This is a genomic window from Pseudomonas sp. B7(2017) (genome assembly GCF_002112745.1).
Lineage (GTDB): Bacteria > Pseudomonadota > Gammaproteobacteria > Pseudomonadales > Pseudomonadaceae > Aquipseudomonas > Aquipseudomonas ekonensis.
The window spans coordinates 1-56,459 of the sequence record NZ_NEIP01000008.1 but is presented as its reverse complement, the minus strand read 5'-3'; the positions used below and the strand labels follow the sequence as shown (position 1 = coordinate 56,459).

Genomic DNA, 56,459 nt, shown 5'->3' with positions numbered 1-56,459 from the left:
ACGCACCGACCAAGGGTGCCCCGCCGGCACCAGCGCACAGATCCGAGACTCGCTCAACGCCTGCAAATGCAGGCCCTTGCGCGGTTCGACCTCGGTCAGCACCGCCACGTCGGCATGCTCGGACAGCAACGCGGCCAGGGTTTCCTGAGCATTGCCCAGGCGCAGGTTCACCGTGATTCCCGGGTAACGCTCCCGCAGCCTGGCCAGCATCGGCATGACCAGGTGCGGGCCGTCCGCCGCCACTTCCAGCCGGCCGGTGAGCAACTGGCGGTTGGCTTCGAGCATCACCTGGGCCTCCTCGGCGAGGCTGAACATGGCCCGGGTGATCGCCGCCAGCCGGGTGCCCTCTTCGGTCAGTTCGACCCGCCGCGCAGTGCGCCGCACCAGGGTGATCTGGTAGTGCTCCTCCAGCGCCTTGATGTGCCCGGTGACCGCCGGCTGACTGATGAACAGCCGTGCGGCGGCCCGGGTGAAACTGCCTTCCCGGGCCACAGCGTCGAAGGCCCGGAGCTGGAACAGGTTCATGGATAACCCTCGCTGATGACTGGCATAACAACAAACAATTTGATTGATGGGCCGCCGAATTGCAACGTATGCCCCGTAGCTTCAGCCCACAGCACCCGCGCGAGGACACCCCATGAGTACCGCCGCCCCGATCCTGCTCACCCCAGGCCCGTTGACCACTTCGGCCCGCACCCGCCAGGCCCTGCTGGTGGACTGGGGTTCGTGGGACGAAGGCTTCAACCGGCTGACCGCCAGCCTCTGCGAACAGCTGCTGGCAATCGTCAACGGTGCCGACACGCATCACTGCGTGCCCCTGCAAGGCAGCGGCACGTTCGCCGTCGAAGCCGCCATCGGCACGCTGGTGCCCCGCGACGGCAAGGTGCTGGTGCTGATCAACGGCGCTTACGGCAAGCGTCTGGCGAAGATCTGCGAAGTCCTCGGCCGCCCGTTCAGCACCTTCGAAACCGCCGAAGACGAACCGACCACCGCCGCCGACGTCGACCGCCTGCTGCGCGCCGACGTCGCCATCACCCACGTGGCGCTGATCCACTGCGAAACCAGCACCGGCATCCTCAACCCGCTCGCGGACATCGCCGACGTCGTGCACCGCCACGGCAAACGCCTGATCGTCGATGCCATGAGTTCGTTCGGCGCCCTGCCGGTGGACGCGCAGCAGGTGCCGTTCGACGCACTGATCGCCGCCTCCGGCAAATGCCTGGAGGGCGTGCCGGGCATGGGTTTTGTGTTCGTCCGCAAGGAATCCCTGAGCGCTGCCGCCGGCAATTCCCACTCTCTGGCGATGGATCTGGCCGACCAGCACGTTTACAGGATGAAAACCGGCCAGTGGCGCTTCACCCCGCCGACCCATGTGGTCGCGGCGCTGCACGAAGCGCTGCTGCAATACAACGAAGAAGGCGGTCTGCCGGCGCGCCATGCGCGTTACGCCGCCAACTGCCGGGCGCTGCTGGACGGGATGGCCGGGCTGGGCCTGCGCAGTTTCCTGCCCGCCGCGATCCAGGCCCCGGTCATCGCCACCTTCCACGCGCCGAAGGATCCGCGCTACCGGTTCCAGGCGTTCTATGAACGAGTCAAGGCCAAGGGTTTCATCCTCTATCCCGGCAAGCTGACCCAGGTCGAGACGTTCCGCGTCGGCTGCATCGGCCATGTCACCCCGGCGCAGATGCGCGAGGCCGTTGCCGCCGTGGACGAAGCGCTGCGCGAAATGGAAGTCTTCGACATCTGACCCTCACCCCACCGCCCTTGCAGGCACGAGCCTGCTCGCGATGGCGGCCCGACATCCGCCGTCGGTGCCGACTGACCCGGCCCCATCGCGAGCGGTTCCGCGCCTACCTTTGAATCGCAACGCCAGCACAGGATTCCCATCATGAACTACACCGCCCCAACCCGCCTGCAAGCCGCCATCCTCGACTGGGCCGGCACCGTGGTCGACTTCGGCTCCTTCGCCCCCACCCAGATCTTCGTCGAGGCCTTCGCCGAGTTCGACGTCCAGGTCTCCATCGAAGAGGCCCGCGGGCCGATGGGCATGGGCAAGTGGGATCACATCCGCACCCTGTGCGACCTGCCGCAGGTCGCCGAGCGCTATCGCAAAGCGTTCGGCCGCGTCCCGACCGACGACGACGTGACCGCCATCTACAACCGCTTCATGCCGTTGCAGATCGAGAAGATCGCCGAACACTCGGCGCTGATCCCCGGCGCGCTGGACACCATCGCCCACTTGCGCGGGCAAGGGATCCGAATCGGCTCCTGCTCCGGCTATCCGAAGCAGGTGATGGACAAGGTCGCGGCCCTGGCCGCCGCCAACGGCTACGTCGCCGACCACGTGGTGGCCACCGACGAAGTGCCCAACGGCCGTCCTTGGCCGGCACAGGCCCTGGCCAACGTGATCGCGCTGGGCATCGAGGACGTCGCCGCCTGCGTGAAGATCGACGACACCGTGCCGGGCATCCTCGAGGGCCGCCGCGCCGGGATGTGGACCGTGGCGCTGACCTGCTCCGGCAACGCGCTGGGGCTGGACTACGCAGGCTTCCGCGCCCTGGACAGCCAGACGCTCGCCAGCGAACGCAAGCGCATCCACGCCCTGTTCGAGGGTTCGCGCCCGCACTACCTGATCGACACCATCAACGACCTGCCCCCGGTGATCGCCGACATCAACCGGCGCCTGGCCAAAGGCGAGATGCCGCAGGGCCAATAAGCCTCAAAAAGCAAGAAGCACCACCCGAAACTTACATCGGGCGGTGCTCGTTAGTTGGTTTAAAGCCAAGTATCTTGTGATTTCGAGTCACTCTACAGAGAGGCTCAATCAAACCAGCAAGTTGCCTCAGCCGTCATAACCAAGACCCTCCGGATATTTGATGGAGCCATCGGCAAGTTGCTCTGTTCCATCAGCCCAGACAATGCGTCCATCGGGATATTCAACCGTATCGTCCGGCCAGACGATTCGTCCGTCAGGATACTCGACCCGTCCGTCCGCGTGCTGAACGATCCCGTCCGGACGAGTCACTGCACTCTGTTGCGCGTTGACCACACTGCCGTCGGTCAGCGTCACCGAGCCATCTTGGTTTTTCCGGCTGCCAAGGGCGTTGATCAAATTGATCACGGCCACCGGATCCACATTGACATTCAGTGTCGGCCACGGCATCGGTGGCCTGGCATTGACCGGCGCCACTGGCGGCTTGCCGCCCGGTGCCCCAGGCTTGACCGGCACCGTAGGTTTGGCGGGAGGCTTGACCGGCGGCGCCGGCTTGACGGGGGCGGGTTTCACGGGGGTGGGTTTGACCGGCGGTTTCGTCGGGGGCACAGGCGGCTTGACCGGCGGCTTCGTCGGGGACACAGGTGGCTTGACCACCGGCTTGCTGGGCGACGTCACTGGGGGCTTGGGTGCAGAGCCCGTCGGCTTGGGCCGCGACAGCGGTGGCTTGGCCATCGCTCTTTTATGCAGAAGTTCCTTTTGTTTCTTATCGAGAAAGATACTGACAGTCATTTTAAAATCCCTTTATTTGATTAATGGCGCCTACGCTGGCGTCAATTCAATCAGTGCCAAACAACTTGCACCGACGACTGAGCACAACTTAATCGCTTGGCCGGCATCGTTCAAATCTCCCCATATACAAAACATGACCAACAACCTGTTACATCCAACATCATCCTAATATAACTGCCCCCTACAACTGACACTTCCTCCTGCCGGGCTTATGACAAAAACCTTAAACAATCTCAGGCGAAACCACGCCGACGCGATTACAGTTAAGGCATGCCGTCACAGAAAACGGCGCGCGTTGGCCCTGACCGTGAGGAAACAAGGTATGCCCTGGACAAGTTCCGAATCACGCTACAGCACTGTGTCAGTCCTGTTGCACTGGTTGATGCTCGCGCTGTTGGTGCTGGTGTACGCCAGCATGGAATTGCGCGGTTTCTTTCCCAAGGGCAGCGGCGGCCGCACGCTGATCCGCGAAGTGCACTACATGCTCGGCCTCACCGTGTTCGTGCTGGTGTGGTTCCGCCTGCTGGCCCGCAGCCTGGGCCCGGCACCGAAGATCTTTCCCGCGTCGCCGCAATGGCAGACCGCCCTCGCCCGGCTGATGCACTGGTTGCTGTACCTGTTCATGATCGCCATGCCGATCCTCGGCTGGCTGATCACCAGCGCCGAGGGCCATCAAGTGATGTTCTACGGTTTCGACCTGCCGCTGCTGGTGCATGAAGACAAGACGTTCGCCAAACAGGTGGAGCACTGGCATGTGCTGATCGGCAACATCGGCTACGGGCTGATCGGGGTGCATGCGCTGGCGGGGCTTTATCACCACTACGTGGTGGGCGACAACACGCTGCTGTGGATGATGCCCAAGCGCGGGTGATCGCCGCCGGGCGATTGCTTCGTTCGAAAGCGCTCAGCGCACCGCGAATCCCCTGCGCCCCTGCAATCCGCCAGTATGCACGAACACCAGCCGCGCGCCGGCGGGAAACCGGCCGGCCTTAACGGACTGTTCAAGCGCGAACAACGCCTTGCCGGTGTACAGCGGTTCCAGCGGAACGCCGCAGGCCTGCTCCGTGCGTTCGATGAACGCCAGCAAGGCCGCATCGACCTTGGCGAACCCGCCGCGGCTGGCGTCGATCAACGCGTAGAGCGGACTGTCCAGCCCGGCCTCGCGGACGATCGCCTCGACCTGCGGCGCCACGCCGTGATCGTCCGGTACCGCCAGCGCGCCGTGCACCGGTCGGGCACCCGCCTCGGCCAGCACCAGCCCGGCCAGGGTAGTGCCGGTGCCGCAGGCCAGCCACCACCCGTCGAAGCCGTCCCAACCGAGCGCGCCGAGCTGCGCGTCCACCTGTTCCTTCAACGCTGCGCAGCCCCGCGCGCCCGCCAGCCCTCCGCCGCCCTCCGGCACCGCCTGCAGCGTCGGATACTGCGCCCGCCATGGCGCCCAGAACCCCGGCTCATGCCGCGCCCGGTAACCGCCATAGCCGAGCCAGTGCAGTTGCATGCCGAAGGCCTTCAGATCGGTCACGGTGGGCGTGTCCTGCGGATGCCCGCGCAACAGGCCGACCGTGGCGAACCCCAGGCGCTTGCCCGCAGCGGCCAAGGCATGCAGATGATTGGAGTGGGCACCGCCGAGGCTGATGATGCCTTCGGCACCGGCCCGGTCGGCGGCCTTGAGGTGTTCGATGAGCTTGAACCACTTGTTGCCGCTGATCAGCGGGTCGATGCGGTCCAGGCGCAGGATCGCCGCCTCTATGCCGGCGCGGGCGAGCCAGTCGAGCTGCAGCCTTTGGAGCGGGGCCTGGGCGAGCCAGTCGGAGGGGGGAAGAAACATCGGTGCCGGTTCCGGAGAAAGAGCCGGCATCTTAAAGCAACTGTCTGGATCCTGCCGCGCGGCGCCCTCGCGGGCGAACCCACTTCCACAAGAGATCAGTGTTGCCCACGCATCTCATGGACGTCACGCAACCCTGTGGGAGCAACTGTCTTGCTTCTGTCCTGCGGCGCCTTGAATGACGCCTTCGCTGGCAAGTCGAGTCGTCGCACCGCAGCTCCCACAGGGAGCTTGGTGGATACAAAAATTGTGACCACTGCAAAACCCTGTGGGAGCGGGCTTGCCCCGAGCGGCGATCCGACGATGGCGTCAGCCCAACCAACCGCTGAGCTGAATGTCCGAACGCTCTGTCAGATCTCGGCCGCCAGGCGCGAGCCCTGGTTGATCGCCCGCTTGGCGTCCAGCTCCGCCGCCACATCGGCGCCGCCGATCAGGTGCACGCTCTGCCCCGCCTCGACCAGACCGTCGTGCAGCTCGCGCAGCGGATCCTGGCCCGCGCAGATCACCACGTTGTCCACCGCCAGCACCTGCGGCTCGCCGGTCTCGCCGATGCGGATGTGCAGGCCTTCGTCGTCGATCTTCAGGTACTCGACGCTATTGAGCATCTGCACCTGCTTGTTCTTCAGACCGGTGCGGTGAATCCAGCCGGTGGTCTTGCCCAGGCCGTCGCCGACCTTGGATTTCTTGCGTTGCAGCAGGAACACCTCACGGGCCGGCGCATGGGGCGCAGCCTTGATCCCGGCCACGCCGCCGCGGGCCTCCAGGTGCGCATCGATGCCCCACTCCTTCCAGAACGCGGCACGGTCCTGGCTGGTGGCCACGCCTTCGTGCACCAGGAATTCCGACACGTCGAAACCGATGCCGCCGGCGCCGATCACCGCGACGCGCTTGCCGACCGGCTTGCGCTCCAGCAGCACATCCAGGTAGCTCAGCACCTTGCCGTTCTCGACGCCCGGGATCGCCGGCACCCGCGGCGCAATGCCGGTGGCCAGGATGATCTCGTCGTAGCCGCCGTCCACCAGTTGCGCCACATCGACGCGGGTGTTCAGGCACAGCTCGACATGCGTGGTCTGCAGCTTGCGCTTGAAGTAGCGCAGGGTCTCGTAGAATTCTTCTTTGCCCGGCACGCGCTTGGCGACGTTGAACTGGCCGCCGATCTCGCTGGCCGAATCGAACAGCGTCACCTGATGCCCGCGCTCGGCGGCCACCGTGGCGGCCGACAGCCCGGCAGGCCCTGCGCCGACCACGGCGATCTTCTTGACCTGCCGCACCGGCACATAGTTGAGCTCGGTTTCGTGGCAGGCGCGCGGGTTGACCAGGCAACTGGTGAGCTTGCCGCCGAAGGTGTGGTCCAGGCACGCCTGGTTGCAGCCGATGCAGGTGTTGATCTCGTCGGCACGGCCTTCGGCGGCCTTGTTGACGAAGTCGGGGTCGGCCAGGAACGGACGGGCCATCGACACCATGTCGGCATCGCCCTCGGCGAGGATCTGCTCGGCGACTTCCGGGGTGTTGATGCGGTTGGTGGTGATCAGCGGAATGCTCACCGACCCGCGCAGCTTGGCCGTGACCTTGCTGAACGCGGCGCGCGGCACCTTGGTGGCGATGGTCGGGATCCGCGCTTCGTGCCAGCCGATACCGGTGTTGATGATGGTCGCACCGGCCTGCTCGATGGCCTTGGCCAGTTGGACGATCTCTTCCCAGGTGCTGCCGCCCTCGACCAGGTCGAGCATCGACAGGCGGAAAATGATGATGAAGTTCGGGCCGACCGCCTCACGCACCCGGCGCACGATCTCCACCGGCAGGCGCATGCGGTTCTCGTAGCTGCCGCCCCAGCGGTCGGTGCGGTGATTGGTGTGGGCCGCCAGGAACTGGTTGATGAAGTAGCCTTCGGAACCCATGATTTCCACGCCGTCGTATTCGGCGGTCTGGGCCAGCACCGAGCAGGTGACAAAGTCGCGGATCTGCTTCTCGATGCCTTCCTCGTCCAGCTCTTTGGGCTTGAACGGGTTGATCGGCGCCTGGATCGCGCTCGGCGCGACCTGCTTGGGGCTGTAGGCGTAACGGCCGGCATGGAGGATCTGCATGCAGATCTTGCCCCCCGCCTCGTGCACGGCGCGGGTGACGATGCGGTGCTTGAGCGCCTCTTCTTCGGTGGTCAGCTTGGCCGCGCCGGAGTACACGCCGCCCTCGTCGTTCGGACCGATGCCGCCGGTGACCATCAGGCCCACGCCGCCACGGGCACGCTCGGCGAAATAGGCCGCCATGCGCTCGAAACCGCCCGGCTTCTCTTCAAGGCCGGTGTGCATCGAGCCCATGAGGGTGCGGTTGCGCAACGTGGTGAATCCCAGGTCCAGCGGGGCCAGCAGGTGCGGGTAGTGAGCGGCGGTCATCGGTAACTCCACAGCGAGCGTTCACGGAAAAGTGCGGGAGCTCTGCGTCCCCCGTCAGTCATGTTCGACAGACTAAGAGTCGCATCCCTGTCACTCAATGACCGTAACTGACAAGTTATTGATCCAAATGCGCAGCGGCCCTTGGCAAGCACCGGCGCGGGCCCTACCCTAGTCGCACACCCTGCACCCGGCTGTCGTTGGTCTTCATGCGCAAACTTCTGTACCTAACTTTTTCCATGGTCATCATCGCCGCCCTTGCCTGGTACGCGATGTGGACCGCCGACCGCCCGATGGGCCATTACCTGTCGGACCTGCGCATCCGGCTGGCGGTCGACCAGGGCACCCCCGCCGACCGGGGCAACCTGCTGGGGATCCAGCCGGAGCTGTTCCCCACCGACTACCAAAGCACCGAGCGCCTGCACCGCAAGCTCGCCGCCTATCTGCAACAGGCCCAGGACCAAGGCCTGCTCAACGAGAAGACTGTGGTGGTGCTGCCCGAGCACGTCGGCACCTGGCTGATGATCAGCGGCGAGAAAGACGAGCTGTACCAGGCCGCCACCCTCCCCGAAGCCATGAACTGGCTGGCGGCGAGCAACCCCTTGCAGTTCGCCCGCGCCTGGCTCAGCGCCCGGGGCGACAGCCGGCTGGACGACGCCCACCTGCGCATGAAGTCCCGGGCCATGGCCCGGGACTATCAGGCCCTGTTCGGCGGCCTGGCCAAGGAGTTCCGCGTCACCCTGGTGGCCGGCTCGATCGTGCTGCCGGAACCCAGCGTCATCGACGGCCAGCTCAAGGCCGGCGGCGGCGCGCTGTTCAACAGCAGCGTGGTGTTCGGCCGCGACGGCGCGCCGATCGGCCAGCCGCAGCGGCAGATGCGCCCGATCTTCGAGCAGAGCGAAACCGGACCCTCGCAGGCCCCGTCACCGGTCACGGTGGTCGACACGCCCGCCGGGCGCCTCGGCGTGCTGATCGGCAACGACAGCTGGTATCCGGACAACTACCGCAGGCTCGACGAACAAGGCGCACAACTGGTGGCGGTGCCCGCCTTCGTCGTCGGCCATGGCGCCTGGGAACTGCCCTGGCGCGGCTATCAGGGGGCGGACGCACCGCACTCGGTGCCTCTCAAGCCCGGCGAGGTCAGCGAAGGCCAGGCCTGGCACCGCCTGACGCTCACCGCGCAGTCGCCCGGCAGCCGTGCGGCGGCCGGCATCAGCGTGTTCCTGCGCGGCCAGTTCTGGGACAAACCGGCCACCGGCCAAAGTTTCCTGAGCAGCAACGGCCAGCAATTCACCGACGGCGACGCCCGCGGCGCGCGCCTGCTCAACCTCTGGCTGTAGCCATGAAGCCGCTGCCGATGCGCCTCGGGGATCTGTCGGTGGGTTTCGTCCACAGCCTGGCCGACGCCATGCGCAGCCACGGCACCGACCCTCAGCCCCTGCTTGAACAGTACGGCCTGGATCCCGCCCGCCTCGCCGAGGCCGGCGCGCGCCTGTCGATCCCCCGCTACATGCGCCTGGGCCACGGGGCGATCCAGTTGACCGGCGATGCGGCGCTCGGCTTGCGCATGGGCCGGCTCAGCCGCCTCAGCCAGGCCGGGCTGGCCGGGGTCACGGCGGCCCAGGCGCCCACCGTGCGCGAAGCCGCCCGCTGCCTGATCCGCTTCGAAGCGCTGTACGGCTCCAACTACCGCGGCCAATCGAGCTTCCACGAAGACACCGACGGCGCCTGGCTGCGCTTCTACTCGATCAGCCCGTACAACGCCTACAACCGCTTCGTGGTGGACTCGATCATCGCCGGCTGGCTGCAGCAGCTCTCCAGCGTCAGCCCCGAACCGCTGCATGCGGAGCGGATCGAGATCGAGTTCGACGCGCCGGATTACCGTGAGGCCTACTCACAGCTCGGCGACTGTCCGATCCAGTTCGGCGCCCAGCAGAATCAGCTGCGCCTGAGCCTGGACAGCCTCGCCCGACGCAATCCGGAACACTGCCCGAGCACCTGGCGGCACCTGCTGCAATTGTGCGAAAGGGAGTTGGAGCAGCTGACCCGCACCCGCAGCCTGCGTGAACGCATCACGCAACTGCTGGGGCCGTTGCTCAATGGCGGCCGGGAACCCGACCTCGAAGAAGTGGCGGCACGCCTGAAGCTGCCGACCTGGACCCTGCGCCGCAAGCTGGCCGAGGAAGGCACGCAGTTTCGCGCCATTCTCAACGACACCCGCCGCGACTTGGCCATGACCTACATCCGCGACACCGAACTGGCGTTCGGCGAAATCGCCTACCTGCTGGGCTTCGCCTCAGCCGAAGCCTTCCAGCGCGCGTTCAAGCGCTGGACCGGCCAGACGCCGGGCGAGTTCCGCCGCAGTCACCGCAAGACGGCCTGAAGCGCCAGGCCGGTGCCTCAGAGCTCGGTGGCGTCTTCGGCCGGCTCCGGCGAGTCCAGTTCAAAGGCCTGCGACTCGAGCAGCTCTTCTTGATAGTCATCCATCGTGTGATCCCCCGCTTGCCGAAAATGGTCTGAAGAACAGACCCGTGCGCCGAGCTTAAAGTGCCCGCATGAAGGAAAAATGAAACACCGCCTTCATGAAACTAACGTAGCAGCCGGAGGGGAATTTATCGCGGTTTTTTGCGGCGCCGTTGCAGGAGCGGACCGACCCGCTCCTGCCCGTGTCACTGGCCGGCGGGCAGCGCCGAAATCGGCTCGGACGGCGGCGCCAGGTTTGCAGGGTTGGCCGGCGGCGTGACGGCCTCCGTGGCGGGCGCAGGTTCCGCGCTCGGCGACGGTGTGACCGGTGCCGTTTCGGCGGTCGGGGTCACCGGTTGCGCACTGACGGGCGTCGCCTCGGCCGGTGCTGGCGCCGCCTCAGGCGCAGCCGGCGTGGCCTGCACCGCCGGAGTGGGGGCCGGTGCCGCCACAGGCTCTGCGGCCGGTGCAGGCGTTTCGGCCGCCGGCGTCGTTTTGGCCTCAGGCACGCCCAGGTCGGTCTTCGGCTTCTCGGTGATGTGCGCTGCCTTCTTGGCGTCCGCCGGCAGGAACAGCTCGACCAACGTGAAGAAACGCTCATAGAACTTCTGCGACGACACCGTCTCGCTGGCCACCTTCACCATCGAATCGTCCGACGAGCCGATCGGCATCGACACCGAACCCAGCACGCCCACCCCCAGGCTGGCGGAGTTGTTGGTCTTCTTCAGCGCGTAGCGATCCTGCAGGGCGTTGGCGAACACCGTCGCGTGATGGCCGACGCTGCTGTCTTCGGCGCACACGACGTTGAAGCTGATTTCCAGGTGGCTCTCGCCGGTCTGCTGGAAACTCTTGTGGCCGCTGACCAGTTTCGGGTCGCTGCTGGTGATGATGTAGCCCTGGCTGAGCAACGCACGGCGCGCCGCTTCGCAACTGGCGGTGTCGCTCACCGGATAGTTGCGCGAGAACGTGCCTGAGTCATCGAAGTTCTCATGCTCGTAAACGGGCTTGTCCTTGGAGCAGCCGGCAGCGGCGGTCAGCAACAGCGCCAACCCGAAGAAACGCACGGGTATTGAATTCAACATTGAACATCCTGAGGGAAAAACGGTCCGGGGCGTATTGTGCATCAGATCGCCACCCCGCGGCGCATGGATTAGTGTCTTGAATCGGTTACAACTGTACCGGTCATGGGTGGCCGGAAAAAGTCGCACCGACAAACGTACGATGAAAAAACTGTCATCCGCCGCCCGGCGGAAACGAAAAGGCCCCGGATTCTCATCCGGGGCCTGACGTTTTGCGCTCAACCGAACATCAGTAACGCTTGATGTCCGCCTGGCCTTCCAGCTGCTTGCGGTAAGCCGCGAAGTCTTGCTGGCCCTCGCGCGAGGCGAGGAAGCGGCGGTACTGCGCCTTCTCTTCTTCGGTCGGCGCGGCGCCTTCGTTCACGCCGTTCAGGCGCACGATGGTCACGCCGCCGTCCGGCAGGGTGATGCTGCTGAAGGTCGGCTTGTCCTTGGCGGCCGGCTTCGGCATGCGGAACAGCGCTTGCAGCACCGCCGGATCGACGCCTTCCTGGGCACGGGTGGCCGCTTCGGTCACTTTCCAGTTCTGACCGTCCACCGCCTTGTCGGCCGGTGCCTTGCCGTCACGCAGGCTGGCGATCAACTGATCGGCACGGGTCTTGGCGGCAGCGCTGGCATGCTCCTTGACCAACTGGGTGCGGATAGCCGCAGACACGCTTTCCAGCGGCAGTTGAGCAGGCTTGAGGTGCTCCTTGGCGCGCAGCACGATCACGGTTTCCGGATCCAGCTCGATGGCGGTGCTGTTGGCGCCGTCATCCAGCACTTCGGTGCTGAACGCAGCCGTCACCACGGCACGGTTGGCGGCAACGCCTTCACCGCCCTCACGGCCGAATGGCTTGGAGGTGTGCACGGTCAGCTTCAGATCCTGCGCCGGCTGGGCCAGGTCGGAGGATTCGAACGAAGAGTCTTCCAGTTGCTTGGTCGCCTCGACGAAACGCTGCTCGACCTGCTGGGCCTTCAGCTCGCGGGTCAGCTTGTCCTTCAGGCTCGCCAGCGTCGGCACTTCCGGCGCCTCGACGCCCAGCAGCTTGATCAGGTGGAAACCGAAATCGGTGCGCACCGGTGCGGACACCTGATCCTTGGCCAGCGAGTACAAGGCTTTCTCGAACGCCGGGTCGTAGACGCCGGGACCTGCATAGCCCAGGTCGCCGCCGTTGTTGGCCGAACCCGGATCCTGCGAGAACTCCTTGGCCAGCGCTTCGAACTTCTCGCCCTTGGCCAGACGTGCCTGAATGTCTTCGATCTTCGCCTTGGCCTGGGCCTCGGTGGTCTTGCCGTTGACTTCGATCAGGATATGCGCCGCACGACGCTGTTCCGACAGGTTGGCGATCTCTTTCTGATAGGCCGCCTGCAGGTCTTCGTCCTTGACGGACACCTGGTCGAAGAACGAGGCCTTTTTCAGTTCCAGGTAATCGATGACCACTTGATCCGGGGTCATGAATTCCTTGGCGTGCTCGTCGTAGTAAGCCTTGACCTCGTCATCGGTCAGCTTGACGGCAGCCGGGTCGGCCTTGACGCTCAGCGCCGCGAAGTCGCGGGTCTGCTTCTCCAGGCGGGCGAACGCCAGCACCTGGGCGTCGGTGACGAAGCCGCTGCCGGCGACGCCGGCGCGCAGTTGGCCGATCAGCATTTCCTGGGCCAGCATCTGGCGGAACTGCATGCGACTGTAACCCAACTGGCGGATCACCTGGTCGAAGCGCTCGGAGCTGAACTTGCCGTCCACCTGGAACTCAGGCGTCTGCAGGATCACCTGATCCAGCGCAGCTTCCGAAAACGCGAACTTCGACTGTTCAGCGCCTTGCAGCAGCAGCTTACGGTCGATCAGGCCCTTGAGGGCCGAATCGCGCAACAGTTTTTCGTCGAGCAGAGAAGCGTCGAAATCCTTGCCCAGCTGTTGCATCAGCTGACGGCGCTGCATGTCGACGGCTTGGCTCAGCTCGTTCTGGCTGATTTCTTCGCCATTGACCTTGGCTGCCTCATTCTTGTGAGTGGCAGCCTTGAAAATGGCGTCGAAACCGGTCAGAGCCATCAGTACGACGATGACTCCGATGATGGTCTTGGCAATCCAGCCTTGTGAATTGTCCCTGATGTTCTGCAGCATGCGTCCCCCAGAAACGGTTGTACTTCAGAGTGGGCAACCGTGGAGCGTGGGTAGAATCCGGATAGAAGAAAGGCGCACCCGAGGATGCGCCTTCTCGAAACTGGCGGAGCGGACAGGGCTCGAACCCTCGATCCCGGCGTGGCAGGCAACGCTTCGGCTCGCCTGCCCTACCGCCCCGCTGCCAAGTCAGGCTTGACCCCGACCCGGATGGGTAAAAACCTGAATCGAACTCAGTTGACAGCTTCTTTCAGGGCTTTACCGGCTTTGAAACCTGGCTTTTTAGCAGCAGCGATTTGCAGCGTCTTGCCGGTCTGTGGGTTGCGACCAACGCGAGCTGGACGATCGGTCACGGAGAAAGTGCCGAAGCCAACCAGAACAACGGAGTCGCCAGCCTTCAGAGCGCCAGTGACGGATTCGATTACAGCGTCCAGCGCACGGCCAGCAGCAGCTTTCGGGATATCAGCGGATGCAGCGATAGCATCAATCAGTTCCGACTTGTTCACTCTAAGTCCCCTTATATCTATTTGAGTATGATTCTAAGTTTTTTGGTGAAAGCAAAAACGAGTGCTGAATGGCCTACAGACACTTAAGAGCCGCTTTATAACAAGGGCTCTAAAAAGCTGTCAAGGAAGCCCCCCAGGCAAATGCGTACTAATGCGTGCTAATTCTTTCCTTAGAGTCAGACTCACGTTTTTCGTCCTTGGCAACTATCTCCGGAGCCACATCCGGCAAGGGCTCCGGCGCGTATTGCAGCGCAATTTGCAGGACTTCGTCAATCCATTTAACCGGTTTGATCTGCAGATCCTGCTTGATATTGTCCGGAATTTCCTTCAGATCGCGCACGTTCTCTTCCGGGATAATGACGATCTTGATTCCGCCGCGGTGGGCCGCCAGCAGCTTCTCCTTCAGCCCGCCGATGGCCAGCACCTGGCCGCGCAGGGTGATCTCGCCGGTCATGGCGACATCGGCACGCACAGGAATGCCCGTCAAAGCCGACACCAGGGCGGTGCACATGCCTACACCGGCGCTCGGGCCGTCTTTCGGGGTCGCCCCTTCCGGCATGTGGATGTGGGTGTCGCGCTTCTCGTGGAAGTCCAGCGGAATGCCCAGGCTCTTGGCGCGGCTGCGCACCACGGTCTGGGCAGCGGTGATCGATTCGACCATGACGTCGCCCAGCGAACCGGTCTTGATCAGCTGCCCTTTGCCCGGCACGACAGCGGCTTCGATGGTAAGCAATTCGCCGCCGACCTGAGTCCAGGCCAGGCCAGTCACCTGTCCGATCTGATCCTGCTGTTCGGCCAGGCCGTAGCGGAACTTGCGCACGCCCAGGAAATGCTCCAGCAGGTCAGCTGTCACTTTCACCGAGAAACGTTTTTCCAGCGCGTGCTCCTTGACCGCCTTGCGGCAGACCTTGGCGATCTGGCGTTCCAGACCGCGCACACCGGCTTCACGGGTGTAGTAACGGATGATGTCGCGGATCGCTTCCTCGTCGAACTCCAGCTCGCCCTTCTTCAGGCCGTTGGCCTGGATCTGCTTCGGCGACAGGTATTTGACCGCGATGTTGATCTTCTCGTCCTCGGTGTAGCCCGGCAGACGGATCACTTCCATCCGGTCCAGCAGCGCCGGCGGGATGTTCATCGAGTTGGAGGTGCACAGGAACATTACGTCGGAGAGGTCGTAGTCGACTTCCAGATAGTGGTCGTTGAAGTTGTGGTTCTGCTCCGGATCGAGCACTTCCAGCAACGCCGACGCCGGGTCGCCCCGCATGTCGCTGCCCATCTTGTCGATTTCATCGAGCAGGAACAGCGGGTTGCGGACACCCACCTTTGTCATCTTTTGAATCAATCTTCCTGGCATCGAACCGATGTAGGTTCGACGGTGACCACGGATTTCCGCTTCGTCACGCACACCGCCCAAGGCCATGCGCACGAACTTGCGGTTGGTGGCATGGGCGATCGACTCCGCCAGCGAGGTCTTGCCCACGCCCGGAGGACCGACCAGGCACAGCACCGGGCCACGGATCTTCTTCACGCGCTTCTGCACGGCGAGGTATTCGAGGATGCGTTCCTTGACCTCTTCGAGGCCGTAGTGGTCGGCATCAAGAATGTCTTCGGCGCGGGCCAGATCCAGGCGTACCTTGCTCTGGGCCTTCCACGGCACCTGCACCAGCCAGTCGATGTACGAGCGCACCACCGTGGCTTCGGCGGACATCGGCGACATCTGCTTGAGCTTGTTCAGCTCGGCGGTCGCCTTGGCCAGGGCGTCTTTCGGCAAGCCAGCGGCGTCGATGCGCTTCTTCAGGTCCTCGACTTCGTTGTGGCCTTCGTCGCTGTCGCCGAGCTCTTTCTGAATGGCCTTCATTTGCTCATTCAAGTAGTACTCGCGCTGACTGCGCTCCATCTGTTTCTTGACCCGGCCGCGGATGCGCTTCTCGACCTGCAGCAGGTCGATTTCGGCGTCCAGCAGCGCCAGGACGTGCTCGACCCGGGCCGACAGGTCGACGATCTCCAGGATCTCCTGCTTCTGCTCGATCTTGAGCGCCATGTGCGCGGCCATGGTGTCCACCAGGCGGCCCGGCTCGTCGATGCTGTTGAGCGACGACAGGACTTCGGCTGGGACTTTCTTGCCCAACTGCACATATTGTTCGAACTGCGACAGCAGGCTGCGCACGAACACTTCGGATTCACGCTCGGCGGCGTCGGTCTCTTCGATGAGCGACACTTCAGCGCGGCAGTGACCGTCGACTTCGCTGAAACGCTCGACGGTGCCGCGCTGCTCGCCTTCGACCAGCACCTTGACCGTGCCGTCAGGCAGCTTGAGCAATTGCAGAACGGTGGCGATGGTGCCTACGCGGTAGAGAGCCTCTTCGCCGGGATCGTCGTCGGCCGGGTTTCTCTGGGCCAGCAGCAGGATCTGCTTGTCGCCCGCCATCGCTGCCTCGAGGGCTTCGATGGACTTCTCGCGCCCCACGAACAGTGGGATAACCATGTGCGGATAGACCACGACATCACGCAATGGCAGGAGAGGCAATTCGATGGTTGTCTTCATGATTTCGCCTCTGCGTCGGCCAGATGGCCGTAAAAGGATGGAAGTAAGCTTGAAACCAAGATGGGGGCTGCATCCGAAAAATACAAGCGGATAAAGGATCGGCTTGAAAAATCACGACTTACGCATGCGCACGCAGGGATTGAGTGCCGTGGGGAACAGCCCGGCCCGCTTGCGCCGGATCGCCTGCACCCGAAAAAGCAAAGGGGCCCGAAGGCCCCTTCCTGATCCGGCACGGTGGACGCTTACGCGTCCGGCGCTGCCTTGGCGGTCGGCTCACTGTTCTCGTAGATGTACAGTGGCTTGGACTTGCCTTCAATGACGCTTTCGTCGATCACGACTTTACTCACGTCGGACTGCGACGGGATTTCGTACATCGTGTCGAGCAGCACGCCTTCGAGGATCGAACGCAGGCCGCGGGCACCGGTCTTGCGCTCCAGCGCACGCTTGGCGACGGACTTCAGCGCATCGGAGCGGAACTCCAGATCCACGCCTTCCATCTCGAACAGCTTGGCGTACTGTTTGGTCAACGCGTTCTTCGGCTCGGTGAGGATCTGCATCAGAGCAGCCTCGTCCAGCTCGTCCAGGGTCGCCAGCACCGGCAGACGACCGACGAATTCCGGGATCAGACCGAACTTGACCAGATCGTCAGGCTCGACCTCACGCAGGGATTCACCGACCTTCTTGCCCTCTTCCTTGCTGCGCACTTCGGCGTTGAAGCCGATGCCGCCCTTGGTGGAGCGGTTCTGGATGACCTTTTCCAGGCCGGAGAACGCACCGCCGCAGATGAACAGGATGTTGCGGGTGTCGACCTGCAGGAACTCCTGCTGCGGATGCTTGCGGCCACCCTGCGGCGGAACGGAGGCGACGGTGCCTTCGATCAGCTTGAGCAAGGCCTGCTGCACGCCCTCGCCCGACACGTCGCGGGTGATCGACGGGTTGTCGGACTTGCGCGAGATCTTGTCGATTTCGTCGATGTAGACAATGCCCATCTGGGCCTTTTCCACATCGTAGTCGCACTTCTGCAGCAGCTTCTGAATGATGTTCTCGACGTCCTCGCCCACGTACCCCGCCTCGGTGAGGGTGGTCGCGTCAGCGATGGTGAACGGAACGTTCAGCAGGCGGGCCAGGGTTTCGGCCAGCAGGGTCTTGCCCGAGCCGGTCGGGCCGATCAGCAGGATGTTGCTCTTGCCGAGCTCGACATCGTCACTTTTCTTGTCACGCTGGTTCAGACGCTTGTAGTGGTTGTACACCGCTACCGCCAGAACCTTCTTGGCACGCTCCTGACCGATCACGTACTGATCAAGGATGCCGCTGATTTCTTTGGGCGAAGGCAGTTTATGCGCGCTGCTTTCGGCCTGTGCCTCCTGCACCTCCTCGCGGATGATGTCATTGCACAGGTCGACGCACTCGTCGCAGATAAAGACCGAGGGGCCGGCAATCAATTTGCGTACTTCATGCTGGCTTTTGCCACAGAAGGAGCAATAAAGCAGCTTGCCGTTGTCCTCGCCGTTGCGGGTGTCAGTCATTCGATCGATCCAAATCCGATAGGCTTGCAACACAAGATGAAGGCTATTGCGGGCTTTTTCAAGCCCGCAGGTGATCGGACCTGCCGACCTGCCTTGTTTTCGGGCTGCTTGTTTTAAGCGGGACGCTGCTCGATCACTTCATCGATCAAGCCGTACTCGCGCGCAGCGTGGGCGCTCATGAAGTTGTCGCGGTTGGTGTCGCGCTCGATTTCCTCGAGCGTGCGCCCGCTGTGCTTGGCCATCAGCGTGTTGAGGCGCTCGCGGATGAACAGGATTTCCTTGGCGTGGATCTCGATGTCCGAGGCCTGACCCTGGAAACCGCCCAGCGGCTGGTGAATCATCACGCGCGAGTTCGGCAGGCAGTAGCGCTTGCCCGGCGCACCGGCGGTCAGCAGGAAAGCGCCCATGCTGCACGCCTGACCGATGCAGGTCGTCGACACGTTCGGCTTGATGAACTGCATGGTGTCGTAGATCGACATGCCCGCGGTCACCGAACCACCCGGCGAGTTGATATAGAGATGGATGTCCTTGTCCGGGTTTTCCGCCTCAAGGAACAGCAGTTGCGCGCAGATCAGGTTGGCCATGTAGTCTTCGACAGGACCGACCAGGAAGATCACCCGCTCCTTGAGAAGACGCGAGTAGATGTCATAGGCGCGCTCGCCGCGAGCGGATTGCTCGACAACCATCGGGACCAGGCCGCCGGCGGCCTGGACATCAGAGTTCTGCTGAATATAAGAATTTCGGAACATGCTCTGCAGTCACTCCCAAATAGTTATGTCTTGAATGCACATAAGCCAGCGCGAAGGCTGGCTTATGTGTGTACTTCTTAACGCAGGAACAATCAGTCGGCTTTTGGAGCTTCTACCGGCTTGACCGCTTCTTCGTAAGAGACCGATTTGTCGGTCACGCTAGCTTTCTGCAGAACAGTATCCACAACTTGTTCTTCCAGCACAACCGAACGGACTTCGTTCAGTTGCTGCTCGTTCTTGTAGTACCAGGACACCACTTGCTCAGGCTCTTGGTAAGCCGAGGCCATTTCCTGGATCATTTCGCGAACGCGCGCTTCGTCAGGCTTGAGGTCGTTCTGCTTGACCACTTCAGCCACGATCAGCCCCAGCACCACACGGCGCTTGGCTTGCTCTTCGAACAGCTCGGCCGGCAGTTGGTCAGGCTTGATGTTGCCGCCGAACTGCTGGACGGCCTGCACGCGCAGACGGTCGACTTCGTTGGACAGCAGCGCCTTCGGCACTTCGATCGGGTTGGTGGCCAGCAGACCGTCCATGACCTGGTTCTTCACCTTGGACTTGATCGCCTGACGCAGTTCACGCTCCATGTTCTTGCGAACTTCGGTGCGGAAACCTTCCAGGCCCGATTCCTTGATGCCGAACTGGGCGAAGAACGCTTCGTTCAGCTCAGGCAGCTGAGGCTCGGATACAGTGTTGACGGTCACGGTGAACTCGGCGGTCTTGCCGGCCAGGTCCAGGTTCTGATAGTCCTCAGGGAAGGTCAGGTTCAGAACGCGCTCTTCACCGGCCTTGGCGCCGACCAGGCCTTCTTCGAAGCCCGGGATCATGCGGCCGGAGCCCAGCACCAGCTGGGTGCCCTTGGCGGAACCGCCGGCGAACGCTTCGCCGTCGACCTTGCCGACGAAATCGATGTTCAGCTGGTCTTCGTTCTGGGCAGCGCGCTCGGCCACTTCGAAACGGGTGTTCTGCTTGCGCAGGATGTCCAGCATCTTGTCCAGGTCGGCGTCAGCCACGTCGGCGCTCAGGCGCTCGACGGTGATGCCGTCGAAACCGGCGACGGTGAACTCAGGGAACACTTCGAATACGGCTACGTATTCCAGGTCCTTGCCGGCTTCCAGGGATTTCGGCTCGATCGAAGGCGAACCGGCAGGGTTCAGCTTCTGCTCGACCACCGCTTCATAGAAGGAGGACTGGATCACGTCGCCCACCGCTTCCTGACGAGCGTCGGCACCGAAACGGCGCTTGATTTCGCTCATCGGCACTTTGCCTGGACGGAAGCCAGCAATCTTGGCCTTTTGGGCAGTCTGCTGCAGACGCTTGTTGACCTGGCTCTCGATGCGCTCGGCCGGCACGGTGACGCTCATGCGGCGCTCAAGAGCAGTAGTATTTTCAACAGAAACTTGCATGGATATTCCTCGTTGCACAGACGTTGGCCGGCCGTTTCCGACCCCAGAATCAAGGGCATGCATTCTAGTGGGTCAAACCCAAGAAGTCACCCTACTGAAATCAGGTGGAAACGCAGCAGGCGGTTTTCCGGTGCGGACGCACGGATGCGCCGCGCTCCGCAGGCGAATACAACAATCCCGCCAGGGGTTCGTGCCGACCATTCTATATATAGAAGAGGCGCGCCAGCATCTCCCTGACAGCCGGCCCGAAACACGGACCGCCGAAACAAAAAAGGCGCCAGACTGTTAAATCTGGCGCCTTTCGAAATATGGGGTGGACGATGGGGATCGAACCCACGACAACGGGAGTCACAATCCCGTGCTCTACCAACTGAGCTACGCCCACCATATTGCGTGTCAAAAAAGCCTTTCAGCCCCTTTGCGATACCTCAACCAAGCCAGCGGCATGAATGAAGCCTTGATTGGTGCGGATGAAGAGACTCGAACTCTTACGCCTCGCGGCGCTGGAACCTAAATCCAGTGTGTCTACCAATTCCACCACATCCGCGACTTGAAGCGGTTAAAGCAAAGGCGCCAGACCGTTAAATCTGGCGCCTTTTGAATATGGGGTGGACGATGGGGATCGAACCCACGACAACGGGAGTCACAATCCCGTGCTCTACCAACTGAGCTACGCCCACCATATCGCGCTACTTGTGCCAATGCTGCCTAATGGCGCACCCGGCAGGACTCGAACCTGCGACCATCCGCTTAGAAGGCGGATGCTCTATCCAGCTGAGCTACGGGCGCCTTGTTAATCTGTACCCTTGGAGGACTACAAACTAAGTGCTTTCCGGCCTTGCAGAACCTTGATTCCGCTCGACTTTCTTAACCAGTGCTAGGCTGTGCCCGACAAGTGCGACGAATAGTATAGAGACACCCGGAGACCGTCAAATCCTTTTTAAAAAAAATTCATTTAATTAAAGGGGTTAGGGGAATTTGCAGACCAAGCGCCTTTGCCCTCACCGCCTGACATGCGAGAATGCGTTCTCATTTTTTCCCCTCTCGATGGTTAATCACGCGCAATGACTGCACAACTAATCGACGGCAAATCCATCGCCGCCAGCCTGCGCCAGCAGATCGCCCAACGGGTCGCAGAGCGTCGCGAGCAAGGCCTGCGCACGCCGGGCCTGGCGGTGATCCTGGTCGGCAGCGATCCTGCCTCTCAGGTTTATGTCTCGCACAAGCGTAAAGACTGTGAAGAGGTCGGCTTCCTTTCCCAGGCCTACGACCTGCCTTCCGACACCACCCAGCAGGCGCTGGCCGACCTGATCGACCGCCTGAACGACGACCCGGCGATCGACGGCGTCCTGCTCCAGCTCCCGCTGCCGGAACACCTGGACGCCTCCAAGCTGCTGGAGCGCATCCGTCCGGACAAGGACGTCGACGGTTTCCACCCTTATAACGTCGGCCGTCTGGCCCAGCGCATCCCGCTGCTGCGCCCGTGCACCCCCAAAGGCATCATGACCCTGCTGGAAAGCACCGGCGTCGACCTGTACGGCATGCACGCCGTGGTCGTCGGCGCTTCCAACATCGTCGGTCGCCCGATGGCGATGGAACTGCTGCTGGCCGGCTGCACCGTGACCGTCACCCACCGCTTCACCAAGGATCTGGCCGGCCACGTCGGCCGCGCCGACCTGGTGGTGGTCGCCGCTGGCAAGCCGGGCCTGGTCAAAGGCGAGTGGATCAAGGAAGGCGCGATCGTGATCGACGTCGGCATCAACCGCCAGGAAGACGGCAAGCTGGTGGGCGACGTGGTGTACGAGACCGCCCTGCCCCGCGCCGGCTGGATCACGCCGGTGCCGGGCGGCGTAGGCCCGATGACCCGCGCCTGCCTGCTGGAAAACACGCTCTACGCGGCAGAAACCCTGCACGGCTGAGGCGCGTTTTCCGCCCCCTGAGAACCCCGCCTTGCGCGGGGTTTTTCATGCCCTCGAAAAAACCTTTACCGTTCGCCGGAAACCCCTATTTTCACAGGGCTTTTCACGACTTTTTCATGGCTCTCGAACAACCATCGACAGTTCTTCGACCATACTCCTACAATGCGTCGTTTTTACGACACAAGCCGTTACAAAAGCGGCATTTCCAACCCTTATGAGTTCGCCCGCGTGAATATTCGCCTCTCCATCCTGAGCCTGGTTTTTGCATTTTCAGGCACACTCCTCACGCCAACGGCCGATGCCGCCGAAACCACCGCTGCCCCCCGAGACGCCTCGCAACTGAAGATCGCCTCCGGCAGCGCCCTGCTGATGGACATGCAGACCAATAAAGTCATCTATTCCAGCAACCCGGACGTGGTCGTGCCGATCGCCTCCGTGAGCAAGCTGATGACCGGCCTGGTGGTTGTGGAAGCGCGACAGAACATGGACGAATGGATCGACGTCGACATCAGCAATACCCCGGAAATGAAGGGCGTGTTCTCCCGGGTCAAACTGCGAAGCGAACTGCCGCGCCGCGAGATGCTGCTGATTGCGCTCATGTCCTCGGAGAACCGGGCGGCCGCCAGCCTCGCCCACCACTACCCGGGCGGCTACGCAGCGTTCATCGCCGCGATGAACGCCAAGGCCAAGGCCTTGGGCATGACCAGCACCCATTTCGTCGAACCGACCGGCCTGTCGGAGCGCAACGTGTCCACCGCCCGCGACCTGAGCAAACTGCTGGTGGCCGCGCACAAGCATCCGATCCTCAGCGAACTGACCACCACCAAGGAAAAGACCGTGTCGTTCCGCAAGCCCAACTACACCCTGGGCTTTCGCAACACCGACCACTTGGTGAACAAGGCGGACTGGGACATCAAGATCACCAAGACCGGCTTCACCAACCCCGCCGGGCATTGCCTGGTGCTGGTGACCCGCATGGGCAACCGCCCGGTGACCCTGGTGATCCTCGATGCGTTCGGCAAGTACACCCACTTCGCCGACGCCAGCCGCATCCGCAGTTGGGTGGAAACCGGCAAGAGCACCAACGCACCGGCGGCGGCGCTGCAGTACAAGGCGGCGAAGAACCTGAAGAACCGCCCCGGCAACGTGGTCGAAGCATCCAAGTAATCCGCGAAACGACAAAGCCCCGAACGTTCGGGGCTTTTTTTCGTCTGCGGTTTCAATCGTTGGGCAGCGGCATCTGGTCATCGTCGGGGATGCCGTCGCCGGCGCTCGGATCCCGCGTATGCGGCGTCACCACCGCCGGACGGGCCAACGGGTCGCGCAGCGGGCTTTCAGGGTCCAGCACCGGATCCACCTCGGGTTCCGCCGTGGTCGGCACGCTGTCGGGTTTATGGTCATCGAAGCTCGAATCGGTACTCATGTGCACCTCGCATCCGGGATACGGCCCGGAACGACCGGGCCTCTGACCATAAGAAATCCGATGCATCACGCCGTGCCCGAGAAATGACGAACGGCGCCTTACTGCGCCCCCAGCGCCTTGCGCGCCTGGGCCGCTTCCTGCTCCTGCCCGGCCTGGGCCAGCTCGTCGGCGGCCTTCAGCCAGCGCTGGCGGTCGACCGAGGCCGGCACCTGCGAAGGCTTCTGGATCAGCACCGCCCAGCCGCCGGCCTTGTTCAGGGCCGACTCGAAGGCGTCGAAGCCCATCAGCTCGCGCCGGTTCATCCCGGCGCGCAACAGCACGGTCTGCTTTTTCCGGTCGTAGCCGGAGAGGATCGCGTAGCGCGGCTCGGCCCAGAAGGCCGACCCTTCGCTGAAGCGCACCATCACCGGATAGCCTGCGGCGACCTGGGTCAGCAGCGCCGGCAGCCGGCTGTCCAGCGGATAGACCACCATGCCGTATTCCCGGGCGAGGTTCTGCAGGTTCTGCTGCAACTGGTCTTGCGCTTGGGGCAGGCGCAGCGGCTTCTCCAACAGGCCCGGCGTGATCACGATGCCCTGCTGCGACAACAGGCTGGCCAGCACCTGCGGCCCGCTCTGATTGGCCTCGCCGCGGTAGAACGTGCCGCTGAGCTCGACCCGCTCCGGCAAACGCTGAACCTCCGGCGCCACACTGCCCGCGCACCCCGCCAGGGCGGCCGCGCAACCTGCCGCCAGCAGCGCCGCGCGGATCCGAGAAAATACCTGCACCATCGTCACTCTCTATCAAAGACGCCGGTCGTCGTGTTCCGGCTTGGCCGACGATCATAGGACGGCGCAACGCTGCGGTATAGCCCGAATCCGCAGACGCATCGCCGGCATAGAGCGAACTGATTGGCCGCCCCCGACCTTCGGTCAATAGCCTGAAACACGCCAGCGACTAGACTGTGGCTTGAAGACAGAGAACGCGTGCGCCCGACGCAGGGCAAAGAGGAGGCACCGATGAGCCTGACGATGACCATCATGATGCTGATAGCCGGCTGGCTGGCCGTGGCCGCCGCCATGTTGTGGGGCGTGCTGCGCATCGCCCGGCGCCACCACCCTCATCCGCCCCGCCCCGAACCTGCGGAAAAGGCCGCCAGGCACCGCGCCCGCCACGCCACCGCGCACTGACTGACGCCCGACAGCCCAAACGGAAAAAGGCCGCCCGGACTCGCAAGAGCCCGGGCGGCCTTTTCGTTCAGCGGCGCTTAGCCTTCAGCCGGCAGACGCTTTTGCTTGGCCCGGCGCGACATCATGTTCAGCACCTCGATGACCGCGGAGAACGCCATCGCCGCATACACATAGCCTTTCGGCACGTGGGCGCCGAAGCCTTCGGCGATCAACGTCATGCCGATCATGATCAGGAAGCCCAGGGCCAGCATCACCACCGTCGGGTTGTCGTTGATGAACTTGGCCAGCGGATCAGCCGCCAGCAGCATCACCAATACCGACACCAGCACCGCGATGATCATGATCGGCAGGTGTTCGGTCATGCCGACGGCAGTGATGATGCTGTCGATGGAGAACACCAGGTCCAACATCAGGATCTGCCCGATGGCGGCGGCGAAACCCAGGGTCACGGTGGAGCTGGCGGACTTCGGATCCTCCGGCGCCGGATCCATGCTGTGATGGATCTCCGTGGTGGCTTTCCACAGCAGGAACAGGCCGCCGGCGATCAGGATGATGTCCTTCCAGGAGAACGCATGGCCGAAGATCTCGATCACAGGCTCGGTCAGCTGGACGATGAACGCGATGGTGCTCAGCAGGCCCAGACGCAGGATCAGCGCCATGCCGATACCGATGCGCCGCGCCTTCTGACGGTGCTGCTCGGGCAGCTTGTTGGTCAGGATCGAGATAAAGATCAGATTATCGATGCCGAGCACGATCTCCATCACCACCAGGGTGGCGAGCGCAATCCAGGCGGTGGGGCTGGCGGCGAGTTCCAACAGATATTCCATGGTTCAGTCCTGGTTCTTGTAAGACGTTTTAGATTTCCTGGGAGGACGATTCGGATTTTCCGTCGTCATCCTTCGATTCGTTCTTGCCGGTCAGATTGCCGGTGGCATCACTGAGCGCCTGCTCCGCCGCCTTGTGGGTGTCGTCGATGGCCTGCTTGGCGGCTTCCGCCGCTTGCCCCATCAGTTGCTGGGCGCTCTTTTCCGCTTGGTCGCATCCGGCCAACACCAGTAAAGACGCGATCAGCACCGCCGTGGTTTTGAGTTTCATCTTGTTTCCCTCGAATGGATCAGACATCTGGCCTGACAGGCCCGCCGTCGATGGCTGGGCATTCTAGGGAAGGTGACACTTCAGAAAAATTCGTATTTTTACCGGCTATACTTCGGTTTTTACGAACAAAACATTTCACAGAAGAACGCCATGCTCAATTACCGACAACTGCATTACTTCTGGGTGGTGGCCAAGACCGGCAGCATCGTGCGCGCCTGCGAGCAGTTGAACCTGACCCCGCAGACCATCAGCGGGCAGATTTCCCTGCTCGAAGAAACCTACGGCATCGAACTGTTCCGCCGGGTCGGTCGCCAGCTGGAGCTCACCGAAGCCGGGCGCCAGACCCTGCCTTATGCCGAACAGATGTTTCAGTTGGGCGGCGAGCTGGAACGGATGCTGCGCACCCAGCCCAACGAGCAGCAGATCCTGTTCCGCGTCGGCGTGGCCGATGTGGTGCCCAAATCCATCGTCTACCGCCTGATCGCGCCGACCATGGAACTGAGCGAGCCGCTGCGCATCACCTGCCGCGAAGACAAACTGGAACGGTTGCTGGCGGATCTGGCGATCCAGCGGCTGGACATGGTGATTTCCGACAGTCCGATGCCGTCGCACCTGGACATCAAGGGCTACAGCCAGAAACTGGGGGAATGCGGGATCAGCTTTTTCGCCACCGCCGAACTGGCGGCGCAATACGGAAACGACTTCCCGCGCAGCCTGCACGGTGCGCCGCTGTTGATTCCCGGCGCGGAAACCGTGGTGCGCAGCCGCTTGCAGCGCTGGTTCGCCGAACAGCAGATCCAGCCGAGGATCGTCGGCGAGTTCGATGACAGCGCGCTGATGCAGGCGTTCGGCCAGTCCGGCAGCGGGATCTTCATCGGCCCCAGCGTGATCGCCGATGAGGTGAAGCGTCAGTGCGGCGTCGAAGCGATCGGCCAGACCGACGCGGTGAGCGAATCGTTCTACGCGATTTCCGTGGAGCGCAAGGTCAAGCACCCCGGCATCGTTGCGATCACCGAAGGTGCCCGACGCGAGCTGTTCACCGCCCTTTAGGCCTCGGCGCAGGCCACCCGCGGCTTGAGCGCCATCAGTACCATGGCCAGGACGATCGACAGCAGGATGAAGCCGGCGGCGGCGAAGCCCACGAAGCCCAGGCCGGCGCTGTCGATCACCCGGCCGCCGACCATCGCGCCCAGGCCGATGCCCAGGTTGGCCCCGGCGATGTTCAGCGACGCGGCGAACGCCGGCGCCTCGGGCGCCGCCTTCATCAGGCGCACGTGGCTGACCAGGAACAGCGCCGCCTGGGTCACGCCCCAGATGCCCATCGCCGCCGCCAGCCCGACCGGCGAATGGATGTTCGGCACCAGTGCCACCATGCCGGCGATCATGAAGGTGCAGAACATGATCGACGCCACCAGCGGATGACGGTCCACCGCGCGGCCACCCAGCGAGTTGCCGATCAGCCCCACCGCGCCGAAGCCCATCAGGCACCAGCCGACCACGGTGCCGTTGAACCCGGCCAGCCGTTCCAGGATGTCCGCCAGGTAGGTGTAGGCGGTGAACATGCCGCTGAACACCACGATCGACAGCAGCACATGGCCCAACATCAGCGGGCTGCGCAGAATCTTGAACTGCGAGGCGAAGCTGACCTGATGCTGGTGCAGGTGGGTCTTGGGCAGGTAGACGAACAGCAGCAACGCCTTGGCGAACGCGATCACCGCCAGGATGGCGAACGCGCTGCGCCAGCCGAACGCGTCGGAAATCAGCGTGCCGACCGGAATGCCGAACACGGTGGCGCAGACGATGCCGAAGCCGATCTTGGCGATGGCGCGGCCGGCGTGGTCGGGGCCGACGATGTCCACCGCCGTTTCGCTGGCCAGGGCCCAGAACACCGGCAGCCCGAGCGCCGGGATCAGCCGGGCGACGGCCATCACCCAGATGTTCGGCGCCAGGGCCGCGAGGGTGTTGGCCAGACCGAACATGATCAGGATGGTGATGAACAGCCGGCGCCGCTCGAACCGTGCGAAGAACGCCGTCAGGAACGGCCCGAACATCGCCACGGTGAAGGCGAACAGGGTCACCAGCAACCCGGCCTGCGGGATGGTGACGTCAAGGTCTCGGGCGATCGCCGGCAACAGGCCGACGATGATGAATTCCGTGGTCAGCACCGTGAAGCCGGCGGCGGACAACAGAAGGATCGGAAACAGCATGGGAAACTCCAGCGAAACGACGGCACCGGCGTTCGACCCGAAGGCCCGCCGGCAAATCTGAAAATGAGGATGGCGGATCTTAACAGAAGTGTTTGCGCCCAGGCTTGCACAAAGCTGCCGATCTTGCCGGCCGTTCGGGCGGCGGATCGTCACAGGCCTGAAGGAACGCGCCTGTGCTGTGGTAAAGTCCGCGCCCTGCAAAACGTACACCCTGTTCAGCGACCCGTTTGTCGGCGTCGTTGGCTCGCCGACACTTTCGGTTCGTGCGCCGGGCCTGCCCCCGCCTTGTCGTCCGCGCACGCGACCTGCTCCCCATAAAAATTCAGAGATGCCGTTATGACCGCTTCATCCCCTTCTCTATTGCAGCGCCTGAAAAACCTCAGCCTGGTCACGCAGATCCTGATCGGTCTGGTGGCCGGCATCGCCCTGGCGCTGTTCGCGCCGGAAGCGGCCAAAGGCACTGCGTTCATCGGCAAGGTGTTCGTCTCGGCCCTCAAGGCCGTGGCGCCGATTCTGGTGTTCGTGCTGGTCATGGCCTCGATCGCCAACCACAAGCACGGCCAGGAAACCCACATCCGGCCGATCCTGTTCCTGTACCTGTTGGGGACGTTCGGCGCCGCCGTGGTGGCGGTGATCGCCAGCACGCTGTTCCCGTCCCACCTGGTGCTGTCCACCGACAACGTCGCGGTGACCGCGCCCGGCGGCATCGGCGAAGTGCTGCAGAGCCTGCTGCTGAGCGTGGTCGACAACCCGGTCAGCGCCCTGATGAACGCCAACTTCATCGGCATCCTGGCCTGGGCCATCGGCATGGGCGTGGCGATCCGCCATGCCGGCGACACCACCCGCCAGGTGCTGGACGACCTGTCCAACGGCGTGACCCTGATCGTGCGGGTGGTGATCCGCTTCGCCGCGCTGGGCATTTTCGGCCTGGTGGCCTCGACCCTGGCCACCTCGGGCTTCGGCGCGCTGATCGGCTATGCGCACCTGCTGGCCGTGCTGCTGGGCTGCATGCTGTTCGTGGCGCTGGTGATGAACCCGCTGATCGTGTTCTGGAAGCTGCGCCGCAACCCGTATCCGCTGACGCTCAAGTGCCTGCGCGAAAGCGGCATCACCGCGTTCTTCACCCGCAGCTCGGCGGCCAACATTCCGGTCAACCTGGAACTGAGCAAGCGCCTGGGCCTGCACGAAGACACCTATTCGGTGTCGATCCCGCTCGGCGCCACCATCAACATGGCCGGCGCGTCGATCACCATCACCGTGCTGACCCTGGCCGCCGTGCACACCCTGGGCATCGCCGTGGACATCCCGACCGCGATCCTGCTCAGCGTCGTCGCGGCGATCTGCGCTTGCGGCGCCTCGGGCGTGGCCGGTGGTTCGCTGCTGCTGATTCCGCTGGCGTGCAGCCTGTTCGGCATCCCGAGCGAGATCGCCATGCAGGTGGTGGCCGTGGGCTTCATCATCGGCGTGCTGCAGGACTCGGCCGAGACCGCGCTGAACTCTTCCACCGACGTGCTGTTCACCGCCGCCGCGTGCCTGGGCGAAGAACAGAAGGCCCAGCGCCCGGCCTGACGCCAAACCTGTAGGAGCGAGCCTGCTCGCGATGGCGTTCCGGCCAGTACGGCCACATCGCGAGCAGGCTCGCCCCTACAGAAGAACGGCATGAAAAAGCCCGCCAAGGTTGACGCCTTGGCGGGCTTTTTCAATGGTTTTGCGAAGCCGGGCGGCTTAGAACGCGCCCATGTAATCGCGCTTGCCCACTTCCACGCCGTTGTGGCGCAGCAGCGCGTAGGCGGTGGTGACGTGGAAGAAGAACTGCGGCAGGCCGTAGGTCAGCAGGTAGGCCTGGCCGGTGAAGCGCTTCTCTTTCGGCGTGCCCGGACGGGTCACGATCTCGATGCCTTCCTTGCCGTTGATCTGCTCCGGCTTGATCTCGCCGATGAAGGCCAGGACTTTGCTCAGCAGGGCTTGCAGCTCGGCGAAGGTGGTTTCGCTGTCGTCGTACTTCGGCAGCTCGACTTCGGCCAGGCGGGCCGACACGCCCTTGGCGAAGTCCACGGCGATCTGCACCTGGCGCACCAGCGGGAACATGTCCGGGTACAGGCGTGCCTGGAGGAAGGCGTTCGGGTCGATGTTTTTCTCGGTGGCGTGGGCTTCGGCCTTTTTCAGCACATCGCTCAGGGCGTTGAGCATCTGCTGGAAAACCGGGACGGATGCGGCGTACAGGGAAATGGTCATGGCAGTCTCGCGTGGTGGCGGGTGGTCAAACGTGGGCGATTATAGCCATGCCTTGCTCCGGTGCGGCTTGTCTTTTGTCACGCAAGGATTAGGCTAGGCGCCTTCGACTGCACAGGGAGCCCGCGATGACCACCGAATCAGAGACCACTTTCGACGAACCGCGGCTCAACGCCACGGAAATCCGCATTCTGGGCTCGCTGATCGAGAAGCAGGCCACCAGCCCGGAAACCTATCCGCTGACCCTCAACGCGCTGGTGCTGGCCTGCAACCAGAAGACCAGCCGCGAACCGGTGATGAACCTGACCCAAGGTCAGATCGGCCAGAGCCTGCGCGCTCTCGAAAGCCAGGGCATGGCCCGACTGGTGATGGGCAGCCGCGCCGACCGCTGGGAGCACAAGGTCGACAAGGCGCTGGAACTGGTGCCGGCGCAGCTGGTGCTGACGGGGCTGATGTTTCTGCGCGGCCCGCAGACCGTCAACGAACTGCTGACCCGCAGCGGCCGCATGCATGACTTCGAAGACGCCGAACAGGTGGTGCATCAGCTGGAACGCCTGATCGCCCGCGGGTTGGCGGTACTGATTCCGCGCCAGGCCGGCCAGCGCGAAGACCGCTACACCCATGCCCTGGGCGACCCGGCGGACATCGAGGCCATCATCGCGGCGCGGCAGAACGCCGGCGAGCGCAGTTCTGGCGGCGGCGTGTCGGTCGAGCGGATCGAGGAGCTGGAAGCACGGATCGCCGCACTGGAAGAACGCCTGGCCCGCCTCGAATAAACACCGCCAGCCCATGTGGGAGCTGCGGTGCGACGATTCGACTTGCCAGCGATGGCGATGGGTCAGGCGATGAAGAGGTTGGCTGTACCGGCCTCATCGCTAGCAAGCTAGCTCCCACAGGATCTGCGGTGGCCTGACATTTCCGCGATCACCGCCGAACCCTGTGGGAGCTGCGGTGCGACGATTCGACTTGCCAGCGATGACGGAGGTACAGACAACAGAAATGTCGGCTGTACCGACCTCATCGCCAGCAGGCTGGCTCCCACAGGATCTTCGGTGGCCTGCCATTTCTGCGAACGCCACCGAACCCTGTGAGAGCTTGCCTGCAAGCGATGGCGGCATGTCAGGCGATGAAGATCCCTGCCGATCTCAACTGCGGGCGAACGCCACCGCCGCCTCGAACTGTTCCGTCGTCGGCCGCACGCCGGTGTAGAGCACGAACTGTTCCAGCGCCTGAATGGCGATCACTTCAAGGCCCGTGATCACTCGCTTGCCTTCGGCCCGGCCACGCACGATCAGCGGCGTTTCCGACGGGATCGCCACCACATCGAACACAGTGTCCGCTGCCTGGATCACCTGCGGCGCGAACGCCAGTTGATCGGCTTCAGGCCCGCCGGTCATGCCGATGGGGGTGACGTTGATCAGCATCTGCGGCCGCTCATCGCCCAGCTCCGCCGTCCAGCGGTAGCCCAGGGAGTCGGCCAGCGCCCGCCCGGCGCGTTCGTTACGGGCGACGATCAGGCCGTTGCGGTAACCGCCGTCGCGCAGGGCGCTGGCCACGGCCTTGGCCATGCCGCCGCTGCCGCGCAGGGCGAAGGTCGAGTCCTTGGGCACCGCATGGGTCTGCAACAGTTGCGCGACGGCGATGTAGTCGGTGTTGTAGGCCTTGAGGTGGCCCTGGGTGTTGACGATGGTGTTGATCGACTGGATCGCCGCCGCCGACGCGTCCAGTTCGTCGACCAGTTCGATGCAGGCCTCCTTGAACGGCATCGACACGCCGCAGCCGCGGATGCCCAGCGCGCGGATCCCGCCTACGGCGCCCGGCAGGTCTTGGCTGCTGAACGCCTTGTAATAGAAGTTCAGGCCCAACTGCTCGTACAGGTGGTTATGAAAACGCAGGCCGAAGTTCCCGGGACGCCCAGACAGGGACATGCACAGTTGGGTGTCTTTGTTGGGGTTCATCTGCATGAAGAATCTCCTCGGAATGCACTTTCGGATGGACGGGATTAGCCAGGCCATCGGGTTCTGAACGATCATGGGCCGGTCTGTTCCGGGCACCGCAGCCGATGCCGCGAAACCGGGTAACCGAGCCGGTACAGACCTTACACAAAATTTACCCAGCGGCCGTGCCGATTTTCAGAAATTCGTTGTCATAGAGGTATCCCCGCGCCATCCCGTGCCTGCTGCAGGCCCGGACGCCGGGTCGAAGAACCGAGGAATTATCATGATTCGTAAACTCCCCATCGCGGCCTTGTTGATTGGTGCATTCGCTGTCACAGGTCAGGCAGAAGCCCACGGCGGTGGCTGGCAGGGCCCGGCGGTGTTCGGTGCGATCGTCGGCTCGGCCATCATCGGCTCGGCGCTCATCAACCAGGACCGGCCGGTCTACGTCCAACAGCCTGTTTACGCTCAGCCGGCGCCGGTGTACGTCCAGCAACCGCCGCCACCGGTCTACTACCAGCCGGCACCGGTGTATGTGCAACAGCCGGTGTACGTACCGGGCCCGGTCTACTACGGCCCGCCCCGCGGCTACTACGGTCGCCCGCACTACTACGGCGGCCCGCGCTGGTAACCGCCCTGCAAAGAGCCCCGCTTTTGAGCGGGGCTTTTTTATGACCGTCCGTCGGCCGCGTCTGGATACACCGCGTCAAGGTCGCTCCGGAGACAGTCATGGCCGTTAAAGTCGGCATGATGGACAAGACCCGGAGCGCCCGGTCATCCGACGGTCATCCCTTTGTCATGACGGAGCCGCACTCTGAATCCGTCCGCAAACAACAAGGTTGAAAACAACAAGGACGACAGCCATGCCCACACAGAACCCGCACCGCATCGTCGGTCTATGCACCTCAAGCAAGGTCTACAGCGCCCTGACCGAGCTCAAGCACCTGGAAGGCCACCGCAGCGCCAAGTTCCTTTCGCTGCTGACCGAAAACCTGGTGCGCAAGGGCTTGCTCAACGAGCGGGAAGTGGTGCACATGCTCGATCAAGTGGTCGACTGAACAGCCCCCCGCCGGCGTCGATGTCCACTATCGAAAGCGTTGATTTTCCGCCGGGCCGACGATTGCATAAGGTAGCCCCATCGATTGATGGAGGTATCGGCAATGGCTCAGGTTCAAATCATGTCTGTCATCGGCAGCGCCGTCCCCGCCTCGCTCCGCGCCTTGGGGTTGCTCGCTTGCTGGTACGTGGTGCGCGACGGCGAACCGGTGAGCGGCCCGCTGCGCTCGCTGCCGGACGCCCAGGCGCTGTCCCGGGCCATGCTCGACGGCCCGCTCGGCGCCTAAGGCAATTGCACCTTGGGCCGGGTCTCGAGGTACAGCGCCCAGCTCGACATGAACAGCGCCGCGATCAGCGGACCGATCACAAAGCCGTTGAGCCCGAAGACCGCCAGGCCGCCTAACGTCGAGATCAGGATCATGTAGTCCGGCATGCGCGTGTCCTTGCCCACCAGCAGCGGACGCATGAGGTTGTCCACCAGCCCGATCACGAACACGCCGAACAACCCCAGCACCACGCCCTGCCAGATCATTCCGCTCAACAGGAAATACAGCGCCACCGGTGCCCAGACGAGGCCCGCCCCTACCGCCGGCAACAGCGAAAGGAACGCCATCAGCACCGCCCACAGCAACGCGCTGGGGATGTCCAGGAACCAGAAGATCGCCCCGCCCAGCGCCCCTTGCGTGATCGCCACCAGCAGATTGCCCTTCACCGTGGCGCGCACCACGCGGTTGAACTTCAGTTGCAGACGGCGCTTGTGCTGCTCCTCCAGCGGCACCGCCGCGCGTACCTTGCGCGCCAGTTCGGCGCCGTCGCGCAAAAAGAAGAACAGCAAGTACAGCATGATGAAAAAACCCGCCACGAACTCGAACGTGCCCTGACCGACACTGAACGCCTGTGTCGCCAGCGCCTGGCTGCCTTGCAGCGCGGCCTTGACGATCTTCTCGCGCAAGGCGTTGAGCTCACCGACGCCCAAGCGGTCGAGCAGGTGCTGGAAGTACGGCGGCAGGCTGTGCTTGAACTGTGCAAGGTAGGCGCCGATGTCGATCTCGCCGCTGTCGATGCCCTTGTAGAGCATCGCCCCTTCCTGCACCAGCAGCCCCCCGATGACGATCACCGGCAAAATCGCGACGACCAGGCAGATGCCCAAGGTGCACAACGCCGTCAGGTTGCGCGGCCAGGCGAACCGCAACTGCAGGCGCCGCTGCATCGGTGCGAACAGGATGCCGAGGATCACCGCCCAGAACACCGCGCCGTAGAACGGCAGCAGGATCCAGATGAAGGCGACGGTCACCAGCGCCAGCAGCACCGTGAGGGATTTGAATTGCAGGCTCTTTCGGTTCATGTGCGATCCACGTCGGCCGGGGCGCCCCGTGCGCCCACCCGGACTTGGTCAGCCCGCTGCGGCACAAGTGCCCTTTTTGTTCATGGAGCATAGATCCAGATCAATGAATCCTCGCCGCCGTTGCCTTACCCTCCCGCGCTTTTGCCAGCGATGCCGCCATGACCGCCACCCTGCCCCTTACCGCCCCGGAACTGCTGGCCCCCGCCGGCACCCTGAAGAACATGCGCTACGCCTTCGCCTACGGCGCCGACGCGGTGTACGCCGGCCAGCCGCGCTACAGCCTGCGGGTGCGCAACAACGAATTCGACCACGCCAACCTCGCCCTCGGCATCCGCGAGGCCCAGGCCATGGGCAAGCGCTTCTATGTGGTGGTCAACATCGCCCCGCACAACGCCAAGCTCAAGACCTTCCTCAAGGATCTGGCGCCGGTGATCGAAATGGCGCCGGACGCGCTGATCATGTCCGACCCGGGCCTGATCATGCTGGTGCGCCGGCACTTCCCGCAGATGCCCATCCACCTGTCGGTGCAGGCCAACACGGTGAACTGGGCGAGCGTGGAGTTCTGGCAGCAGCAGGGCCTGAGCCGGATCATCCTGTCCCGCGAACTTTCCCTGGAGGAGATCGGCGAAATCCGCGAACAGGTGCCGGGCATGGAGTTGGAGGTGTTCGTCCACGGCGCCCTGTGCATGGCCTACTCCGGCCGCTGCCTGCTCTCGGGGTACATGAACAAACGCGACGCCAACCAAGGCACCTGCACCAACGCCTGCCGCTGGAAGTACTCGGCACAGGAGGCCACGCAAAACCAACTGGGCGAAATCGTGCAGACCTGCGAACCGCAGCCGACCCTCGGCCTGGGTGCCCCCACCGAACAGGTGTTCCTGCTGCAGGAGGCCAACCGTCCCGGCGAACTGATGCCGGCGTTCGAAGACGAACACGGCACCTACATCATGAACGCCAAGGACCTGCGCGCGGTGCAGCACGTCGAGCGCCTGACCCGCATGGGCGTGCATTCGCTGAAGATCGAGGGGCGCACCAAGTCGCACTTCTACTGCGCGCGCACCACCCAGGTCTATCGCCGGGCCATCGACGACGCGGTGGCCGGCCGCGAGTTCGACCGCAGCCTGATGAACGACTTGGAGTCGTTGGCCCAACGCGGCTACACCGAGGGTTTCCTGCGCCGCCATGTGCATGACGAGTACCAGAACTACCAGAACGGCAGCTCGGTCTCCGAGCGCCAGCAGTTCGTGGGCGAACTGACCGGCGAACGCCGGGGCCGGCTGGCCGAAGTCAAGGTGAAGAACCGCTTTGCCCTGGGCGATCACCTGGAACTGATGACGCCCAAGGGCAACTTCCATTTCGACCTGCACCAGTTGCACAACCTCAAGGACGAAGCCATCGACGTGGCGCCGGGGGACGGGCACACCGTTTACCTGCCGATTCCGGATGCGGTGGACCTGCGCTTCGGGCTGTTGATGCGGGACATCGGCACGGCCTGAGCCTGACGGCGCCCTCACCGACGCCATCGCCAGCAGGCTGGCTCCCACAGGAGCTGCGGTGGCCTGCCATTTCTGCGAACGCCACTGAGCCCTGTGGGAGCTGGCTTGCCAGCGATGGCGGCGGAACAGACAACAGAGATGTCGACTGGACCGGCCTCATCGCTAGCAAGCTAGCTCCCACAGAATCTGCGGTGGCCCGCCATTTCCGCGAACAACGCCGAACCCTGTGGGAGCTGCGGTGCGACGATTCGACTTGCCAGCGATGGCGGCGGAACAGACAACAGAGATGTCGACTGGACCGGCCTCATCGCTAGCATGCTAGCTCCCACAGAATCTGTGGTGGCCTGCCATTTCCGCGAACAACGCCGAACCCTGTGGGAGCTGCGGTGCGACGATTCGACTTGCCAGCGATGGCGGCGGAACAGACAACAGAGATGTCGACTGGCCCGGCCTCATCGCTAGCATGCTAGCTCCCACAGAATCTGCGGTGGCCCGCCATTTCCGCGAACAACGCCGAACCCTGTGGGAGCTGCGGTGCGACGATTCGACTTGCCAGCGATGGCGGTATGTCGGGCAACGAAGATGTCAGCCGTACCTCTTCCCCGGTTCAGCCCTGAGCCAAAAACCGGTCCCGGCTGTTGGTCAGGTGCAGCCACATCGCCGCCCGGGCCGCGTCCGGATCCTGGCGCCTGATTGCATTGAGGATCGCCTCATGCTCCTGGCTGGCCAGTTCCCCCAGCTTGCTCAGGTCCACCGCGCCGCGTTCGGCGGCGTTGACCCGGGTGCGCGGGATCATCGCGCTCCCCAGCTGCTGCATGATTTCGGTGAAGCACACGTTGCCGGTGGCCTCGGCGATCAGCAGGTGGAAGCGCCGGTCGGCCTCGACGCAACTGTCGTTGTTGGCCAGCAGGCGCCGGTAATCGTCCAGGGACTGACGCATCTGCGCCAGTTGCTGCTCGCTGCGGCGCTGCGCCGCCAGCGCCGCAGCCTGGGTCTCCAGGCCCATGCGCAGTTCGAGGATGCCGCGTACCCCCAGCGCGGTTTCGACATTGAGTCGCAAGCCCTGCTCCGGCGCCCGCTCGATCACGAACGTGCCGATGCCGTGACGCGTCTCCACCAACCCCGACGCCTGCAACTTGGAAATGGCCTCGCGCACCACCGTGCGGCTGACGCCATGCTCCCGGACGATGGAATTCTCGGATGGCAGCTTGTCGCCGGGCAGCATCTGGCCGAGCAGGATGCCCTGGGTCAGCTTTTCGACCAGGTCATGGGCCAGGTTGTGGGCGCGCTTGCGGGCGGGGGCGTCGAGTTCGTCTTGCATGGTCGGTTCCGGTGGCGGGGCTTGCGGATCGTAGCACTGCCATGGAGGGGCATTGAGCGAATTTTAGCTCACCACACGACCCAACTTGTATGACAACACTCAAATAATTCATTCATCCGAGCCAAAACCTCACTCCCCACCTCCCACAATCCACCAGACAAAACCGGCCGCAAAGCCACAAAAAACCCAGCAACCACAGCACAAAACCTACAAATCGAATAAAGGCACGCCTGCATCAAATCATTTCGTTGGTACTCACAGCTTGTCGGACAAAAAAATCTAGTTGTATGATGTCTATCAACAACGCAACACCCAGACATACCCCGCATAAAAATAACGAGTGGGAGAAAACCAAGTGAAACCATCCATCGCCGGGATGAACGAGGGCGCCGATACGGCGCTGTCCTCGGCCATCGCCAAAGTCAAACGCCACGTCCTGCCGCTGTTCGTGATCATGTTCATCGTCAACTACATCGACCGGGTGAACATCGGCTTCGTCCGCACCCACATGGAACACGACCTGGGCATCGGCGCCGCAGCCTACGGGTTCGGCGCCGGCCTGTTCTTCATCGGCTACGCGCTGTTCGAAGTCCCCTCCAACCTGCTGCTGCAAAGGGTCGGCGCACGGATCTGGCTGACCCGCATCATGCTCACCTGGGGCCTGGTGGCCGCCGGCATGGCGTTCATCCAGAACGAAACCCACTTCTACATCCTGCGTTTCCTGCTCGGCGTCGCCGAGGCCGGGTTCTTTCCGGGGGTGATCTACTACTTCACCCGCTGGCTGCCGGCCGCCGAACGGGGCAAGGCCATCGCGATCTTCCTCAGCGGTTCGGCGGTGGCCTCGTTGATATCCGGCCCGCTGTCCGGCCTGCTCCTGCAGATCAGCGGCCTGGGCCTGCACGGCTGGCAGTGGATGTACTTCATCGAAGGGATGTTCTCGGTGGGCCTGTGCGTCTTCGTCTGGTTCTGGCTCGACGCCAAGCCCCACGACGCCCAATGGCTGAGCCGCGCCGAGCAGGATGCGCTGGTCAAGGCCATCGACGACGAGCAACGGGCGCGGGAAGCGGCGACCACCGTCAGGCCGTCGCTGGGCAAGCTGCTCAAGGACCGCCAGATCATCCTGTTCTGCCTGATCTACTTCTTCATCCAGCTGACCATCTACGCCGCGACCTTCTGGCTGCCGAGCATCATCAAGAAGATGGGCGAAATGAGCGACTTCCAGGTCGGCCTGTTCAACTCGATCCCGTGGTTGCTGTCGATCATCGGCATGTACGCGTTCGCTTCGTTCTCGGCCAAGTGGAAACACCAGCAGGCCTGGGTCGCCGCAGCCCTGCTGATCGCGGCGGCGGGGATGTTCCTGTCCACCACCGGCGGGCCGGTCTTCGCCTTCGTCGCGATCTGCTTCGCCGCGCTGGGGTTCAAGTCCGCGTCGTCGCTGTTCTGGCCGATTCCCCAGGCGTACCTGGACGCACGCATCGCCGCAGCCGTGATCGCCCTGATCAACTCGGTGGGCAACCTGGGCGGCTTCGTGGCGCCGACCACCTTCGGCCTGCTGGAAGAACACACCGGCTCCATCCAGGGCGGGCTCTACGGCCTGGCCGCGACGTCGATCATCGCTGCCGTCATCGTGTTCGCCGCCCGCACCGCCCCCCAATCCTCGCCCGACGCCGTCACCGCCGACGCTGCGCCGAAACACGCCTGAAAGGACACCCGAAATGACCGTACACGACACCGCCAAAGCCCCGATCATCACCGACATGCAGGTCATCCCGGTGGCCGGCCACGACGGCATGCTGCTCAACCTGAGCGGCGCCCACGGGCCGTTCTTCACCCGCAATATCGTCATCCTCAAGGACAACGCCGGCCACACCGGCGTCGGCGAAGTGCCCGGCGGCGAACGCATCCGCCAGACCCTCGAAGACGCCCGCAGCCTGGTGGTCGGCAGCCCGATCGGCACCTACCAGAAGATCCTCAACCAGGTGCGCCGGACCTTCGCCGAACGCGACGCCGGCGGACGCGGCCTACAGACCTTCGACCTGCGCATCACCATCCACGCGGTCACCGCCCTGGAAGCCGCCCTGCTCGACCTGCTCGGCCAGCACCTCGACGTGCCGGTGGCCGCATTGCTCGGCGAAGGCCAGCAGCGCGACGAAGTGAAGATGCTCGGTTACCTGTTCTACGTCGGCGACCGTCGGCAGACCGACCTGGCCTACCGCAGCGAACCAGACGCCGACAACGACTGGTTCCGCGTGCGCCATGAGCAAGCCATGACCGCCGGCGCCGTGGTGCGCCTGGCCGAAGCCGCCCACGCCCGCTACGGCTTCCAGGACTTCAAACTCAAGGGCGGCGTGCTGAGCGGCGATGCGGAAATCGAGGCCGTGACCGCCCTGGCCGAACGCTTCCCCGAGGCGCGCATCACCCTCGACCCGAACGGTGCCTGGTCGCTCAAGGAAGCCATCCGCCTGTGCCGTGACCAGCATCATGTGCTGGCCTACGCGGAAGATCCGTGCGGCGCGGAGAACGGCTACTCGGGCCGCGAAGTGATGGCCGAATTCCGCCGCGCCACGGGACTCAAGACCGCCACCAACATGATCGCCACCGACTGGCGCGAAATGGGCCACGCGATCCAGTTGCAGTCGGTGGACATCCCCCTGGCCGACCCGCATTTCTGGACGATGCAGGGCTCGGTGCGCGTGGCGCAGATGTGCCACGAATGGGGGCTGACCTGGGGCTCGCACTCCAACAACCACTTCGACATTTCCCTGGCGATGTTCACCCACGTGGCCGCCGCCGCGCCGGGCGACATCACCGCCATCGACACCCACTGGATCTGGCAGGACGGCCAGCGCCTGACCAAAGCACCGCTGCAGATCGTCGACGGTTGCGTGAAGGTGCCGCACAAGTCGGGGCTGGGCGTGGAACTGGACATGGATCAGGTGGCCAAGGCCCATGAACTGTACGAAGGCATGGGGCTGGGCGCGCGGGACGACAGCGTGGCGATGCAGTACCTGATCCCCGGCTGGGCGTTCGATAACAAGAAGCCGTGCCTGGTGCGCTGAATCCCTGACCGGACCACAGCCCCTCTGTGGGAGCGAGCCTGCTCGCGATGACGGCGGCACATCCGGCATTGAGGTGTCGACCACCATCGCCAGCAGGCTGACCCCTACATTCGGCGTCAGGCGGACATCTGCAGCAACCAGTGCCTGAACGCCGCCATCGCCGGGGTTTGCGGCTTCGACTGCAACCGCGTCAGCCAGTAGCTCCCCGTGGTGATCTCGATCGCGAACGGCTGACAGATCGCCTCCGTCGCCAATTGCCGGGCAAACATCAACGGCGGCGCCAGCGCCACCCCGCTCCCCTGCAAGGCCGCGTCCATCATCGCCAGCGATGAGTCGAACACGATGCTTTGGGGCGGTGCCGCGTGAGTCGCCAGACCCGCCGCCTGGAACCATTGCGGCCATTCATCGCTGCGGTAGGAACGCAGCAGACGCTGTTGCAGCAAATCCCCCGGCGCGTGCAGTTGCCGGGCGATCTCCGGCACGCACAGCACCGACAGCGGCGCCTCCAGCAGACGGGTCGCTTCGATCCCGTGCCACGCCCCCGCGCCGAAGCGGATCGCGTAATCCAGCCCTTCGGCGGCCACGTCCACCCGGTTGTTGTGGGTCGACAGGCGCAGATCGATCAGCGGATGCTTCGCCTGAAAGTCCGCCAGCCTGGGCAGCAGCCAGCCCACGGCGAAGGTGCCCACCGCCCCGACCGTCAGCGTCTCCCGGTACTGTCCGCCCGCCAGACGCTCCAGCATCTGCGCGATATGATCGAAAGACGTGGTCAACACCGGCAGCAGGGTTTCGCCTTCGCCGGTCAGCATCAAACCACGGGGCAGACGCTTGAACAGGATCACGCCGAGCTGCGCCTCCAGGCTTTTCACCTGATGGCTGACGGCGGCCTGGGTCACGCACAGCTCCACGGCGGCGCGGGTGAAGCTCAAATGACGCGCGGAGGCTTCGAAGGCGCGCAGCGCATTCAAAGGCAATTGAGGTCGAATCATGCCATGTCCCAAATTTTTCTAATGGCTCGTCCGAGTTTTCATCGTTTGCCGAATACCGCCGGACTGCCTAGATTTGGCGGCGCCGATCAGCCGGCCCGACGGAAAACGCTCGCAGTGTAGCGGGATTACACCATCAGCACTCATGGAGAGTGGTTCAACCATGCTTTCGATCAACCTGAACAAACTCAAGTCTTTCAGCGCTTTCGGACTTTTCTTCAGCGCCGCCAGTTGCCTGGCAGCCCCTCAGACCGACGATCAGCTGCAGTCGCTGGTCAAGGCCACCGTGACGCCGGTCATGCAGTTGGAGAACATCGCGGGTCTGGCCGTCGCCGTGACCGTCGATGGCAAGGCGCATTACTTTAACTACGGTGTCGCCGACAAGAAGACCGGGCAACCGGTGAGCGAAAACACCCTGTTCGAGGTCGGATCGGTGAGCAAGACGTTCACCGCCACCCTCGCCGCCTACGCCCAGGCCAACGGCAAACTGGACTTCTCCGACAAGGCCAGCCAGCACTGGCCGGAACTCAAAGGCAGCGCCTTCGACACCATCAGCCTGCTGCAACTGGGCACCTACAGCGCCGGCGGCCTGCCGCTGCAGTTCCCCGCCGCCGCAGACGCTTCCGACAGGATGCTCGGCTATTACCGACAGTGGAAACCCACCTATCCCACCGGCAGCCATCGCCTGTACTCCAACCCGAGCATCGGCCTGTTCGGCTATCTGGCGGCGAAAAGCCTCGGCCAGCCGTTCAACCAGCTCATGACCGATACCCTGCTGCCCAAGCTCGGGCTCAAGCACACCTTCCTTTCGGTGCCTGCGTCTGAACAGAAGCTCTACGCCCAGGGCTACGACAAGAACGACCAACCCGTTCGGGTCACCCCCGGCGCGCTCGACGCCGAAGCCTACGGCGTGAAAACCAGCGCCGCGGACCTTTTGCACTACGTCGAAGCCAACCTCGACACGGCCAAGCTCGAAACGCCTCTGCAAAAGGCCATCGCCCTCACCCACACCGGCTACTACACCGTCGGCGACATGACCCAGGGCCTGGGCTGGGAACGCTACACCTACCCGATCAGCCTCGACCGCCTGCTGGCCGGCAACTCGACGCCGATGGCCATGGAGGCGCACAAGGTCAACTGGCTCAACCCGCCGCAGCCGGAACCGGAAAACGTGCTGATCAACAAGACCGGCTCCACCGGTGGCTACGGCGCCTATGTCGCGTTCGTGCCGTCGAAGAAGGTCGGGATCGTGATCCTGGCGAACCGCAACTACCCGATTCCGGAGCGGGTGAAGATGGCGCACAAGATCCTTGGTGCGCTGACCGAGTAACGCCACAGGCAAAAAAAACGGGCGACCTCTTAAGGTCGCCCGTTTTCGTTTCGGCATCACAGGATGCCCCTCAATCATCCGGCTGCTCCGGCGGTTTCGTCGGCTTGGCGGGTTTCGCAGGTTTGGCGCCCTTGGCGCCTTTGGCCGGGGCCGGTTCCGTGGCGGTCGGTGCGGTGACCACCGTCGCGGTCATTTCCTTCTCGGCGGCCGGCAGGGCGTCGATGGTGTCGAAGATCTTCTTCAGGTCCACCGTCTTGGTGTCATCCCCCGAACTCTCCAGCTTCTTTTCGCCGTCCTTGCCCACCAGGATCACCTTGGGCAACGCGCCTGCGCCGAGCTTGAGCGCGCGGATCAGGGCCATGGTGTCCTGCTGGCCGAGATCCTTGCCGTCGAGCTGGCCGGACATGTTCAGCACGGTGTAGACGCGGATGTTGCGGTCGCTGACGCCTTGCTTGTTGGCCGGATCCTCCAGGGACTTCTTCAGGCGCAGCCATTCGGAGTCGACGGTGCTGGAAGTGATCACGATCAGTGGCCGGGCGCGCCCCTTGTCGATGTCCAACGGGGAATCGCTGTCGGCGGCGGCGAACAGGGGGCCGGCGAACGCCAGCAAGGTTGTCAGGGTCAGTGACCTGATGAGCATGCGCATCTCCTTTTGATATCCACGCTCTACTGATTGCGCACCATGGCGATCGTTCCGGGTCGGCCCCGGTAAAAGTGTTTCGCCATGTCCCAAGCTTAGGACAGGGCCGACATTGCGCAACCGCACGGCGCCAGCCCCGATGCGAATTTGATTACCGGGCGTGTCCCCATTAGGGTGTCCGCTGCCCCCAACGAAAAGGAGTTCAAGCGGCATGCAGATCGATTACCTGTGCGACCACCCCCAACTGATCGGGGAACTGGCCGAGCTCAATTTCAAGGAATGGGGCCACTACCGGCCCGGCGACACGCTCGAAGCCCGCACCGAACGCATGCGGGCGGCCTGCGGCAAAGGCGCGGTGCCCAGCGTGGTGGTGGCCATCGAAGACGGGACATTGCTCGGCGGCGCCCTGCTGATCGACAGTGACCTGAACCTGCGCCCGCACCTGACGCCCTGGCTGGCCGGGGTCTACGTGAAGGCCGAGCACCGGGGCCGCGGCATCGCTTCGCTGCTGGTCAACCGCATCGTCGAAGAGGCCGCCGCACTGGGCGTGCCGGAACTGTTCCTGTACACCGACGCCTCGCAATCGCTGTACGCGCGGCTGGGCTGGGAGGTGGTCGAGGAGCTGGACTATGAGGGGTTGCCGGTGACGCTGATGAAGTACGCCCTCACCCGCTGAGCCCGCCGCGGCTTCGCGGCGGGGTCAGAACGCCAGCTTGTAGCCGATCAGCACCAGCATGGTCGCCAGGCACGGACGCAGCAGTTCATCGGAGACGCGGCCGGTCAGGTGGCTGCCCAGCCAGATGCCCGGCAGCGAGCCCATCAGCAGAAAGCCCAGCACGCCCCAGTCCATGTTGCCCATGCTGGCGTGGCCCAGGCCCGCGACCAGGGTCAGCGGCACGGCGTGGGCGATTTCGGTGCCGACCAGGCGACGGGTCGGCAGCAGCGGATAGAGGATGAACAGCGCGACGGTGCCCAGGGCGCCGGCGCCGATGGAGGTCAGCGCGACCATGGTGCCGAGGATCAGCCCGGTGACCACGGTCATGGCATTGAGGCGCGCACCGCTTGGGTTGTAGTTGCCGCCGGCACGCTTGTGGGCGAAGTCCAGCAGGCGTTTCTTGAACAGGATCGCCAGCGCCGTGGCGAACAGCACGAAGCCCAGGGCCTGCTTGATGATGGCGTTCATCGCGTCCGGCGCGGCGTGGAGGGTGCTGAGGAACCACAGCGTCATCGCCACCGCCGGCACGCTGCCGAGGGTCAGCCATCCGGTGATGGCCCAGTCGATGTTGTTGTTCTTCTTGTGCACCAGCACGCCGCTGGACTTGGTGATGGCGGCGTACAGCAGGTCGGTGCCCACCGCCGTGGCCGGGTTGATGCCGAACCACAGCAGGATCGGCGTCATCAGCGAACCGCCGCCGACACCGGTCATGCCGACGATGAACCCCACCACCAGCCCGGCAACCACCAGGCCGAAATTTGCCAATTCCATGAAGACGCCCAGAAAAGCCACAGGAAAATATGGCCCGCAGCATAGCGAGTTTTCTTATAACTCCCTATATCGATGGGATCTATCGTTATGCCATTTCATTTCACCCTTTGCCCGAAGGAGCAAGCCTGCCCGCGATGAGGCCGTGCCAGCCAAATCATCGCCTCTGACCGGGCAGGCTCGCGCCTACGGGTGCAGCCGCTCCTATTGCACCGGCAGGAAGTTCAGGAACAACAGGCTCTGGGCATAGTTCAGGCCAATGCGCCGGTAGCGCTCGTCGAGCATCTGGGTCAGCAGATCCAGGCGCGCCACGATCTTGCCGAACTCGGTGGCGAAGCTCAGGTTGCTGCCCTCCTCCGAGATCTCGTTGGAGAACAGCAGCGGCTGGCCTTCCTTGTTCTGCCGTTGGGCCAGGATCCAGGTGGCTTTCTCGATGTTGCGCGCGGCGTTGTGGACGAAGGTCGGGTTGATCGCGTCCGTCATGTAGAACTCGGTGCGGTTGCCGTGGGCGGTGACCAGCATGCTGCCGATGGCGTAGATGAACGCGCCGACCCGGTCGCCGAGAAACTCCGGACTCATGGCATAGCTCAGCGCCGCCAGATCCTTGCGGCCGCCGAGCACCGGCAGCGGTTGTTGCTGTTCGATGGCCAGGCGCACCTGTTTGACGGCGACGCCGATGTTCAGGAATCCCGATTTGCGCAGCTCGTCGGGGTTGCGCAGGTACAGCTTGCCCATCAACCGGTAGAGGCTGTTGAGGTTGTCGCGCATGGCCAGGGAGGCCATGCGGTCGACGCTGGTCTGGAGGAACTCCTGGGGTTGGCCATCGCGGATCTGGCTGATGAAACCGTTGCCGTCCTGGTGGCTGCAACCGCCGAGCGGCAGCGCCGCCAGGCAGGCCAGCAACAGGCACGGGCGTTGAATATGGGCGAACAAACGGGTCATCAATGCTTCGGCAGTCTCATTCCTGCGCGACGGGGCTCGCCGCAACCTGACCATGGATAGAGCCGGGGATCGGGCAAAAGTGCGATGCCAGCATTGCCCAGCCGACCTTTGGCATGTCGCGCCACACATTCTAGTCAGACTTTTAATTGGACTAACGCAATTTTGCGGCTATAAATTTAACTTATCGCTTATTTAGTATGACTAAATAAGCGAGTTCACCGAAAACCTTCACCGTTTGACGCCACCGCCAAAACAACAAAAAGGAAGGTCACCATGCTTCAATCCCGTCACCTGCTCCCCGGCCTCGGACTGTCCCTCATGCTCTCGACCCTGCCCGCCCACGCCGCCGGCCTTTCCGGCGAACACAAAGCCTTCGGCAAGACCGATGACGGTACCCCTGTCGAGCAATACATCCTGCGCAACCGCCACGGCATGCAGGCGACGGTGATCACCTACGGCGCCACCCTGCAGGCGCTGCGGGTGCCGGACCGCCACGGCAAGCTCGACGACATCGTGCTCGGCTTCGACGATGTGCAGGGTTACCAGCGCGGTACCGCGTACTTCGGCGCGACCATCGGCCGCTTCGGCAATCGCTTGGCCGACGGTGCGTTCGAGCTCGACGGCCAGCGCTACCAGGTGCCGCAGAACGACAAGACCAACGCCCTGCACGGCGGCCCACAAGGGTTCGACAAGAAGGTCTGGAAGGCCCGCGAGACGAAAGACAAGGATTCGGTGGGCGTGACCCTGACTTACCTGTCGGCGGACGGCGAAATGGGCTTCCCCGGCAACCTCACCACCGAGGTGACCTACCGCCTGACCGACGCCAACGAACTGCGCATCGACTACAAGGCCAGCACCGACAAGCCCACGGTGCTCAACCTGACCAACCACAGCTACTTCAACCTGGCCGGCGCAGGCAACGGCGACGTCCTCAAGCAACTCGCCACCCTGCATGCCGGCCATTACACCCCGATCGACGCCAAGCTCATCCCCACCGGCGAACTGGCGCCGGTGGCGGGCACGCCCATGGACTTCACCCGGGCCACCGCCATCGGCCAGCGCATCAAGGACGATCATCCGCAGCTCAAGTTCGCCGAACCCAAGCAGGGCGGCTTCGATTTCAACTGGGTGCTGGACGCCAAGGGCGATGTGGCCAAACCGGCGGCCGAAGTCAGCGACCCACACTCCGGCCGCCGCTTGCAGCTGTACACCAGCGAGCCGGGGGTGCAGTTCTACACCGGCAACTTCCTCGACGGCACCGTCAAGGGCAAGGGCGGCAAGGTGTACCCGCACTGGGGCGCTTTCACCCTGGAGACCCAGCACTATCCGGACTCGCCGAACCAGAAAGGCTTCCCCAGCACGCGGCTGGATCCCGGCCAGACCTACACCCAATCCGTCGTGTTCCGGTTCTCGGCGCAGTAAGGCCGATTCCCGCCGCAGACCTCCTGCCGGATCAGGTTGGGCTATCCTGCTGACCAACCAAAGTCCCGACCGCTCAAGAACAGGAGGTTTGCATGCGTACACTCGAACTTGCCGGCGTACAGGTGCCGGTGATCGGCCAAGGCACCTGGCGCATGGGCGAAGACCGCTCGGCGCACCGCAGCGAGGTGGCGGCGCTGCGTTTGGGGGTCGAGCTGGGCATGAACCTGATCGACACCGCCGAAATGTACGGCGAAGGCGGCGCCGAAACCGTGGTCGGCGAAGCCATCGCCGGCCTGCGCGACCACGTGTTCCTGGTCAGCAAGGTCTACCCGCACAACGCCAGCCGCCAAGGCATTCCCCAAGCCTGCGAACGCAGCCTGCGCCGCCTCGGCACCGAGCGCATCGACCTCTATCTGCTGCATTGGCGCGGCCAGTATCCGCTGGAGGAAACCGTCGAGGCCTTCGAGCGCCTGCGCGAGGACGGCAAGATCGGCCGCTGGGGCGTGTCGAACTTCGATGTCGATGACCTCGAAGAGCTGTCGGTGCCGGCCTGCGCCACCAATCAGGTGCTGTACAACCTGGAGGAGCGCGGCATCGAATTCGATCTGCTGCCGTGGTGCCAGCATCAGCGCATGCCGTTGATGGCGTATTGTCCGATCGGCCAGGGCGGCGCGCTGCTGGCGGCGCCCGCGCTGCAAGAGATCGCCGCTCGTCACGGCGTCACCCCCGCACAGGTTTCGCTGGCGTGGATTCTGCGTCAGGATGGCGTGATTGCGATCCCCAAGGCCGTGCGCCCCGAGCATGTGCGACTCAATGCGCAGGCGGCGCAGCTTCAACTGGACGCCGGGGATCTGGCGGCGCTGGACCGGGTGTTTCAGGCGCCACACCGCAAGCGGCGGCTGGCCATGGTCTGAGCCACCGCCGACTGGCCGAGGGCTTCGGCATGAGAAGCACAGATCAGTACGACCCGTTCAACCTGCAACGTTTCGTCCAGGCCCAGGATCCGGTGTTCGAGCGGGTGCAGCGCGAGCTCGACGAGGGCCACAAGCGCAGCCACTGGATGTGGTTCGTCTTCCCGCAGTTCGCCGGGCTCGGCGGCAGCGAGATGTCCCGGCGCTTCGCCATCGGTTCGGCGGCCGAGGCCCGGGCCTATCTGGCCCATGACCTGCTCGGCGCCCGGCTGCGCACCTGCACGCAGCTGGTGCTCAACGTTCCGCAGCGCTCGGTGGCGCAGATCTTCGGGCATCCGGACGACCTGAAATTCCATTCCTCGACCACCCTCTTCGCCCAGTTCGCCGACGCCGGCAGCGTGTTCCATCAGGCCTTGGAGCGCTATTTCCATGGCATCCAGGACGAATGGACGCTGCAGCTGCTGGACTCAAAACAGGCCCATCTGCCCCCCGACCAGGGTTGAGAAGTCGTCGTCGACAAACGGCAGGATCGCATCCGCCACCGGTTGCAGCTGACGGGTGAGGTAATGGTCGTAATCGATGGCCGCCCGGCGCGCCTCCAGCGGCTCGGGGCCGGCCAAGGTGATGACGTAGCTGATCCAGCCGCCGTTCTGGTATTGCCGGGGCCGGCCGTGCTGCGCGTTGTAGTCGTCGGCCAGGCGCGCGGCGCGCACATGGGGCGGGACGTTGCGCTCGTAGTCGTCGAGGGTGCGGCGCAGGCGCTTGCGGTAGACCAGCCGGTCGTCGAACGCGCCGGCCAGGGTCTGGCGCACGTATTCGCGCACGTAATCCTGATAGGGCTCGCGCCGGAAGATCCGTTCGTACAGTTCCTGCTGGAACTGCCGGGCCAGCGGCGACCAGTCGGTGCGCACGGTCTCCAGGCCCTTGTAGACCATTTCCTCGCGGCCGTCGGGCCGGGTCACCAGGCCGGCGTAACGCTTTTTGCTGCCCTCCTCGGCGCCGCGGATGGTCGGCATCAGGAAGCGCTTGTAATGGGTCTCGAACTGCAGCTCCAGGGCGCTCTCCAGCCCGTACTGCTCACGCACGTGCCCGCGCCACCAGTCGTTGACGGACTGCACCAGCGCCCGGCCGATCTGCGCCGCCTCTTCCTGGCCGTGGGGCCGGCGCAGCCAGACGAAGGTGGAATCGGTGTCGCCGTAGATCACCGCGTGGCCTTGGGCTTCGATCAACTGGCGGGTGCGCAGCATGATTTCGTGGCCGCGCAGGGTGATCGACGACGCCAGCCGCGTATCGAAGAACCGGCAGCCGCTGGAGCCGAGCACGCCGTAGAAGGCGTTCATGATGATCTTCAGCGCCTGGGACAGCGGCGCGTTGCGTTCGCGCTTGGCCTGTTCCCGGCCCTCGGCAACACGCGCCACGATGGACGGCAGGCAATGCCGCGTACGGGAAAACCGCGCACCGCGAAAGCCCGGCACGGACTCGGCGTCGCCGGGCTGGCGCAGGCCTTCGATCAGGCCCACCGGGTCGATCAGGAACGTGCGGATGATCGACGGGTACAGGCTCTTGTAGTCCAGCACCAGCACCGATTCGTACAGCCCCGGCCGCGAGTCCATGACGAATCCGCCGGGGCTGGCCTGGGGCGGGTTGGTGCCCAGGTTCGGCGCCACGAAGCCTTGGCGGTGCATCAGCGGCATGTACAGATGGGTGAACGCCGCCACCGAGCCGCCGCTGCGGTCGGCCGGCAGGCCGGTGACGCTGGCGCGCTCCAGCAGAAAGTCCAGCAGGTCGGTCTTGGCGAAGATCCGCGTCACCAGCTCGCAGTCCTTGAGGTTGTACTTGGCCAGCGACGGCTTGTCCTCGGCGAACATGCGGTTGATTTCGTCCATGCGTTGGTACGGGTTGTCGATGGACTTGCCTTCGCCGAGCAGGGTCTGGGCGACGTTCTCAAGGCTGAACGAAGGAAAGCTCCAGGTCGCCGAGCGCAACGACTCGATGCCGTCGATGATCAGCCGCCCCGCCGCCGAGGCGAAGAAATGGGTGCGGCTGCCGTGCTCGCGCCATTGCATCTCTTCCCCGCCGCGCCCCAGCTTGAGCGGCACGCCCAGGCGCCGCGCGTGTTCGTGGAGGATGCGCAGGTCGAACTGCACCAGGTTCCAGCCGATGATCGCGTCGGGGTCGTGGCGGGCGAACCAGTCGTTGAGTCTCTTCAGGATCAGGGTGCGCGAGTCGCAGTATTCGAGGTCGAAGTCGACGGCGCTGCCGTCGCCGTTCGGCGCGCCGAGCATGTACACCTGCCGTTCGCCGCAGCCTTCCAGGGCGATGGAATACAGCTCGCCCTGTTCGGTGGTCTCGATGTCCAGCGACACCAACCGCAGCGTGGGCCGATAGCCGGGGGCGGGTTTGAGGTGGGCGTCGGTCAGCACGCCATCGGCGTCCGGCGTGCCGCCGAACCGCACCGGTGCGGTGATGAAGCGCTCCATCAGGTAGCGTTCGGGCGGGCGCACGTCGGCTTCGAACACGTCGACGCCGGCGCGGTTGAGCGCGGTCTCCAGGCGCATCAGCTGGCCGTGCTGCTGGCAGTACAGCCCCAGCACCGGGCGGTGTTCGAAATCCTGCAGGGCCAAGGGGCGCAGTTCGACGTTCTTTTCGTCCGCCAGCACGCGCTCGGCCGGCCCCCGCTGTTCGGCCGGGATGAACGCCACCGACGGCTGGTGCGGCAGGCGCACGCGGCGCGGGCCGGCATCGGTCGCCAGCCAGAACTCGACTTCGGTGCCGGCCGGGGTGTCGCGCCAATGCCGGGTCAGGACGAAGCCCTGCTGTACATCCACCACTGCAACCTCGGGAAACGGAATCTGGCGGCCATTCTACCCGGCCCGGGGCGCAGGAGCTTGCTCCCGTTTCCCGGGACGGCCCCGTCACACCGGCAGAACCGGCCGTTTTTTTGCCGGATGACGTTTTTTGCGTGTTATCTGCCGTTTTGCGGCCTTGCCCTGCGCGCCGGCGTCTACGATGCTTCAGGAACAACGACAACCCCTGAGTAACCGCCATGAAGACCGTCGCCCAGCTGCTCAAGCTCAAAGATGAGAAAAACCAGAAAGTGCACACCATCTCGCCGGACGACATGGTGCTGCAGGCCCTGATGGACATGGCCGCGAAGAACGTCGGTGCGTTGCTGGTGGTCAAGGACGGCCGGGTCGAGGGGATCATCAGCGAGCGCGACTACGCGCGCAAGCTGGTGCTCAAGGGACGCTCGTCGGTGGGCACGCCGGTGCGCGACATCATGGTGTCACCGGTGATCACGGTGGACACCCACCAGACCGTCGACACCTGCCTGGGCATCATGTCCGACAAGCGCCTGCGCCACTTGCCCGTGGTGGAGAACGGCCAACTGATCGGCCTGCTGTCGATCGGCGACCTGGTCAAGGAAGCCCTGGCCGAACAGGCGGATCTGATCCGGCAGCTGGAGAGCTACATCCGCGGGGAATGAGCCCTCCACTGTGAGAGCCAGCCTGCTGGCGATGGCAGTGGATCAGCCACCACTGATACCGGCAGTGCCGGCCTCATCGCTTGCAGGCAAGCTCCCACAAGGTTTTGTGGTGTGCCTGCATCGTGGGGATACCGGCGATACCTGTGGGAGCTGGCTTGCCAGCGATGGCGGTGGATTAGACAACAGAGATGTCGGCTGTGATGGCCTCATCGCTGGCAAGTCGAATCGTCGCACCGCAGCTCCCACAGGATTTTGTGGTGTGCCTAGATCCTGCAAACACCCGGGATACCTGTGGGAGCCAGCCTGCTGGCGATGGCGGTGGATCAGCCACCACTGATACCGGCAGTGCCGGCCTCATCGCTGGCAAGTCGAATCGTCGCACCGCAGCTCCCACAGGATTTTGTGGTGTACCTGGATCCAGCAAACACCCGGGATACCTGTGGGAGCGGGCTTGCCCGCGATGGCGTTGGGTCAGCCACCGCAGTCGTCGGCAGGCAATCCCGCCCGTTCAGGCCGGCCAGTGCCGCGCAAACACCGGCGCCAGCACGGGGTGGCGGTCGATGCGCGCCAGCCAGGCATGGAATCCGGGGCGGGTCTGGCGCAGATGCTCGCGGGAGCCGGCCCAGCGGGTCACCACCGCCGCCAGCAGATCCAGCGCCCCCGGCTTTTCGTCGTCCAGGTACAGCTCGGCGGAAAACAGGTCGGCGAACACTTCCCACATCCAGTGCAGCCGTTCGCGGGCGCCGGCCATCAGGTTCTGCCGCGAGGCCTCGTCCGGCATCACCAGCCAGCGTTCCGGGTAGTCGATGACGCCGATGGCCGCGTAGCAATTGCTGACGATGTACACCATGCCGCGGATCGCCTGATCGCGGTCGGCGGCATCGGCCGGCAGCAGGCCGGATTCCGGAAAGCTCAGGCCCAGGTGCACCAGGATCGCCGCGCTTTCGGTGATGATGCGACCGTCAGGCAGTTGCAGGGTCGGGATCTGCTTCAACGGGTTGAGCCGGGCCAGCTCCTGCGCCGCTTCGCTGCTGGCCTCCACGTCGATGAAACGGTAAGCGATCTGGCACAGCTCCAGCGCCGCCTCGATGGCCGCCGCGCCCGAATTCCTGTGCCCGTACAGTTGATACATGCGCCCTCCTCCGGCTGTCGGTTCCGCTTCACGCTTGCAGTGTAGAAGGCCCGGCGAATAACGCCGCCCCCGAAGGGTCGCGGCCCCATCACGCTGACCGACGGCCCGTGCGCCAAACCATCATCGGCGTCGATGTTCACCATCACGGCAATGAAGTTCTCTTAAAAAATCCCGGGCGTAACATCGGCTCCATACCAACCGACAACACCCTCTGGAGCACACGATCATGAAACGCCAAACCATCCTCGGCATCGCTTTCTCGGTACTTGCGCTGAACGCCTTTGCAGCCCCTTCCGCCCACACGATGATCGCCGAAGGCGGCTCGGACAAACTGATCGAAAGCCGTTTGGCCGAAGGCGGTTCCGACCGTCTGATGGAACGCCGCGTCGCCGAAGGTGGTTCTGACCGTCTGCTGGAACGCCGCGTCGCCGAAGGTGGCTCGGATCGTCTGCTGGAGCGCCGCGTCGCCGAAGGTGGTTCTGACCGTCTGCTGGAACGCCGCGTCGCCGAAGGTGGCTCGGACCGTCTGCTGGAGCGCCGCGTCGCCGAAGGCGGCTCGGACCGTCTGCTGGAACGCCGCGTCGCCGAAGGCGGCTCGGACCGTCTGCTGGAACGCCGCGTCGCCGAAGGCGGCTCGGACCGTCTGCTGGAACGCCGCGTCGCCGAAGGTGGCTCGGATCGTCTGCTGGAGCGCCGCGTCGCCGAAGGCGGCTCGGACCGTCTGCTGGAACGCCGCGTCGCCGAAGGTGGCTCGGACCGTCTGATCGAACGTCGCGTGGCCTGATGCCTCGCCTCACCGCAACAGCCCAGGAAAAACCCGGCTCCCGTCAGCCGGGTTTTTTTATGCCTTTCAGTTCTTCATTGCTTGGCCATGCAGCGCCGGTAGCGCCCGTCCACCCGTTTGGCGAACCAGGCGGTGGTCAGTTTGCGGGTGATCTTCGGGCTCTGCAGCACGATCCCCGGCAACACCGCACGGGGCAGCGGCTTGCCCTCGGCCCGCTCCGCCAACTCGAACACCTTTCGGTACAGCCGGGTGTCCTCAAAAGCCAGCGTGTCGCCCTTCTCCAGTTGCTCGCGGATCGCCGGATTGCGCAGGCCCAGGGACTTGCCCAACGCCCGCACGGCCAGCTCCGTGCTGCCGGGCATGATCGCACCCGGCCGGATCAGGTCGCCGTCCAGCGCCAGCGGGATGCCTGACGCGCGGCTTACCGCATTCTGGAACGCCGCGTTACGGCTGGCGTACCAACCGGCGTTGAAATCGGCGAAGCGGTACAGCGGCTCGCGGTAGCTCACCGGATACCCCAGCAAATGGGCGATGCCGAAATACATGCCGCCCCGGCGACTGAACACTTCGCGGCGGATCGTCCCGTCCACCGAATAGGGATAGTCCTTGGCGTGCCGCTCGGCGAATTCGATGCTGACCTGCATGGGCCCGCCGGTGTGCACCGGGTTGAAGCCGCCGAACAGCGTGCGGCCCATCGGCACCATGCCGATGAAGTCATCGTAGATCCCGCTCAGCTCCTTTTCGCTGCGGGCGGCGCTCAAGCGGTCGCTGTAGGACTTGCCGTTGGGCGAACGCAGCGCCAGCGCACCGCTGACCAAGAGTCCCGGAATGTGGGCCTTGGCGGCACGGCGGTCGATTTCGTCACGAGCGATCTTGCCCAGGCCCGGCACCGGCGGATCCGCCTGGAAGGTCGACTCCTGCTCGGCCACGGCCAGCACCGAGCACAGGTTGGCGGTACTCGGGTCAAGGTTCTGGGCGGCGAACGCAGCATAGATGTCAGTGGCCCAGCCCTGACGGTCGGCCGTGCCGGCCGGCAACAGCCGCACGATCTGCGCCTTGACCTCGGCCGGCGTGCGTGCCGGCCCTTCGCCGCGCTGGCCGGCGCAACCGGCAAGCACCGCCAAGACGGCAAGACCGATGAGCATTCGAAAGGTGGGCATAGGGTTCTGTCCAAGGATCCGGTGCTGGCTATGACTCCCGGCATTCTGCCCTGTTCCGTGGCGGGACTGTCCGGATTCCGTTGAGCAGCCCGACTGGCCGCCCTCCCCGGCTGATCCATACTTGCCGTTGCACCTGCCTGGGAGAACCGCCATGAACCGCAGCGACGTACTGATCATCGGCGCCGGCCCCACCGGCCTGGTGCTGGCCCTGTGGCTGAGCAAGCTGTCGATCCGCGTGCGCATCATCGACAAGGCCTCCGCCCCCGGCACCACCTCCCGGGCGCTGGCGGTGCAGGCGCGCACCCTGGAGCTGTACCGGCAACTGGACCTGGCCGACGCCGTGGTGCGCAGCGGCCACCGGGTGCAGGCGGCCAATTTCTGGGTCAAGGGCAAGCCCGTGGCGCAGTTGCCGCTGCACCGCATCGGCGAAGGGCTGACGCCGTATGCGTTCCTGGAGATCTACCCGCAGGACGAACACGAACGGCTGCTGATCGAGCGCCTGGAAGACTACGGCGTGACCGTTGAACGCAACACCACCCTGGAAAGCTTCGAGGAGACCGGCGACGGCATCAGCGCCCACCTGCGCCTGCCCGACGGCGAACAGGAAACCTGCCAGGCCTGCTACCTGGCCGGGTGCGACGGCGCCCGTTCGGTGGTGCGCAAGAACCTGGACAGCGGGTTCCCCGGCGGCACCTATCAGCAGATTTTCTATGTCGCCGATGTCCAGGCCAGCGGCCCTGCGCTCAATGGTGAGTTGCACCTGGACCTGGACGAAGCGGACTTCCTCGCCGTGTTCCCGCTGGCCGGCGAAGGCCGTGCACGGCTGATCGGCACCGTGCGCGACGAGCGTGCGGAGCGCGCCGAGACCCTGCAGTTCTCCGATGTCAGCAGCCGTGCCATCGAACACCTCAAGGTGCACATCGACGACGTCCACTGGTTCTCCACCTACCGGGTCCACCACCGGGTGGCCGAGTTTTTCCGCAGCGGCCGGGCCTTCCTGCTCGGCGACGCGGCACACGTGCACAGCCCCGCCGGCGGCCAGGGCATGAACACCGGCATCGGCGATGCGATCAACCTGGCCTGGAAACTGGCGGCGGTGCTCAGCGGCGGCGCCACGCCCAAGCTGCTCGACAGCTACGAGACCGAGCGCATCGCCTTCGCCCGGCGCCTGGTGTCGACCACCGACAAGGTGTTCAGCTTCGTCACCGCCGAAGGGCGCATGGCCGACTTGCTGCGCACGCGGCTGGCGCCGTTCCTGATCCCGAAAATGGCGTCGTTCGAGGCCAGCCGCGAGTTCCTGTTCCGTACCGTGTCGCAGATCACCCTCAACTACCGCGGCATGCCGCTGAGCGAAGGGCTGGCCGGCCATGTGCACGGCGGCGACCGCCTGCCGTGGGCCCACGACGGCGAAGGCGACAACTACGAACCGCTGCGTCACCCCGGCTGGCAGGTGCATGTGTACGGCGACACCAGCGACGAGATGATCGCCTGGTGCCACGCCCACAACCTGCCGCTGCACGTGTTCGACTGGCGCCCGGCCTTCGAGGCGGCGGGCCTGGGGCGCAACGGCTTCTACCTGCTGCGCCCGGACACCTACGTCGCGGTTGCCGACAACAGCGCCGACCCGAAAGTGATCGAACGCTACCTGCGCGATCACGGGATCCGGCCGTTCTTCAACTGACCCGGCCTTGCGGCGCCCGGACTGACGCCATCGCTGGCAAGTCGAATCGTCGCACCGCAGCTCCCACAGGTACCCCGGATGTTTGCAGGATCTCCCACAGGTATCACGGGTGTTTGCAGGATCTGGATCCACCACAAAACCCTGTAGGAGCTTGCC

52 protein-coding genes and 4 tRNA genes (1 of these 56 running past the window's edge) are annotated in these 56,459 nt (G+C 64.1%); 25 read left to right on the top strand and 31 right to left on the bottom strand.

Annotated elements, in window-relative coordinates; all coding sequences use genetic code 11:
* Positions 1–525 carry the 5' portion of a LysR substrate-binding domain-containing protein gene (locus CAG29_RS16435; RefSeq protein ID WP_085579669.1) on the bottom strand. 336 nt of this gene lie to the left of the window's left edge, so the window shows 525 of its 861 coding nt (coding positions 1–525); it begins with the start codon at positions 523–525; the stop codon falls past the left edge of the window.
* Between the two features lie 112 nt (positions 526–637).
* Between CAG29_RS16435 and CAG29_RS16430 the strand changes: the two genes are divergently transcribed.
* Together CAG29_RS16430 and phnX are read left to right on the top strand one after the other, a co-directional pair.
* Complete coding sequence (locus CAG29_RS16430; protein ID WP_085694819.1) at positions 638–1,747, top strand: 2-aminoethylphosphonate--pyruvate transaminase; 1,110 nt, start codon at positions 638–640, stop codon at positions 1,745–1,747.
* 141 nt (positions 1,748–1,888) lie between these two features.
* Positions 1,889–2,716: a phosphonoacetaldehyde hydrolase gene (gene phnX / locus CAG29_RS16425; protein WP_085656395.1), complete on the top strand. Its 828-nt coding sequence runs from the start codon at positions 1,889–1,891 to the stop codon at positions 2,714–2,716.
* Positions 2,717–2,842: 126 nt separating this feature from the next.
* On the opposite strand, the gene CAG29_RS28270 is transcribed toward phnX, so the two are convergent.
* Entirely contained in the window at positions 2,843–3,505 is a 663-nt protein-coding gene (locus tag CAG29_RS28270; protein ID WP_139831502.1) for a hypothetical protein, read from the bottom strand.
* A gap of 322 nt (positions 3,506–3,827) precedes the next feature.
* On the opposite strand from CAG29_RS28270, the gene CAG29_RS16410 reads away from it, so the two are divergent.
* Positions 3,828–4,376: a cytochrome b gene (locus tag CAG29_RS16410; RefSeq protein WP_085694817.1), complete on the top strand. Its 549-nt coding sequence runs from the start codon at positions 3,828–3,830 to the stop codon at positions 4,374–4,376.
* A gap of 33 nt (positions 4,377–4,409) precedes the next feature.
* Here the strand turns inward: CAG29_RS16410 and CAG29_RS16405 are convergent, their stop codons facing one another.
* Both CAG29_RS16405 and CAG29_RS16400 read right to left on the bottom strand, forming a co-directional pair.
* Positions 4,410–5,333, bottom strand: a complete 924-nt coding sequence (locus tag CAG29_RS16405; protein ID WP_085694816.1) for a 1-aminocyclopropane-1-carboxylate deaminase/D-cysteine desulfhydrase — start codon at positions 5,331–5,333, stop codon at positions 4,410–4,412.
* 347 nt (positions 5,334–5,680) lie between these two features.
* Positions 5,681–7,720: an FAD-dependent oxidoreductase gene (locus CAG29_RS16400; protein WP_085630612.1), complete on the bottom strand. Its 2,040-nt coding sequence runs from the start codon at positions 7,718–7,720 to the stop codon at positions 5,681–5,683.
* 206 nt (positions 7,721–7,926) lie between these two features.
* Here CAG29_RS16400 and CAG29_RS16395 point away from each other — a divergent pair, with 206 nt between their 5' ends.
* Positions 7,927–9,057: a nitrilase-related carbon-nitrogen hydrolase gene (locus tag CAG29_RS16395; protein WP_085637825.1), complete on the top strand. Its 1,131-nt coding sequence runs from the start codon at positions 7,927–7,929 to the stop codon at positions 9,055–9,057.
* A 2-nt stretch (positions 9,058–9,059) separates the two neighbouring features.
* Entirely contained in the window at positions 9,060–10,100 is a 1,041-nt protein-coding gene (locus CAG29_RS16390; RefSeq protein WP_085579654.1) for an AraC family transcriptional regulator, read from the top strand.
* 286 nt (positions 10,101–10,386) lie between these two features.
* Here the strand turns inward: CAG29_RS16390 and CAG29_RS16385 are convergent, their stop codons facing one another.
* The 11 genes from CAG29_RS16385 to CAG29_RS16335 all read right to left on the bottom strand — a co-directional run bounded on the left by CAG29_RS16385 (position 10,387) and on the right by CAG29_RS16335 (position 20,875).
* On the bottom strand, positions 10,387–11,262 hold the full coding sequence (locus tag CAG29_RS16385) for a DUF2242 domain-containing protein (RefSeq protein WP_085630616.1): 876 nt from the start codon (positions 11,260–11,262) through the stop codon (positions 10,387–10,389).
* A gap of 226 nt (positions 11,263–11,488) precedes the next feature.
* On the bottom strand, positions 11,489–13,360 hold the full coding sequence (locus CAG29_RS16380) for a SurA N-terminal domain-containing protein (RefSeq protein WP_085630618.1): 1,872 nt from the start codon (positions 13,358–13,360) through the stop codon (positions 11,489–11,491).
* 230 nt (positions 13,361–13,590) lie between these two features.
* A complete protein-coding gene (locus tag CAG29_RS16375; RefSeq protein WP_008077714.1) occupies positions 13,591–13,863 on the bottom strand; it encodes an HU family DNA-binding protein in 273 nt (90 codons plus the stop codon).
* Between the two features lie 148 nt (positions 13,864–14,011).
* Complete coding sequence (lon, locus tag CAG29_RS16370) at positions 14,012–16,408, bottom strand: endopeptidase La (protein WP_085579648.1); 2,397 nt, start codon at positions 16,406–16,408, stop codon at positions 14,012–14,014.
* A 242-nt stretch (positions 16,409–16,650) separates the two neighbouring features.
* Positions 16,651–17,934 carry an ATP-dependent Clp protease ATP-binding subunit ClpX gene (gene clpX, locus CAG29_RS16365; RefSeq protein WP_085579646.1) on the bottom strand — a complete coding sequence of 428 codons (1,284 nt, stop codon included), beginning with the start codon at positions 17,932–17,934 and terminating at the stop codon, positions 16,651–16,653.
* Between the two features lie 113 nt (positions 17,935–18,047).
* The gene (clpP, locus tag CAG29_RS16360) at positions 18,048–18,683 is read right to left on the bottom strand and encodes an ATP-dependent Clp endopeptidase proteolytic subunit ClpP (RefSeq protein WP_085579644.1); all 636 of its coding nucleotides are present in this window, start codon (positions 18,681–18,683) and stop codon (positions 18,048–18,050) included.
* Between the two features lie 92 nt (positions 18,684–18,775).
* The gene (tig, locus tag CAG29_RS16355) at positions 18,776–20,086 is read right to left on the bottom strand and encodes a trigger factor (protein ID WP_085579642.1); all 1,311 of its coding nucleotides are present in this window, start codon (positions 20,084–20,086) and stop codon (positions 18,776–18,778) included.
* 309 nt (positions 20,087–20,395) lie between these two features.
* Positions 20,396–20,471 (bottom strand) — tRNA-His (locus CAG29_RS16350).
* 77 nt (positions 20,472–20,548) lie between these two features.
* Positions 20,549–20,633, bottom strand: a tRNA-Leu gene (locus tag CAG29_RS16345).
* A 57-nt stretch (positions 20,634–20,690) separates the two neighbouring features.
* A tRNA-His gene (locus tag CAG29_RS16340) sits at positions 20,691–20,766 on the bottom strand.
* 32 nt (positions 20,767–20,798) lie between these two features.
* Positions 20,799–20,875, bottom strand: a tRNA-Arg gene (locus CAG29_RS16335).
* Positions 20,876–21,150: 275 nt separating this feature from the next.
* On the opposite strand from CAG29_RS16335, the gene folD reads away from it, so the two are divergent.
* Together folD and pbpG are read left to right on the top strand one after the other, a co-directional pair.
* Positions 21,151–22,005, top strand: a complete 855-nt coding sequence (gene folD / locus CAG29_RS16330; protein WP_085579640.1) for a bifunctional methylenetetrahydrofolate dehydrogenase/methenyltetrahydrofolate cyclohydrolase FolD — start codon at positions 21,151–21,153, stop codon at positions 22,003–22,005.
* 228 nt (positions 22,006–22,233) lie between these two features.
* Complete coding sequence (gene pbpG / locus CAG29_RS16325) at positions 22,234–23,172, top strand: D-alanyl-D-alanine endopeptidase (RefSeq protein ID WP_085580083.1); 939 nt, start codon at positions 22,234–22,236, stop codon at positions 23,170–23,172.
* Positions 23,173–23,224: 52 nt separating this feature from the next.
* Here pbpG and CAG29_RS16320 read toward each other — a convergent pair whose 3' ends face one another.
* A complete protein-coding gene (locus CAG29_RS16320; protein WP_085579638.1) occupies positions 23,225–23,428 on the bottom strand; it encodes a hypothetical protein in 204 nt (67 codons plus the stop codon).
* A 98-nt stretch (positions 23,429–23,526) separates the two neighbouring features.
* Positions 23,527–24,198 (bottom strand): hypothetical protein, encoded by a 672-nt coding sequence (locus CAG29_RS16315; RefSeq protein WP_085579636.1) that lies wholly within the window; start codon positions 24,196–24,198, stop codon positions 23,527–23,529.
* A 228-nt stretch (positions 24,199–24,426) separates the two neighbouring features.
* Here CAG29_RS16315 and CAG29_RS28530 point away from each other — a divergent pair, with 228 nt between their 5' ends.
* The gene (locus CAG29_RS28530; RefSeq protein ID WP_170930378.1) at positions 24,427–24,597 is read left to right on the top strand and encodes a hypothetical protein; all 171 of its coding nucleotides are present in this window, start codon (positions 24,427–24,429) and stop codon (positions 24,595–24,597) included.
* A gap of 77 nt (positions 24,598–24,674) precedes the next feature.
* On the opposite strand, the gene CAG29_RS16310 is transcribed toward CAG29_RS28530, so the two are convergent.
* Together CAG29_RS16310 and CAG29_RS16305 are read right to left on the bottom strand one after the other, a co-directional pair.
* Positions 24,675–25,424, bottom strand: coding sequence for a TerC family protein (locus CAG29_RS16310; RefSeq protein ID WP_085694815.1), 750 nt, complete (start codon positions 25,422–25,424; stop codon positions 24,675–24,677).
* A 28-nt stretch (positions 25,425–25,452) separates the two neighbouring features.
* Complete coding sequence (locus CAG29_RS16305) at positions 25,453–25,692, bottom strand: hypothetical protein (protein WP_085579632.1); 240 nt, start codon at positions 25,690–25,692, stop codon at positions 25,453–25,455.
* A gap of 150 nt (positions 25,693–25,842) precedes the next feature.
* Here CAG29_RS16305 and nhaR point away from each other — a divergent pair, with 150 nt between their 5' ends.
* On the top strand, positions 25,843–26,742 hold the full coding sequence (gene nhaR / locus CAG29_RS16300) for a transcriptional activator NhaR (protein WP_085579630.1): 900 nt from the start codon (positions 25,843–25,845) through the stop codon (positions 26,740–26,742).
* On the opposite strand, the gene CAG29_RS16295 is transcribed toward nhaR, so the two are convergent.
* On the bottom strand, positions 26,739–27,899 hold the full coding sequence (locus tag CAG29_RS16295) for an MFS transporter (protein WP_085579628.1): 1,161 nt from the start codon (positions 27,897–27,899) through the stop codon (positions 26,739–26,741). The genes nhaR and CAG29_RS16295 overlap by 4 nt on opposite strands.
* A gap of 336 nt (positions 27,900–28,235) precedes the next feature.
* Here CAG29_RS16295 and sstT point away from each other — a divergent pair, with 336 nt between their 5' ends.
* Positions 28,236–29,468 (top strand): serine/threonine transporter SstT, encoded by a 1,233-nt coding sequence (gene sstT / locus CAG29_RS16290; protein ID WP_085579626.1) that lies wholly within the window; start codon positions 28,236–28,238, stop codon positions 29,466–29,468.
* Positions 29,469–29,624: 156 nt separating this feature from the next.
* On the opposite strand, the gene CAG29_RS16285 is transcribed toward sstT, so the two are convergent.
* A complete protein-coding gene (locus tag CAG29_RS16285; protein WP_085630622.1) occupies positions 29,625–30,134 on the bottom strand; it encodes a DUF1993 family protein in 510 nt (169 codons plus the stop codon).
* Between the two features lie 125 nt (positions 30,135–30,259).
* Between CAG29_RS16285 and CAG29_RS16280 the strand changes: the two genes are divergently transcribed.
* Entirely contained in the window at positions 30,260–30,907 is a 648-nt protein-coding gene (locus CAG29_RS16280) for a YceH family protein (protein ID WP_085579622.1), read from the top strand.
* Between the two features lie 369 nt (positions 30,908–31,276).
* On the opposite strand, the gene CAG29_RS16275 is transcribed toward CAG29_RS16280, so the two are convergent.
* Positions 31,277–32,095, bottom strand: a complete 819-nt coding sequence (locus CAG29_RS16275; RefSeq protein ID WP_085579620.1) for a shikimate 5-dehydrogenase — start codon at positions 32,093–32,095, stop codon at positions 31,277–31,279.
* Positions 32,096–32,351: 256 nt separating this feature from the next.
* Between CAG29_RS16275 and CAG29_RS16270 the strand changes: the two genes are divergently transcribed.
* From CAG29_RS16270 to CAG29_RS16260, 3 genes are all read left to right on the top strand, one after another.
* A complete protein-coding gene (locus tag CAG29_RS16270) occupies positions 32,352–32,699 on the top strand; it encodes a hypothetical protein (protein ID WP_085694814.1) in 348 nt (115 codons plus the stop codon).
* 232 nt (positions 32,700–32,931) lie between these two features.
* Positions 32,932–33,126, top strand: a complete 195-nt coding sequence (locus CAG29_RS16265) for a hypothetical protein (protein ID WP_085579616.1) — start codon at positions 32,932–32,934, stop codon at positions 33,124–33,126.
* Between the two features lie 102 nt (positions 33,127–33,228).
* Positions 33,229–33,411, top strand: coding sequence for a hypothetical protein (locus CAG29_RS16260; protein WP_085579614.1), 183 nt, complete (start codon positions 33,229–33,231; stop codon positions 33,409–33,411).
* Here the strand turns inward: CAG29_RS16260 and CAG29_RS16255 are convergent.
* A complete protein-coding gene (locus CAG29_RS16255; protein ID WP_085579612.1) occupies positions 33,408–34,469 on the bottom strand; it encodes an AI-2E family transporter in 1,062 nt (353 codons plus the stop codon). The genes CAG29_RS16260 and CAG29_RS16255 overlap by 4 nt on opposite strands.
* Before the next feature lie 158 nt (positions 34,470–34,627).
* Here CAG29_RS16255 and yegQ point away from each other — a divergent pair, with 158 nt between their 5' ends.
* Positions 34,628–35,965: a tRNA 5-hydroxyuridine modification protein YegQ gene (yegQ, locus tag CAG29_RS16250; protein ID WP_085579610.1), complete on the top strand. Its 1,338-nt coding sequence runs from the start codon at positions 34,628–34,630 to the stop codon at positions 35,963–35,965.
* Positions 35,966–36,572: 607 nt separating this feature from the next.
* On the opposite strand, the gene CAG29_RS16245 is transcribed toward yegQ, so the two are convergent.
* A complete protein-coding gene (locus CAG29_RS16245) occupies positions 36,573–37,286 on the bottom strand; it encodes a FadR/GntR family transcriptional regulator (protein WP_085630627.1) in 714 nt (237 codons plus the stop codon).
* Positions 37,287–37,641: 355 nt separating this feature from the next.
* Between CAG29_RS16245 and CAG29_RS16240 the strand changes: the two genes are divergently transcribed.
* Positions 37,642–38,988, top strand: a complete 1,347-nt coding sequence (locus CAG29_RS16240; RefSeq protein WP_085579606.1) for an MFS transporter — start codon at positions 37,642–37,644, stop codon at positions 38,986–38,988.
* A gap of 13 nt (positions 38,989–39,001) precedes the next feature.
* Entirely contained in the window at positions 39,002–40,345 is a 1,344-nt protein-coding gene (gene gudD / locus CAG29_RS16235) for a glucarate dehydratase (RefSeq protein WP_085694813.1), read from the top strand.
* Between the two features lie 116 nt (positions 40,346–40,461).
* On the opposite strand, the gene CAG29_RS16230 is transcribed toward gudD, so the two are convergent.
* Positions 40,462–41,334, bottom strand: a complete 873-nt coding sequence (locus tag CAG29_RS16230; protein ID WP_085579602.1) for a LysR family transcriptional regulator — start codon at positions 41,332–41,334, stop codon at positions 40,462–40,464.
* Between the two features lie 160 nt (positions 41,335–41,494).
* Here CAG29_RS16230 and ampC point away from each other — a divergent pair, with 160 nt between their 5' ends.
* On the top strand, positions 41,495–42,661 hold the full coding sequence (ampC, locus tag CAG29_RS16225) for a class C beta-lactamase (protein WP_085694812.1): 1,167 nt from the start codon (positions 41,495–41,497) through the stop codon (positions 42,659–42,661).
* 70 nt (positions 42,662–42,731) lie between these two features.
* On the opposite strand, the gene CAG29_RS16220 is transcribed toward ampC, so the two are convergent.
* A complete protein-coding gene (locus tag CAG29_RS16220) occupies positions 42,732–43,301 on the bottom strand; it encodes a DUF4174 domain-containing protein (protein WP_085630635.1) in 570 nt (189 codons plus the stop codon).
* A gap of 211 nt (positions 43,302–43,512) precedes the next feature.
* Between CAG29_RS16220 and CAG29_RS16215 the strand changes: the two genes are divergently transcribed.
* A complete protein-coding gene (locus CAG29_RS16215) occupies positions 43,513–43,977 on the top strand; it encodes a GNAT family N-acetyltransferase (RefSeq protein WP_085637736.1) in 465 nt (154 codons plus the stop codon).
* 24 nt (positions 43,978–44,001) lie between these two features.
* Here CAG29_RS16215 and CAG29_RS16210 read toward each other — a convergent pair whose 3' ends face one another.
* Entirely contained in the window at positions 44,002–44,787 is a 786-nt protein-coding gene (locus CAG29_RS16210; RefSeq protein ID WP_085580081.1) for a sulfite exporter TauE/SafE family protein, read from the bottom strand.
* A 201-nt stretch (positions 44,788–44,988) separates the two neighbouring features.
* Positions 44,989–45,726: a hypothetical protein gene (locus CAG29_RS16205; RefSeq protein WP_085579594.1), complete on the bottom strand. Its 738-nt coding sequence runs from the start codon at positions 45,724–45,726 to the stop codon at positions 44,989–44,991.
* Between the two features lie 273 nt (positions 45,727–45,999).
* Between CAG29_RS16205 and CAG29_RS16200 the strand changes: the two genes are divergently transcribed.
* The 3 genes from CAG29_RS16200 (at position 46,000) to CAG29_RS16190 (ending at position 48,562) form a co-directional block, all read left to right on the top strand.
* On the top strand, positions 46,000–47,148 hold the full coding sequence (locus CAG29_RS16200; RefSeq protein WP_085694811.1) for an aldose epimerase family protein: 1,149 nt from the start codon (positions 46,000–46,002) through the stop codon (positions 47,146–47,148).
* Between the two features lie 92 nt (positions 47,149–47,240).
* On the top strand, positions 47,241–48,062 hold the full coding sequence (locus CAG29_RS16195; protein ID WP_085579590.1) for an aldo/keto reductase: 822 nt from the start codon (positions 47,241–47,243) through the stop codon (positions 48,060–48,062).
* A gap of 29 nt (positions 48,063–48,091) precedes the next feature.
* Positions 48,092–48,562: a DUF1810 domain-containing protein gene (locus tag CAG29_RS16190; protein ID WP_085637749.1), complete on the top strand. Its 471-nt coding sequence runs from the start codon at positions 48,092–48,094 to the stop codon at positions 48,560–48,562.
* Here the strand turns inward: CAG29_RS16190 and CAG29_RS16185 are convergent.
* The gene (locus tag CAG29_RS16185; protein ID WP_170929994.1) at positions 48,527–50,887 is read right to left on the bottom strand and encodes a DNA polymerase II; all 2,361 of its coding nucleotides are present in this window, start codon (positions 50,885–50,887) and stop codon (positions 48,527–48,529) included. The genes CAG29_RS16190 and CAG29_RS16185 overlap by 36 nt on opposite strands.
* Positions 50,888–51,105: 218 nt before the next feature.
* Here CAG29_RS16185 and CAG29_RS16180 point away from each other — a divergent pair, with 218 nt between their 5' ends.
* Positions 51,106–51,546, top strand: a complete 441-nt coding sequence (locus CAG29_RS16180) for a CBS domain-containing protein (protein ID WP_085579584.1) — start codon at positions 51,106–51,108, stop codon at positions 51,544–51,546.
* A gap of 508 nt (positions 51,547–52,054) precedes the next feature.
* Here CAG29_RS16180 and CAG29_RS16175 read toward each other — a convergent pair.
* Positions 52,055–52,678: a glutathione S-transferase N-terminal domain-containing protein gene (locus tag CAG29_RS16175; RefSeq protein ID WP_085694810.1), complete on the bottom strand. Its 624-nt coding sequence runs from the start codon at positions 52,676–52,678 to the stop codon at positions 52,055–52,057.
* Between the two features lie 226 nt (positions 52,679–52,904).
* Here CAG29_RS16175 and CAG29_RS16170 point away from each other — a divergent pair, with 226 nt between their 5' ends.
* A complete protein-coding gene (locus tag CAG29_RS16170) occupies positions 52,905–53,462 on the top strand; it encodes a phage infection protein (RefSeq protein WP_085694809.1) in 558 nt (185 codons plus the stop codon).
* A gap of 74 nt (positions 53,463–53,536) precedes the next feature.
* Here CAG29_RS16170 and CAG29_RS16165 read toward each other — a convergent pair whose 3' ends face one another.
* Entirely contained in the window at positions 53,537–54,622 is a 1,086-nt protein-coding gene (locus CAG29_RS16165) for a DUF1615 domain-containing protein (RefSeq protein ID WP_085630645.1), read from the bottom strand.
* 151 nt (positions 54,623–54,773) lie between these two features.
* Here CAG29_RS16165 and CAG29_RS16160 point away from each other — a divergent pair, with 151 nt between their 5' ends.
* Complete coding sequence (locus CAG29_RS16160; RefSeq protein ID WP_085579576.1) at positions 54,774–56,303, top strand: FAD-dependent oxidoreductase; 1,530 nt, start codon at positions 54,774–54,776, stop codon at positions 56,301–56,303.
* The last annotated feature ends 156 nt before the right edge of the window (positions 56,304–56,459 follow it).

Coding starts and splice junctions, on each gene's coding strand:
- clpP (WP_085579644.1), bottom strand. CDS start 18,683: ATGTTCCGAAATTCTTATATTCAGCAGAACTCTGATGTCCAGGCCGCC.
- phnX (WP_085656395.1), top strand. CDS start 1,889: ATGAACTACACCGCCCCAACCCGCCTGCAAGCCGCCATCCTCGACTGG.
- CAG29_RS16180 (WP_085579584.1), top strand. CDS start 51,106: ATGAAGACCGTCGCCCAGCTGCTCAAGCTCAAAGATGAGAAAAACCAG.
- CAG29_RS16165 (WP_085630645.1), bottom strand. CDS start 54,622: ATGCCCACCTTTCGAATGCTCATCGGTCTTGCCGTCTTGGCGGTGCTT.
- CAG29_RS16400 (WP_085630612.1), bottom strand. CDS start 7,720: ATGACCGCCGCTCACTACCCGCACCTGCTGGCCCCGCTGGACCTGGGA.
- CAG29_RS16305 (WP_085579632.1), bottom strand. CDS start 25,692: ATGAAACTCAAAACCACGGCGGTGCTGATCGCGTCTTTACTGGTGTTG.
- CAG29_RS16245 (WP_085630627.1), bottom strand. CDS start 37,286: ATGCAAGACGAACTCGACGCCCCCGCCCGCAAGCGCGCCCACAACCTG.
- yegQ (WP_085579610.1), top strand. CDS start 34,628: ATGACCGCCACCCTGCCCCTTACCGCCCCGGAACTGCTGGCCCCCGCC.
- ampC (WP_085694812.1), top strand. CDS start 41,495: ATGCTTTCGATCAACCTGAACAAACTCAAGTCTTTCAGCGCTTTCGGA.
- CAG29_RS28270 (WP_139831502.1), bottom strand. CDS start 3,505: ATGACTGTCAGTATCTTTCTCGATAAGAAACAAAAGGAACTTCTGCAT.
- CAG29_RS16255 (WP_085579612.1), bottom strand. CDS start 34,469: ATGAACCGAAAGAGCCTGCAATTCAAATCCCTCACGGTGCTGCTGGCG.
- CAG29_RS16200 (WP_085694811.1), top strand. CDS start 46,000: ATGCTTCAATCCCGTCACCTGCTCCCCGGCCTCGGACTGTCCCTCATG.
- CAG29_RS16230 (WP_085579602.1), bottom strand. CDS start 41,334: ATGATTCGACCTCAATTGCCTTTGAATGCGCTGCGCGCCTTCGAAGCC.
- CAG29_RS16410 (WP_085694817.1), top strand. CDS start 3,828: ATGCCCTGGACAAGTTCCGAATCACGCTACAGCACTGTGTCAGTCCTG.
- CAG29_RS16275 (WP_085579620.1), bottom strand. CDS start 32,095: ATGCAGATGAACCCCAACAAAGACACCCAACTGTGCATGTCCCTGTCT.
- CAG29_RS16385 (WP_085630616.1), bottom strand. CDS start 11,262: ATGTTGAATTCAATACCCGTGCGTTTCTTCGGGTTGGCGCTGTTGCTG.
- CAG29_RS16315 (WP_085579636.1), bottom strand. CDS start 24,198: ATGGTGCAGGTATTTTCTCGGATCCGCGCGGCGCTGCTGGCGGCAGGT.
- CAG29_RS16260 (WP_085579614.1), top strand. CDS start 33,229: ATGGCTCAGGTTCAAATCATGTCTGTCATCGGCAGCGCCGTCCCCGCC.
- sstT (WP_085579626.1), top strand. CDS start 28,236: ATGACCGCTTCATCCCCTTCTCTATTGCAGCGCCTGAAAAACCTCAGC.
- CAG29_RS16310 (WP_085694815.1), bottom strand. CDS start 25,424: ATGGAATATCTGTTGGAACTCGCCGCCAGCCCCACCGCCTGGATTGCG.
- CAG29_RS16270 (WP_085694814.1), top strand. CDS start 32,352: ATGATTCGTAAACTCCCCATCGCGGCCTTGTTGATTGGTGCATTCGCT.
- CAG29_RS16205 (WP_085579594.1), bottom strand. CDS start 45,726: ATGACCCGTTTGTTCGCCCATATTCAACGCCCGTGCCTGTTGCTGGCC.
- nhaR (WP_085579630.1), top strand. CDS start 25,843: ATGCTCAATTACCGACAACTGCATTACTTCTGGGTGGTGGCCAAGACC.
- lon (WP_085579648.1), bottom strand. CDS start 16,408: ATGAAGACAACCATCGAATTGCCTCTCCTGCCATTGCGTGATGTCGTG.
- CAG29_RS16160 (WP_085579576.1), top strand. CDS start 54,774: ATGAACCGCAGCGACGTACTGATCATCGGCGCCGGCCCCACCGGCCTG.
- CAG29_RS16380 (WP_085630618.1), bottom strand. CDS start 13,360: ATGCTGCAGAACATCAGGGACAATTCACAAGGCTGGATTGCCAAGACC.
- CAG29_RS16170 (WP_085694809.1), top strand. CDS start 52,905: ATGAAACGCCAAACCATCCTCGGCATCGCTTTCTCGGTACTTGCGCTG.
- gudD (WP_085694813.1), top strand. CDS start 39,002: ATGACCGTACACGACACCGCCAAAGCCCCGATCATCACCGACATGCAG.
- tig (WP_085579642.1), bottom strand. CDS start 20,086: ATGCAAGTTTCTGTTGAAAATACTACTGCTCTTGAGCGCCGCATGAGC.
- CAG29_RS16175 (WP_085694810.1), bottom strand. CDS start 52,678: ATGTATCAACTGTACGGGCACAGGAATTCGGGCGCGGCGGCCATCGAG.
- folD (WP_085579640.1), top strand. CDS start 21,151: ATGACTGCACAACTAATCGACGGCAAATCCATCGCCGCCAGCCTGCGC.
- CAG29_RS16195 (WP_085579590.1), top strand. CDS start 47,241: ATGCGTACACTCGAACTTGCCGGCGTACAGGTGCCGGTGATCGGCCAA.
- CAG29_RS16265 (WP_085579616.1), top strand. CDS start 32,932: ATGCCCACACAGAACCCGCACCGCATCGTCGGTCTATGCACCTCAAGC.
- CAG29_RS16220 (WP_085630635.1), bottom strand. CDS start 43,301: ATGCTCATCAGGTCACTGACCCTGACAACCTTGCTGGCGTTCGCCGGC.
- CAG29_RS16405 (WP_085694816.1), bottom strand. CDS start 5,333: ATGTTTCTTCCCCCCTCCGACTGGCTCGCCCAGGCCCCGCTCCAAAGG.
- CAG29_RS16295 (WP_085579628.1), bottom strand. CDS start 27,899: ATGCTGTTTCCGATCCTTCTGTTGTCCGCCGCCGGCTTCACGGTGCTG.
- CAG29_RS16320 (WP_085579638.1), bottom strand. CDS start 23,428: ATGAGTACCGATTCGAGCTTCGATGACCATAAACCCGACAGCGTGCCG.
- CAG29_RS16395 (WP_085637825.1), top strand. CDS start 7,927: ATGCGCAAACTTCTGTACCTAACTTTTTCCATGGTCATCATCGCCGCC.
- CAG29_RS16210 (WP_085580081.1), bottom strand. CDS start 44,787: ATGGAATTGGCAAATTTCGGCCTGGTGGTTGCCGGGCTGGTGGTGGGG.
- clpX (WP_085579646.1), bottom strand. CDS start 17,934: ATGACTGACACCCGCAACGGCGAGGACAACGGCAAGCTGCTTTATTGC.
- CAG29_RS28530 (WP_170930378.1), top strand. CDS start 24,427: ATGAGCCTGACGATGACCATCATGATGCTGATAGCCGGCTGGCTGGCC.
- CAG29_RS16430 (WP_085694819.1), top strand. CDS start 638: ATGAGTACCGCCGCCCCGATCCTGCTCACCCCAGGCCCGTTGACCACT.
- CAG29_RS16190 (WP_085637749.1), top strand. CDS start 48,092: ATGAGAAGCACAGATCAGTACGACCCGTTCAACCTGCAACGTTTCGTC.
- CAG29_RS16215 (WP_085637736.1), top strand. CDS start 43,513: ATGCAGATCGATTACCTGTGCGACCACCCCCAACTGATCGGGGAACTG.
- CAG29_RS16390 (WP_085579654.1), top strand. CDS start 9,060: ATGAAGCCGCTGCCGATGCGCCTCGGGGATCTGTCGGTGGGTTTCGTC.
- CAG29_RS16285 (WP_085630622.1), bottom strand. CDS start 30,134: ATGACCATTTCCCTGTACGCCGCATCCGTCCCGGTTTTCCAGCAGATG.
- CAG29_RS16280 (WP_085579622.1), top strand. CDS start 30,260: ATGACCACCGAATCAGAGACCACTTTCGACGAACCGCGGCTCAACGCC.